The sequence below is a fragment of the Paenibacillus sp. B-A-8 genome (assembly GCF_048572915.1).
Lineage (GTDB): Bacteria > Bacillota > Bacilli > Paenibacillales > Paenibacillaceae > Paenibacillus_AQ.
The window spans coordinates 5,477,228-5,534,898 of sequence record NZ_CP183882.1 but is presented as its reverse complement, the minus strand read 5'-3'; the positions used below and the strand labels follow the sequence as shown (position 1 = coordinate 5,534,898).

50 protein-coding genes, 1 pseudogene and 1 other annotated feature (2 of these 52 running past the window's edge) are annotated in these 57,671 nt (G+C 42.2%); of the genes and pseudogenes, 50 read left to right on the top strand and 1 reads right to left on the bottom strand.

Annotated features, from left to right (window positions below):
• The 40 genes and pseudogenes from lon to ACN6MV_RS24800 form a co-directional block, all read left to right on the top strand.
• Positions 1 to 2,103: the 3' portion of an endopeptidase La gene (gene lon / locus ACN6MV_RS24995; RefSeq protein WP_419885087.1), read on the top strand. Its footprint begins 261 nt before the window's first position; 2,103 of the gene's 2,364 nt are visible here — the last part of the coding sequence; its start codon lies off the left edge, out of view; the stop codon is at positions 2,101 to 2,103.
• A 12-nt stretch (positions 2,104 to 2,115) separates the two neighbouring features.
• Positions 2,116 to 2,784 carry a ribosome biogenesis GTP-binding protein YihA/YsxC gene (gene yihA, locus ACN6MV_RS24990; protein ID WP_042130640.1) on the top strand — a complete coding sequence of 223 codons (669 nt, stop codon included), beginning with the start codon at positions 2,116 to 2,118 and terminating at the stop codon, positions 2,782 to 2,784.
• A gap of 102 nt (positions 2,785 to 2,886) precedes the next feature.
• Complete coding sequence (locus ACN6MV_RS24985) at positions 2,887 to 3,669, top strand: tyrosine-protein phosphatase (RefSeq protein ID WP_042130637.1); 783 nt, start codon at positions 2,887 to 2,889, stop codon at positions 3,667 to 3,669.
• A 137-nt stretch (positions 3,670 to 3,806) separates the two neighbouring features.
• Positions 3,807 to 5,831, top strand: coding sequence for an S-layer homology domain-containing protein (locus tag ACN6MV_RS24980; RefSeq protein WP_419885086.1), 2,025 nt, complete (start codon positions 3,807 to 3,809; stop codon positions 5,829 to 5,831).
• A gap of 125 nt (positions 5,832 to 5,956) precedes the next feature.
• The gene (locus ACN6MV_RS24975; protein WP_419885085.1) at positions 5,957 to 6,736 is read left to right on the top strand and encodes a YveK family protein; all 780 of its coding nucleotides are present in this window, start codon (positions 5,957 to 5,959) and stop codon (positions 6,734 to 6,736) included.
• A complete protein-coding gene (locus ACN6MV_RS24970) occupies positions 6,717 to 7,403 on the top strand; it encodes a CpsD/CapB family tyrosine-protein kinase (RefSeq protein WP_339287833.1) in 687 nt (228 codons plus the stop codon). The genes ACN6MV_RS24975 and ACN6MV_RS24970 overlap by 20 nt, the downstream gene beginning before the upstream one ends.
• Before the next feature lie 41 nt (positions 7,404 to 7,444).
• Positions 7,445 to 9,277 carry a polysaccharide biosynthesis protein gene (locus tag ACN6MV_RS24965; protein WP_419885084.1) on the top strand — a complete coding sequence of 611 codons (1,833 nt, stop codon included), beginning with the start codon at positions 7,445 to 7,447 and terminating at the stop codon, positions 9,275 to 9,277.
• 25 nt (positions 9,278 to 9,302) lie between these two features.
• Complete coding sequence (locus tag ACN6MV_RS24960; protein WP_419885083.1) at positions 9,303 to 9,983, top strand: hypothetical protein; 681 nt, start codon at positions 9,303 to 9,305, stop codon at positions 9,981 to 9,983.
• Between the two features lie 2 nt (positions 9,984 to 9,985).
• Entirely contained in the window at positions 9,986 to 11,011 is a 1,026-nt protein-coding gene (locus tag ACN6MV_RS24955) for a copper amine oxidase N-terminal domain-containing protein (RefSeq protein WP_419885082.1), read from the top strand.
• Positions 11,012 to 11,188: 177 nt separating this feature from the next.
• Positions 11,189 to 12,316 (top strand): DegT/DnrJ/EryC1/StrS family aminotransferase, encoded by a 1,128-nt coding sequence (locus ACN6MV_RS24950; protein ID WP_419885081.1) that lies wholly within the window; start codon positions 11,189 to 11,191, stop codon positions 12,314 to 12,316.
• Complete coding sequence (locus tag ACN6MV_RS24945) at positions 12,309 to 13,031, top strand: sugar transferase (protein WP_419885080.1); 723 nt, start codon at positions 12,309 to 12,311, stop codon at positions 13,029 to 13,031. The genes ACN6MV_RS24950 and ACN6MV_RS24945 overlap by 8 nt, the downstream gene beginning before the upstream one ends.
• Positions 13,024 to 13,770, top strand: coding sequence for a glycosyltransferase family 2 protein (locus ACN6MV_RS24940; protein ID WP_419885079.1), 747 nt, complete (start codon positions 13,024 to 13,026; stop codon positions 13,768 to 13,770). Before ACN6MV_RS24945 ends, ACN6MV_RS24940 begins: the two co-directional genes overlap by 8 nt.
• A gap of 36 nt (positions 13,771 to 13,806) precedes the next feature.
• Positions 13,807 to 14,973: a nucleotide sugar dehydrogenase gene (locus ACN6MV_RS24935; protein ID WP_419885078.1), complete on the top strand. Its 1,167-nt coding sequence runs from the start codon at positions 13,807 to 13,809 to the stop codon at positions 14,971 to 14,973.
• Positions 14,974 to 15,035: 62 nt separating this feature from the next.
• Positions 15,036 to 15,839 carry a glycosyltransferase gene (locus ACN6MV_RS24930; protein WP_419885077.1) on the top strand — a complete coding sequence of 268 codons (804 nt, stop codon included), beginning with the start codon at positions 15,036 to 15,038 and terminating at the stop codon, positions 15,837 to 15,839.
• Between the two features lie 26 nt (positions 15,840 to 15,865).
• Positions 15,866 to 16,714 carry a glycosyltransferase family 2 protein gene (locus ACN6MV_RS24925; protein WP_419885076.1) on the top strand — a complete coding sequence of 283 codons (849 nt, stop codon included), beginning with the start codon at positions 15,866 to 15,868 and terminating at the stop codon, positions 16,712 to 16,714.
• Positions 16,704 to 17,954, top strand: a complete 1,251-nt coding sequence (locus tag ACN6MV_RS24920) for an O-antigen polymerase (RefSeq protein WP_419885075.1) — start codon at positions 16,704 to 16,706, stop codon at positions 17,952 to 17,954. The genes ACN6MV_RS24925 and ACN6MV_RS24920 overlap by 11 nt, the downstream gene beginning before the upstream one ends.
• Complete coding sequence (locus ACN6MV_RS24915) at positions 17,954 to 18,811, top strand: glycosyltransferase (RefSeq protein WP_419885074.1); 858 nt, start codon at positions 17,954 to 17,956, stop codon at positions 18,809 to 18,811. The genes ACN6MV_RS24920 and ACN6MV_RS24915 overlap by 1 nt, the downstream gene beginning before the upstream one ends.
• Entirely contained in the window at positions 18,808 to 19,971 is a 1,164-nt protein-coding gene (locus tag ACN6MV_RS24910; RefSeq protein ID WP_419885073.1) for a polysaccharide pyruvyl transferase family protein, read from the top strand. Before ACN6MV_RS24915 ends, ACN6MV_RS24910 begins: the two co-directional genes overlap by 4 nt.
• 517 nt (positions 19,972 to 20,488) lie before the next feature.
• Positions 20,489 to 20,581 carry a hypothetical protein gene (locus ACN6MV_RS24905; protein WP_419886812.1) on the top strand — a complete coding sequence of 31 codons (93 nt, stop codon included), beginning with the start codon at positions 20,489 to 20,491 and terminating at the stop codon, positions 20,579 to 20,581.
• Positions 20,582 to 20,693: 112 nt separating this feature from the next.
• A pseudogene (locus tag ACN6MV_RS24900) lies at positions 20,694 to 20,891 on the top strand (transposase); the annotation flags it as partial.
• 245 nt (positions 20,892 to 21,136) lie between these two features.
• Complete coding sequence (locus tag ACN6MV_RS24895; RefSeq protein ID WP_419885072.1) at positions 21,137 to 22,681, top strand: oligosaccharide flippase family protein; 1,545 nt, start codon at positions 21,137 to 21,139, stop codon at positions 22,679 to 22,681.
• 244 nt (positions 22,682 to 22,925) lie between these two features.
• Complete coding sequence (gene rfbA, locus ACN6MV_RS24890; RefSeq protein WP_419885071.1) at positions 22,926 to 23,804, top strand: glucose-1-phosphate thymidylyltransferase RfbA; 879 nt, start codon at positions 22,926 to 22,928, stop codon at positions 23,802 to 23,804.
• Positions 23,805 to 23,824: 20 nt separating this feature from the next.
• Positions 23,825 to 24,385: a dTDP-4-dehydrorhamnose 3,5-epimerase gene (gene rfbC / locus ACN6MV_RS24885; protein ID WP_419885070.1), complete on the top strand. Its 561-nt coding sequence runs from the start codon at positions 23,825 to 23,827 to the stop codon at positions 24,383 to 24,385.
• Between the two features lie 31 nt (positions 24,386 to 24,416).
• Entirely contained in the window at positions 24,417 to 25,412 is a 996-nt protein-coding gene (gene rfbB / locus ACN6MV_RS24880; protein ID WP_419885069.1) for a dTDP-glucose 4,6-dehydratase, read from the top strand.
• 3 nt (positions 25,413 to 25,415) lie between these two features.
• Positions 25,416 to 26,060, top strand: coding sequence for a YdcF family protein (locus tag ACN6MV_RS24875; RefSeq protein ID WP_419885068.1), 645 nt, complete (start codon positions 25,416 to 25,418; stop codon positions 26,058 to 26,060).
• Positions 26,061 to 26,609: 549 nt separating this feature from the next.
• The gene (hemA, locus tag ACN6MV_RS24870) at positions 26,610 to 28,007 is read left to right on the top strand and encodes a glutamyl-tRNA reductase (protein WP_339287808.1); all 1,398 of its coding nucleotides are present in this window, start codon (positions 26,610 to 26,612) and stop codon (positions 28,005 to 28,007) included.
• A 5-nt stretch (positions 28,008 to 28,012) separates the two neighbouring features.
• Positions 28,013 to 28,840 carry a cytochrome c biogenesis protein CcsA gene (gene ccsA / locus ACN6MV_RS24865; RefSeq protein WP_339291451.1) on the top strand — a complete coding sequence of 276 codons (828 nt, stop codon included), beginning with the start codon at positions 28,013 to 28,015 and terminating at the stop codon, positions 28,838 to 28,840.
• 5 nt (positions 28,841 to 28,845) lie between these two features.
• A complete protein-coding gene (locus ACN6MV_RS24860; protein WP_419885067.1) occupies positions 28,846 to 29,493 on the top strand; it encodes a precorrin-2 dehydrogenase/sirohydrochlorin ferrochelatase family protein in 648 nt (215 codons plus the stop codon).
• Between the two features lie 491 nt (positions 29,494 to 29,984).
• A complete protein-coding gene (gene hemC, locus ACN6MV_RS24855; protein ID WP_419885066.1) occupies positions 29,985 to 30,938 on the top strand; it encodes a hydroxymethylbilane synthase in 954 nt (317 codons plus the stop codon).
• Between the two features lie 5 nt (positions 30,939 to 30,943).
• Positions 30,944 to 32,497, top strand: coding sequence for a uroporphyrinogen-III C-methyltransferase (cobA, locus tag ACN6MV_RS24850; protein WP_042130602.1), 1,554 nt, complete (start codon positions 30,944 to 30,946; stop codon positions 32,495 to 32,497).
• 576 nt (positions 32,498 to 33,073) lie between these two features.
• Positions 33,074 to 34,072 (top strand): porphobilinogen synthase, encoded by a 999-nt coding sequence (hemB, locus tag ACN6MV_RS24845; RefSeq protein WP_042130600.1) that lies wholly within the window; start codon positions 33,074 to 33,076, stop codon positions 34,070 to 34,072.
• Positions 34,073 to 34,150: 78 nt separating this feature from the next.
• Positions 34,151 to 35,452: a glutamate-1-semialdehyde 2,1-aminomutase gene (hemL, locus tag ACN6MV_RS24840; RefSeq protein WP_375103843.1), complete on the top strand. Its 1,302-nt coding sequence runs from the start codon at positions 34,151 to 34,153 to the stop codon at positions 35,450 to 35,452.
• Positions 35,449 to 36,384 carry an RluA family pseudouridine synthase gene (locus ACN6MV_RS24835; protein ID WP_419885065.1) on the top strand — a complete coding sequence of 312 codons (936 nt, stop codon included), beginning with the start codon at positions 35,449 to 35,451 and terminating at the stop codon, positions 36,382 to 36,384. Before hemL ends, ACN6MV_RS24835 begins: the two co-directional genes overlap by 4 nt.
• 354 nt (positions 36,385 to 36,738) lie before the next feature.
• Positions 36,739 to 38,100 carry a LysM peptidoglycan-binding domain-containing protein gene (locus tag ACN6MV_RS24830; protein WP_419885064.1) on the top strand — a complete coding sequence of 454 codons (1,362 nt, stop codon included), beginning with the start codon at positions 36,739 to 36,741 and terminating at the stop codon, positions 38,098 to 38,100.
• 340 nt (positions 38,101 to 38,440) lie between these two features.
• Positions 38,441 to 38,724 (top strand) — a binding site (T-box leader).
• 203 nt (positions 38,725 to 38,927) lie between these two features.
• Positions 38,928 to 41,564 carry a valine--tRNA ligase gene (locus tag ACN6MV_RS24825; RefSeq protein WP_419886811.1) on the top strand — a complete coding sequence of 879 codons (2,637 nt, stop codon included), beginning with the start codon at positions 38,928 to 38,930 and terminating at the stop codon, positions 41,562 to 41,564.
• Positions 41,565 to 41,569: 5 nt separating this feature from the next.
• Entirely contained in the window at positions 41,570 to 42,946 is a 1,377-nt protein-coding gene (locus tag ACN6MV_RS24820) for a bifunctional folylpolyglutamate synthase/dihydrofolate synthase (RefSeq protein ID WP_419885063.1), read from the top strand.
• Between the two features lie 6 nt (positions 42,947 to 42,952).
• Entirely contained in the window at positions 42,953 to 44,329 is a 1,377-nt protein-coding gene (murC, locus tag ACN6MV_RS24815; RefSeq protein WP_042130593.1) for a UDP-N-acetylmuramate--L-alanine ligase, read from the top strand.
• A 281-nt stretch (positions 44,330 to 44,610) separates the two neighbouring features.
• Entirely contained in the window at positions 44,611 to 45,777 is a 1,167-nt protein-coding gene (locus ACN6MV_RS24810) for a GGDEF domain-containing protein (RefSeq protein ID WP_042130592.1), read from the top strand.
• A 36-nt stretch (positions 45,778 to 45,813) separates the two neighbouring features.
• Positions 45,814 to 46,971, top strand: coding sequence for a GGDEF domain-containing protein (locus tag ACN6MV_RS24805; RefSeq protein WP_042130590.1), 1,158 nt, complete (start codon positions 45,814 to 45,816; stop codon positions 46,969 to 46,971).
• Positions 46,972 to 47,308: 337 nt separating this feature from the next.
• Entirely contained in the window at positions 47,309 to 48,493 is a 1,185-nt protein-coding gene (locus tag ACN6MV_RS24800; protein ID WP_419885062.1) for a glycosyltransferase, read from the top strand.
• A 93-nt stretch (positions 48,494 to 48,586) separates the two neighbouring features.
• Here the strand turns inward: ACN6MV_RS24800 and ACN6MV_RS24795 are convergent, their stop codons facing one another.
• Positions 48,587 to 49,573: a diaminopimelate dehydrogenase gene (locus ACN6MV_RS24795; RefSeq protein ID WP_076120426.1), complete on the bottom strand. Its 987-nt coding sequence runs from the start codon at positions 49,571 to 49,573 to the stop codon at positions 48,587 to 48,589.
• 215 nt (positions 49,574 to 49,788) lie between these two features.
• On the opposite strand from ACN6MV_RS24795, the gene ACN6MV_RS24790 reads away from it, so the two are divergent.
• The 10 genes from ACN6MV_RS24790 to ACN6MV_RS24745 form a co-directional block, all read left to right on the top strand.
• On the top strand, positions 49,789 to 51,024 hold the full coding sequence (locus ACN6MV_RS24790) for an SPOR domain-containing protein (protein ID WP_419885061.1): 1,236 nt from the start codon (positions 49,789 to 49,791) through the stop codon (positions 51,022 to 51,024).
• A 251-nt stretch (positions 51,025 to 51,275) separates the two neighbouring features.
• The gene (locus ACN6MV_RS24785) at positions 51,276 to 51,521 is read left to right on the top strand and encodes a DUF4321 domain-containing protein (protein ID WP_042130585.1); all 246 of its coding nucleotides are present in this window, start codon (positions 51,276 to 51,278) and stop codon (positions 51,519 to 51,521) included.
• 34 nt (positions 51,522 to 51,555) lie between these two features.
• Positions 51,556 to 52,152 (top strand): Maf family protein, encoded by a 597-nt coding sequence (locus ACN6MV_RS24780; protein WP_419885060.1) that lies wholly within the window; start codon positions 51,556 to 51,558, stop codon positions 52,150 to 52,152.
• A 24-nt stretch (positions 52,153 to 52,176) separates the two neighbouring features.
• Positions 52,177 to 52,866, top strand: coding sequence for a RadC family protein (radC, locus tag ACN6MV_RS24775; protein ID WP_042130581.1), 690 nt, complete (start codon positions 52,177 to 52,179; stop codon positions 52,864 to 52,866).
• 39 nt (positions 52,867 to 52,905) lie between these two features.
• Positions 52,906 to 53,940 carry a rod shape-determining protein gene (locus ACN6MV_RS24770; protein WP_042130579.1) on the top strand — a complete coding sequence of 345 codons (1,035 nt, stop codon included), beginning with the start codon at positions 52,906 to 52,908 and terminating at the stop codon, positions 53,938 to 53,940.
• A gap of 62 nt (positions 53,941 to 54,002) precedes the next feature.
• Entirely contained in the window at positions 54,003 to 54,881 is an 879-nt protein-coding gene (gene mreC / locus ACN6MV_RS24765) for a rod shape-determining protein MreC (protein ID WP_042130577.1), read from the top strand.
• Positions 54,881 to 55,411: a rod shape-determining protein MreD gene (gene mreD / locus ACN6MV_RS24760; RefSeq protein ID WP_081389959.1), complete on the top strand. Its 531-nt coding sequence runs from the start codon at positions 54,881 to 54,883 to the stop codon at positions 55,409 to 55,411. Before mreC ends, mreD begins: the two co-directional genes overlap by 1 nt.
• A 79-nt stretch (positions 55,412 to 55,490) precedes the next feature.
• Positions 55,491 to 56,150 (top strand): septum site-determining protein MinC, encoded by a 660-nt coding sequence (minC, locus tag ACN6MV_RS24755; protein WP_042130575.1) that lies wholly within the window; start codon positions 55,491 to 55,493, stop codon positions 56,148 to 56,150.
• Positions 56,151 to 56,155: 5 nt separating this feature from the next.
• Entirely contained in the window at positions 56,156 to 56,950 is a 795-nt protein-coding gene (gene minD, locus ACN6MV_RS24750) for a septum site-determining protein MinD (protein WP_042130573.1), read from the top strand.
• 300 nt (positions 56,951 to 57,250) lie between these two features.
• Positions 57,251 to 57,671, top strand: partial view of a peptidoglycan DD-metalloendopeptidase family protein gene (locus tag ACN6MV_RS24745; RefSeq protein WP_419885059.1) — the start only. Its footprint extends 443 nt past the window's final position; the window shows 421 of its 864 coding nt (coding positions 1-421); the start codon lies at positions 57,251 to 57,253; the stop codon falls past the right edge of the window.

Sequence of the window (57,671 nt, the reverse complement as noted above, 5' to 3'; positions counted from 1 at the left end):
ATTCGTGTACTGGTTGAGGGTGTAGAACGAGCCGAAATTATTAATTATATCGATAATGATGAGTATTATGAGGTCATGGCGCGCGAGCTACCAGAAGAAGAAGATAGCGATCAAGAGTGTGATGCGCTGATGCGTACAGTACTTAATCAGTTCGAACACTATATAACGTTATCCAAAAAAGTGACACCAGAGACACTGGCTGCTGTATCCGATATTGAGGAGCCCGGTCGCCTTGCGGATGTCATTACGAGTCATTTATCGCTAAAGATTAAGGATAAGCAAGAAATTCTAGAGACGATTGATGTTAGTAAACGGCTGGAGAAGCTTCTTGATATTCTTAATAATGAGCGTGAAGTGCTGGAGCTTGAACGCAAGATCAATCAACGTGTGAAGAAGCAGATGGAGAAGACGCAGAAGGAATATTATTTGCGCGAGCAAATGAAAGCGATCCAGAAAGAACTCGGTGAGAAGGAAGGTCGAGTGGGAGAAGCGGAAGAGCTGCGGACTCTAATGGAAGAAAAGAATTTGCCGGAACGTGTAAAAGAGAAGATGGAGAAGGAAATCGATCGTCTGGAAAAAATGCCAGTAAGCTCAGCGGAAGGCGGCGTAATTCGCAATTATGTGGATTGGCTGCTGGGGCTTCCTTGGAATGAACAGACAGAGGATGACCTTGACATCAAGAAGGCAGAACAGGTACTCGATGAGGACCACTACGGTTTGGAAAAACCAAAGGAGCGAGTATTGGAATATTTAGCCGTTCAACAGCTGGTGAAGAAGTTAAAAGGTCCGATATTATGTCTTGTAGGGCCTCCAGGTGTGGGCAAAACCTCACTGGCTCGTTCCATCGCCCGTTCACTCAATCGTAAGTTCGTTCGCATTTCGCTTGGCGGTGTGCGTGATGAAGCGGAAATCCGTGGTCATCGCCGGACTTATGTCGGTGCAATGCCAGGCCGAATTATCCAAGGGATGAAGACGGCAGGTACGATTAATCCGGTTATCCTGTTAGATGAAATTGATAAGATGGCTGCAGATTTCAGGGGAGATCCATCTTCGGCATTGCTTGAGGTATTGGACCCAGAACAGAACAATACGTTCAGTGACCATTTCGTCGAGCTACCGTTTGATTTGTCGAACGTTATGTTTGTGACTACCGCAAATGTGGTGCATAATATTCCGCGTCCGCTACTAGATCGGATGGAAATGCTGTTCATTCCGGGTTATACAGAACTGGAGAAATTGCAGATTGGCAGCCGTTATCTTTTGCCGAAGCAGAAGAAGAATCACGGTCTTGCAGAAGATCAACTGATCATCGAGGATGACAGTTTATTGCGTATCGTGCGTGAATATACCCGTGAATCCGGAGTGCGTAATTTGGAGCAGCAGATTGCAGCGTTATGCCGCAAAGCCGCGAAACAGATTGTGTCTAAGGAAAAAGAAAGTGTGGTCATTCTGCCGGATGACATCAAGGATTACTTAGGTGCATCGAAATACCGTTACGGTATGGCAGAGCTCGAAGACCAGATTGGTACAGTAACTGGGCTGGCCTGGACTGAGGTTGGTGGCGATACACTGCTGATCGAAGTGACGGTTGTGCAGGGAACGGGCAAGCTGACACTTACTGGACAACTGGGCGATGTAATGAAGGAGTCGGCGCAGGCTGCTTTCAGTTATACACGTTCGAAGGCGGAGGAGCTGGGGCTCCAGCCCGATTTTTATGAGAAGATTGATATTCATATTCACATTCCTGAAGGTGCGATTCCGAAGGATGGCCCATCTGCAGGGATTACGATTGCTACCGCGTTGATCTCCGCACTCACGAAGCGTTATGTTTCGAAGGATGTAGCCATGACCGGTGAGATCACCCTGCGTGGACGCGTGTTGCCGATCGGTGGACTGAAAGAGAAGTCTCTCGCTGCACACCGTGCCGGATATAAAAAGATCCTTCTTCCAAAAGACAATGAACGTGATCTAAAAGAAATTCCAGAGAGCGTGCGTAATGATGTGGAGTTCATACCAGTATCTACTATGGATCAGGTCTTGCATCATGCATTAGTAGAGCATCATAATGAAATTAGCAGTGAGCCACCGAGTAGTGTGCATTAGAAAGGAAGTCCTATGAAAGTTAATATTGCCGAATTTATAATCAGTGCCGTTGGCCCTGATCAATACCCTGATGATGCTTTGCCAGAGGTTGCTCTGGCAGGGCGCTCCAATGTAGGGAAGTCCTCCCTCATTAACCGAATGATTAACCGCAAGAATCTGGCTCGGACAAGCTCCACCCCAGGTAAGACCCAGCATATGAACTATTACCGTATCAATGAAGACAGCATGTATTTTGTTGACTTTCCAGGTTACGGATATGCTAAAGTGTCGAAGACGCAACGTGCAACATGGGGCAAGATGGTGGAGAAATATCTCTCTGAGCGCGATACGTTGAAGCTTGTTCTGCTCATCGTGGATCTACGTCATCCGCCGACCAGTAATGATAAGATGATGTTCGATTGGTTGAAGCATTATGATCTTCCTATGTGTGTAGTAGCGACAAAGGCGGATAAGATTCCGAAGACTCGCTGGCAAAAGCATATTAAGATCATGAAGCAGGAGCTTGGCGTGCTGCCAGGGGATAATTTCATTCCATTCTCTTCAGAGATTGGCCTTGGTAAAGAAGAACTTTGGGGCTTAATCGACGGGTATGTTCTTTCCTCGAAGGATGAAACTCCAGATTCTGAGGATGCTGAAATAGATGCAATTGAACCTCAGCAAGAAGAATCTACTGAAGCTTAAGACAGAACTCATTTACAATCAAGCAACCGTTCCTTTTGGGAATGGTTGTTTTTTTTGCCGTTAAAACTAAATTTTCTGTGAGAAGGGACCGATAGATAACATATGAAAGATATCCATTGCCACATCTTACCCTTTATGGATGACGGAGCCGCTGATTGGGAATCCGCTCTCGCCATGGCGCATGACGCCTACAGAGACGGGATTACTTCCGTCATTGCCACACCACATCACGCCAACGGTCAATATATGAATAATGCCTCCAGTATAAGAGAAGCAGTGGAATTGATGAATGAGAAACTTCATCAGCATGGAAATCCACTGCTTGTTCTTCCAGGTCAGGAAATTAGAGTGTACGGGGATTTACTGGATGATCTGGAGCGGGGGCAACTGCTAAGTCTTGCAGACTCGCGGTATATTTTGCTAGAAATGCCTTCTTCACGAGTCCCACGCAACATGGAAGAAATCTGTCACGAGTTGATCATTCAAGGATTCGTTCCGGTCATTGCTCATCCGGAGCGTAATGCTGAGGTAGCTGCCGATCCTTCTAAGTTAGAAAGATTGATAGAGCTAGGATCACTAGGTCAGGTAACCGCACAAAGTCTTGCAGGCGTCTTCGGGAATAAACTTCAGAAGCTATCCCTGGAGTTATGTCGTAGAAATGCAGTACATGTGTTGGCCTCTGATGCACATGACAGTGTTCATCGTCCTTTTGGACTAAATGCTGCTTATGTGGTTTTAGAGAAAGAATTAGGTCCTGAGATGCGCGACTATATGCGCGAGAACTCTCAGCAAATTGTGGCAAATGGTGAGGTTAATCATGGTAATCACGTACAAAAAAGGAGGAATAGACACAAATTGTTTGGCATTTTTTCCCGAAAGGGCTGACTAATCTACCTAATAGTGGTAGAATGGGTTTTATTGGGTGAATCGTTGATATACGTAATAATGTAGACATAAGGTGAAATAGTCTAGGACTATAGTAATAAAATGGATTTAAATACATATAAAGAGGTGGATATTTAGTGACTTTGAAAAAGAAACTAGTAGTATCGACATTAGCAGCAAGTATGGTAGCAGCATCCGTAGCGGGTCTTCCGCTCAGCAGCAAAGGATTAGCAAATCAGTTTGGAATCGTTGGAACTGCATCTGCAGCGACTAGCTCGGATTTTGCAAGCTTGAAGGAGCGTGCAACGAAGCTTTATAGCACACTTACTGATGCTGATAAGCAGACGCTTCGTGATTTCCGTACTGAGCTTCAAGGCCTTTCACGTGGACAACTGGAAGCAGATTTCGCACCTGTTCTGGCTCAACTTGAGCTTAGCGATGCAGAAATAACTACATTGTTTGATCTCTATTTAGAAGTAGTATCATCTATCTATACTCCGGATTTATCCGCAGTTACAGATATTCTGAAATCCCCTAATTATGATGCTTATCAAGCACTACTGAAGAAGATCGGTGAACAAGCCGGTGTTACAGATCTTTCGGTTGAAGAAGTGTACAGCTTCATCTTTGGTTCAAACGGTGTTGAACAGCAGCTAATCAACTTGCTAAAAGGAAAATCAGAATCGGAGCTGGCTGACCTTATTATTCATCCGAACAGTGAATTGGCTAATAAAGTGAAGACTCTTGTTCTCGACAGCACCATTGGTACTGCGAACTATTCCTTGAGAGCATCTCTTGCAGAACTTAAGATTACTAAAGAGATGATTGCAGCAACCAAAAACAATGTTGAATCCACACTTACTAATGAAAAAGCAGCCGCTTTAGTGTTGGCGAAGGCTTACTATAACGCCTATCTAAAAACATCTACACCAACTAATCCACCTAATCCAGGAACTTCCGATTCCAGTTCCATAACAACTCCACCTGTACTAACAGTGGATCAGAAATTGACTGCTGCTGCTACTTACGATGTATCTAAACTGGTACAAGTAGTAGATGGTAAAGCAACTGTGAAATTGGTAGATACCGATACAATCAATGCATTGGCTAATCTTGCTGCTGCAGCTAAAGCTGCCGGCAAAGAAGGAACTGCCCTTACGCTGACATTGAATCTTGGCACGATCACTGCGCCTACGGTTGAAGTTCCATTGTCCAAAGCTATTGTTGAAGCAGCTAAGACTAATGGAATTGCAAATATCGCAGTAACCTTTAATGGCGTAACCGTAACGATTCCTGTAAGTCAGTTCAGCACAGCGATTGCATTGACTGTAACAACTGCTAAACCAGAAGTCGTAACTTCCGTTACGCAATTGAAATTGGCTTCGGATGTTTATGAATTCGGACTTAGTGTGGATGGTGTAGCAACAAGCACATTCAAACAACCAATCACCATCAAACTTCCGCTTAAGAACACTGAGGGTCTTGATAAAGAATTACTGTCCGTAGCGAAGCTTGTATACGGCAGCCTGCAATTCCAAGGTGGTGTACTTATAGGAGAGTTCATCGTAGAACCGCGTGATACCTTCTCTTCCTATGCAGTGCTTGAGAATAAAGTAAACTTTACGGATATTGCTAGTGTACAAGCATGGGCTGGCAAACAAATTCAAGTCGTAGCTGCAAAAGGCGCGATTGAAGGCGTAGGCGAAGGTAAATTCGCACCGAAGAGCAATGTAACTCGTGCAGAGTTCGCTAAAATGCTGATTCGTGCGCTTAACCTGGAGAACAATTCAGCCGTACAAAGTTTTAGCGATGTAAGTGGGGCGGCTTGGTATGCACCATATGTAGCTGTTGCAGCAGAAAAAGGAATCATTACTGGCCGCAGTGCGGACAAGTTCGATCCTAATGCAACTATCACACGTGCAGAGATGGCAACAATGATTTCCCGCGCAGTGAAATCTATGAATCCAGCTGCAACAACAAATGTAACGGCAATTAGCCAATTCTCCGATGCTGCTAAGATCAGCGCATCTTTGAGAGATGGCGTAGCATTCGCAGCAGATCATAACTTGGTTATCGGAAATGCTGGTAAGTTCAACCCGAACGATACAGCTACTCGTGCTGAAGCAGCAGTAATTATCTACCGTACCATTAACTTTAAGTAAATAAATTTAAAAGTATAGAATACAGCCTCCTCTCATGTAGGTGAGAGGAGGCGCTTTTTTGCCAATCGAGAAGTGTTCGAATATTGTAACGAAATATTTCAGAAATAGCTTGGAGGTAATTACACTTGTCATCACAAGAATTGGATCTTCGCGATTATTTTCAGATCGTCAGGAAGAGACTATGGCTGATTGTTAGCATAGTTGTTTTGGTGTGCGGTGTTGCTGGTGTGTACAGTCTGTATATTAAGAATCCGGTGTATGAAGCATCCACTAAGATTATTGTTAACCAGACTCCGACTCAGTCAGCAGCAGCGCAGCTTGATTTGAATCAGATTAATACTAATATTCAATTAATTAATACGTATAAGGAAATTATTAAGACTCCAGCGATCCTTGATATTGTTACTAGGGATTATCCGCAGTTCAATATTACTGCAGAAGAGCTGTTGAAGAAGGTTAATGTGAGCTCTGTCAATAATACGCAGGTGATGACACTTGTCGTTCGAGATAATTCGTATCAGCGAGCCGCTGAAATCGTGAATGCCATTTCACTTGTATTCAAGGACGAGATTCCTAACCTATTTAACGTGGAGAACGTATCGATTCTGAATGAGGCCAAAGTGAATCCACTTAATGAGCCAAGACCTGTAGAACCGAATGTCTTAATGAATATGGCTATAGCTTTCATCGTTTCCTTAATGATTGGTTTAGGGATTGCTTTCTTGCTGGAATACATGGACGATACGCTGAAGACTGAAGCAGATATTGAGAAATATCTTGGTCTGCCAACGATAGCTATGATTACTAGATTGGGTTCAGAAGAAAGTAAACAAGGCGCAACTCAGGCACAGATGCAAACATCCAGAAAGGCGGGCGAACTCGAACATGTCACAGCTGCCAAATAAACAACGTCATCTGATTACCGTTACGAACCCTCGCTCCCCTGTATCTGAAGCATTTCGCGCGCTGCGCACGAATATTGATTTTTCCTCTGTGGATGAGACTATTCAAGTAATTATGGTAACTTCATCCGGACCTGAGGAAGGTAAATCTACGGTATCAGCGAATTTAGCGGCAGCCTATGCACAGGCAGATAAGAAGGTATTGTTGATTGACGCGGATTTGCGGAAACCGACAGCACATAAGACTTTTTCGCTTAGTAACCGTTTCGGTTTATCGTCACTACTGTCTCAGCAGGCGGTTCTTGAGGACACTGTCCAAGATTCTGGTGTTCCTAATCTTTCCATTATGACCTCAGGACCGATTCCACCCAACCCTGCGGAAATGATGGCTTCTAATCGGATGAGTACGCTCTTGCAGGACTTACGTCAGCGTTACGATATCATTCTTATTGATACTCCACCATTATTGGCGGTTACAGATGCGCAGATCATGGCTTCCAAGAGTGATGGTGTCATTATGGTCGTCAGCTATGGCAAGGTAAAACGGGATATTGCTGTAAAAGCAAAAGCTAACCTCGATCGCGTAGGTGCAAAAATGCTTGGCGTGGTTCTCAATAATGTTAAACGTAAAGCCAGCGAAGGTTACTATTACTACTACTATGGAAATTGATTTGTTCTTTAACAATAATGTTGTTTTTGGAGGCACTGAAAATGACAGCGAAATCTAGAGTAGTTCTTTTATTCTTTATTGACCTTGCAATCATCTGGTTCAGCATTATAACATCCTATTTGTTTCGGTATCCTAATCATCCTATCCAGGATTATGTTGTACAGATGCTGCAATTTGGTGTGATTGCAACGGTTGCATTCGGTGGTAGTCTGATCTATTTCGGTTTATACCGAAGAATGTGGCAATATGCCAGCATTGGTGAGATCATATCCGTTTCAAAAGCGATTGTAGTAGGGTCAATACTCTCATTTGCAGCAGCATATTTTATATTGCCAGAACGGGTACCTTTAGCAATAGAAGTTCGGACTATGGAGACTGTTCTTGTGTTAGTTGGTGGGATTCGATTCTTGTGGAGAGTGCTCCATAATGATCGAATCAATTATAAAGATACTCAGACACATACACTTATTGTTGGTGCAGGCGATTGTGGAATACTAATTGCTCGGGAAATGATGGGTCCGTCTTTTGCTCATACGAAGCTGGTAGGTTTCATCGATGATAGTATCAATAAATATCATATGTCTATATTGGGTGTGCCCGTGTTAGGAAATCGTTACGCGATTCCCGCTATTGTGAAAGAACGGGAAATTCATGAGATTATTATCGCCATGCCTTCCGTTTCACGTACTGAAATCTCTGAAATTATTAATTTGGCGAAGAAGACAGGGGCCAAGCTAAAGATTATACCGGCGCTTAACGATCTGATTGCCGGGAAAATTTCGGTTAAGAAACTGCGGGATGTTAGTGTTGAAGATTTACTAGGCCGTGAGCCGATTGTAGCGGATTTGAACAGTATCCTAGGGTATGTCCATCATAAGACTGTGTTAGTTACGGGTGCTGGTGGTTCTATTGGTTCAGAACTTTGTCGGCAAATCGCTCCTTTTGGTCCGGACAAGTTAATGCTGCTTGGACACGGTGAGAACAGCATTTATACGATTGAGATGGAGCTGCGCAAGAAATATCCGGATCTGAATATTGTTACCGTAATCGCGGATGTGCAGGATCGCAGTCGGATGATGGACGTATTCAGTAGCAATCACCCACATGTTGTCTTTCATGCGGCAGCACATAAACACGTTCCATTGATGGAGCGTAACCCTTCGGAAGCCATTAAGAACAATGTCTTCGGTACAAGGAATGTTGCGGATTGCGCAGATAAGTATGGTGCGGAGAGATTTGTAATGATCTCTTCGGATAAAGCAGTTAACCCAACAAGTGTGATGGGTGCAACTAAGAGAATCGCTGAAATGTATGTGCAGAGTCTGCATACCACAAGTCAAACGAAGTTCTCCGCTGTGCGTTTTGGGAACGTGCTTGGCAGTCGCGGAAGTGTAATACCAGCCTTTAAACAGCAGATTGCTGCTGGTGGTCCAGTCACGGTTACTCATCCAGAAATGGTCCGTTATTTTATGACGATTCCAGAGGCAGTTCAGCTTGTAATCCAGTCTGGTTCTTTTGCCAAAGGCGGAGAAGTGTTCATTCTGGATATGGGAGAACCGGTTAAGATTCTAACATTAGCGGAAGATTTAATTACTCTCTCTGGTTATGAGCCTTATAGGGATATTGATATTCAGTTCTCCGGCATTCGTGAGGGCGAGAAGTTATATGAAGAGTTACTGACGGAAGAAGAAAATCTAGGCTCTACAGATCACGGAAGAATCTTTATCGGTAGACCTAATGTGATAAGTCTGAATCAGCTAGAACTGGAATTTAAACGCTTGGAACGTGTTCTCGCTGAAGAACCTGAAGTTATACGTGAAGTGATTAATCAGATTGTACCGATGCAGCCCGTTGCTCAAGTTGCTATCAGCTAATTCATTCATAAAGGGGGATACATTAGTGTTCAACAAACGATGGAAAAAGATCCTTTTATGGACGCTGTCAATCATTGTAATTCTGGGTGTAGGTGGTCTGTTCGCTGCTAATTATGCTGTGGATAAGCTGATGAATTCAATGGTGGATAGTTTTGATCTTGAGTCTGAGAGTAATGTTAGCGGAGGTCAAGATCAAGGAACCGCGCCCGAAGATAAAGTGGTGGATGTTGATGTTGAACCTGTGGCTTCTGCAACACCTGGTCCATCAACAGATGATAAGGCAAACAAAGGTACTGAGGAAACTGGCAAAGATTCGACAGCTTCTAACACTAGTGAACCTACGAAAGCCCCATCAACAGATTCGAAAGATAGCTCTTCAGATGGCTATACGGCACAGGTCTCAACAGATAAAGCTAAAGAAATTCAAGAGAATGTAACGATGAAGGATAAAGCTGACGTAGCTGCTATTGTGCTCAGTCAACTAAGTGTGTCTGATATTAATCGTCTAAAAGATTTGGCCAAAGGTGGCTTAACCATTGACGAGAAAAGGGAAGCACGCAGTATCATCCTCGGTAAGGTTTCCGAAGAACAATATAATGAGCTTTCACAGGTTGCTAAGAAGTATGGCGTGAGTCAAGGGAAGACACGTGATCAAGTCCTTAAAGAAGAAGAACAATTAAAAGCGAAAGAAAAGGGAAGTGAATAAGTATGTCTAAAGCAACGCTACCAGTCATAGCTCTATCGTTAATAGCTTCAATAGGGTTAGCACCCTTAACGGCATCCGCGCCTATTTCCGTATCAGCAGCGGCGGTACCTAGTACAACAACTAAGACGGCAACAACAACGGTCAAAGTACAAAGTATGAACGTGAATATGATTTTTGATGGAGCAAGTATTGGGACGCCTTCAGGTCAATATGTATTCATGTACAACAATACAACTTATGTTCCATTACGCTTTATGTCATATGCGTTGCAAAAGAGTGTAGCTTGGGATGCTAAAAACGTTAAAGTTACTGTAGCAGAGCCTAGCAAATCAGAGCTAGTAGTGATTAAAGAGTACCTAATGAATGCAACCAACGGAAATAGTGCTTTAGCAGTATCTAAGAATCTTGTACTCAATCAAGTGAAGGCAAGTTATGTATTTAACGGTGCAACTAAGGCATTGCCTACTGGGCAATCCAGCTTTATCCTAAATGGCTCTTTATATGTACCTCTACGTTTTTTATCGGAATCTGTAGGTCATAACATTAGCTGGGATCAGAAGACGAAAACCATTACTGCTGCTTCTAAGGCGTATCAAGAGCAAGGCGGCACTAATAGTTCGACTGGTAACAATGGCAAGGACCCATCTCCAGTAGTGACACCTGCACCTACGGATTCAACTGGTACAGCTGGTGGTGGTACTGCGGGTACTGGAAAGGTTTCTTATGAAACCATTACTAGTGAAACGGAAGCCAAACTTACTGCACTTAAAGATCAAAGCCAATCCACATTAATGAGTATTGCGTTAGAGTATCTCGGAGCAAAAGATGAAGCGAGTAAAAAGAGTATTAAGGCTAAAGGTGTACAACAACTTTCAGCGTTTACTGCTAGCTTCAATAGTATAGTTGCCGACACTGAACAAAAACTGAACAGTAATGGATATAGCACAGCAATCATTAGTCAATATAGAAGTGAATTTGAATCACAGCTGCAATTGGGTAAGGAAATTGCTGAGGGAATGTCTAAATAGATTGAAATAAAGGCGCTCCTAAACCCTCAGAAAGACCTCTCCTAGGCAAAGAGAACGAATTATTACAAACGTAAAGTTGAATTGATATGTAGAGTGTTTAACTCTATTAATGAAATAGAATGGTTTAGTTTGTGAAATATTATTAAGAGGTTTTCTCTGGGAAGGAAGTTGTGAGGAATGGCAAGTGGAAATAAGATATTTCTCTCTTCACCACATATGAGTGATGAAGGATACGAAATGGAGTATATCAAAGAAGCATTTGACACCAATTGGGTAGCACCTCTAGGTGCAAACGTCAATGAGTTTGAAAATGAGTTAACAGCAAAGGTGGGGAGCATGGCAGCGGCAGCACTTACGACAGGCACTGCCGCTATCCACTTAGCACTCAAAGCTGTTGGGGTTGGTTCTGGAGATGTTGTATTTTGTCAATCATTAACGTTCTCCGCAACAGCCAATCCAATTATTTATCAAAATGCTGTCCCAGTGTTTATAGACAGTAATTTAGAAACATGGAATATGGATCCTTTGGCTTTAGAGGAGGCATTTATAAAATATCCTGATGTAAAAGCAGTAATAGTTGTACATCTATATGGGCTATCAGCTGATATGGATGCAATTATGGAGATTTGTAATAGATATAACGTCCCTTTAATAGAGGATGCCGCAGAGTCGCTGGGTACTTATTATAAGGGACAACATACAGGGACCATTGGAGAGTACGGTATCTTCTCTTTTAATGGAAATAAGATCATCACTACTTCCGGGGGCGGCATGCTCGTTTCAAATCATGAAAGGCAAATTTCAAAGGTTAGATTCTGGGCCACACAATCGAGAGAGCAGGCTAGACATTATCAGCATAGTGAGTTGGGCTTCAACTATCGAATGAGTAATATTGTAGCGGGAATTGGTAGAGGACAGCTAAAAGTGCTGGAACAACGTGTGGCAAAGAAAAAATACATATTTAATTATTACCAAAAGGAACTCAGTCACTTAGAGGGTGTTTCGTTCATGCCAATAAATGACTGGAATGACCCGAATTGCTGGCTGAGTTGTTTAACATTAACTGGTGCCGTAAGACCACTCGATGTCATGCTAGCATTAGAACAAGAAAATATCGAATCGAGACCAGTTTGGAAACCGATGCACATTCAACCTTTTTTTTCTAAATATGATTATATTGGAGGAAAAGTATCAGAGCAATTGTTTGAAAATGGCATTTGTATACCGTCTGACACAAAAATGACTGATATAGACCTGGAACGAGTGTGTACAGTGATTAAGGGGTTGTGGAAGTGGAATGACTAATAAAAAAGGATTATATGAAAAATATTTTAAGAGACTACAAGATCTATTGCTTTCATCTATTGCGCTGATATTACTTAGTCCAATACTTCTTATTCTAGCAATATTGATAAGGCTTAAGTTAGGTGGACCAGTATTATTCACTCAGAAGCGTCCAGGAATAGAAGAGAAGATTTTTAATATGTACAAGTTCAGGACAATGACGGATGAACGTGATGAGTATGGTCAATTACTATCTGATAGCTTGCGAATTACACCATTTGGAAGATTTCTTCGTTCTACAAGTTTAGACGAACTACCAGAACTATGGAATATTGTACGGGGAGACATGAGTATTGTAGGTCCACGACCTCAGCTTATTAAAGATATGATGTTCATGACCATAGATCAAAGAGTAAGGCACAGCGTAATGCCGGGTCTTACAGGACTGGCGCAAATTAAAGGTAGGAATAACATCTCATGGGAAGCTAAGCTAATATATGATCTTGAATATATTGATTCTATTACTTTTATTAATGATTTTAAAATATTGTTCCTAACAGTCATTAATGTATTTAAAAGAGAAGGTATAACAATGGAAGGGATGGATACTGCTGAAGATTTAGGCGATTATTTGCTAAGGAATGGAAGGATTAACGATGAGGTCCATACTAAAGGGTTAAAAAAAGCAGAGAGATATGGAGAATCGGTTCTTTTAGTAGGAGGAAATAATGAATAACACTGAAATATTAGTTTCGATAATTACGCCAGTATATAATTCGGAATTATATATACGGGATACAATTAACAGCGTCTTATTTCAAACACATCAAAACTGGGAAATGCTGATAGTAGATGATTGTTCAACAGATAAAACTGCTGGAATAATTAAAGAATATAACGATCCAAGAATTAAATATTTTAGATTACAGGAGAACTCAGGGGCGGCAGAAGCGAGAAATAAGGCTTTGGAAAAAGCACAAGGAAAATACATAGCATTTTTGGATTCTGATGATATGTGGAAACCCAATAAATTAGAAGAACAATTAATATTTATGGTTGAAGGAAAGATTGGCTTTTCTTTCACGGCATACGAAATACTAAGAGGAAAGAATACAAAAAATATAAAAGTTCCCTCGACTCTCAATTATGGACAATTTATGAAGAACACAATTATTGGTACGCTTACAGTAATGGTCAATACTGATATTATTGGCGATATTAGATTGGTTAATGTTAAGAAAGACCATGATTCTATGACTTGGGCTAAAATACTCAGGGGAGGACATATAGCATCAGGATTGAATGTAAGCTTAGCGTATTACAGAAAGGTAGAGGGATCAATATCAAATAATAAATGGGAAGCGTTTAAGAATCATTGGATTAATTGCAGAAGAGTGGAAAGATTACCGATTTATAAATGTCTTTACTATTTTCCCTTTTATGGAATTAACGCAATTAAAAAACACTATTTTTAAACCAATTATAATAGGCAGTAAAATTGGAGGTACAATATGAAAATTACCGTCGTGGGATTAGGGTATGTTGGCTTATCAAACGCTATCTTATTAGCCCAGCATAATGAAGTAATTGCTCTAGACATTGTTCAAGAAAAAGTTAATATGATTAATAATAGAATATCTCCAATTAGTGATAGTGAAATAGAATCGTTTTTGGCAACAAAAAATATAAATTTAACAGCAACAACAAATATATATGACGCTTATAAATCCGCAGAATACATTATCATTTCTACACCTACTAATTATGATCCTGACCAAAACTATTTTAATACAAGAAATGTAGAAGCAGTTATTAGTGATGTTTTATCTATAAATTCATATGCAACTATGGTGATTAAGTCGACAATTCCGGTGGGTTATACTGAAAAAATGAAGGAGAAATTCAAAACCGATAATATTATTTTCTGTCCAGAGTTCTTAAGAGAAGGTAAGGCATTGTACGATAATTTATATCCATCTAGAATTGTTGTGGGAGAACAGTCAATTAGAGCTGAGAAGTTTGCTGAACTATTAGTTTCAGGGGCCATCAGTACTGATATACCATTATTATTTACAAATTCTACTGAGGCAGAAGCAATAAAACTTTTTGCTAATACATATCTTGCAATGAGGGTTGCCTTTTTTAATGAGCTGGATTCATATGCAGAGATAAGAGGCTTAGAAACAAAGCAAATTATTGAGGGAATTGGATTAGATCCTAGGATAGGTACTCATTATAACAATCCGTCATTTGGTTATGGGGGCTATTGTCTACCTAAAGATACGAAACAACTACTTGCAAATTATTCAGATGTTCCTAATAACATAATAGCTGCAATTGTTGATGCTAATATAACTAGGAAGGAACATATAGCTGAGATGATTAAAAAAAGAAATCCAAAAATTGTAGGAATATATAGACTTACAATGAAAAAAGATTCGGATAATTTTAGGCAATCAGCTATTCAAGGGGTTATAAAAAGAATATTGGAAAAAGGCATTGAAGTAGTTATCTATGAACCATCAGTTTCCAAAAATCACTTTAATAATCTTAAAATAATTAATGATTTGAGTGAGTTCAAGAGAATGTCAGATGTAATAGTAGCGAATCGATTATCAGATGAAATAAGAGAAGTAGGACATAAGGTTTATACTAGAGATTTGTTTAGTAGAGATTAGTTTTCTTTAAATAAAGTTTTTAGAGAATATGTGTGATTTGAAATAAATAGGGAGATTATGTTATGGAAGCTGTAATTATATTAGTAAACTATAAAAATGATCAGGAAACTATAAAATGCGCTATCTCAATTTTATCCGAATTTAATAATGTTGATGTTGTAATCGTAAATAACTGTACAATTAATGAAAAATTAAATATCGATAGTTCTCCTAATTTATTAGTGGAATACACAAATGAGAACTTGGGGTATTTTGGCGGTATGCAATTTGGATTAGAGAAATATATTCTCTGGAAAGGTGAATATCCAAAATGGATTGTGCTTTCCAATACAGATATAGAAATTACTAGTAAAGATTTATTTAGTACAATGAATGCTACTGACGATGAGAACATAGGAGGCATTGCACCGAAAATTGTAAGTGTTTTTACTAAGAAAAATCAAAATCCCTTTTTATTAGAACGACCAAGCAAAAGGTATTTGACAGCAAGAAGAATAATGTTTAAAAATCCAATTATGTTTTGCTGTTTCAATATATTGAGAAAAGTGAAAATAAAGTTAGAAAAAACTGTAGAAAGTCAGAATGAGATGGATATTTATGCACCTCATGGATCTTTTATGATTATCAATAAGAGATATTTTGAAAGTGGAGGGGATATAAAATTCAACTCTTTCTTATTTGGAGAAGAGATATTTCTTGGTGAAAACATGAGACGAATGAATCTGAAAGTGAGATTCAGAAGTGATATTGAAATTTTACATAAAGAGCATGTAACTACTTCGCTTATAAAAAAAAGCAAGAAACGGGAGTACCATTATAATTCTATAGTCTATTTATTAGACTTTCTTTATGGCAAAAAAATATGATTTTGTTTATTTATATGGGGTGAAACATGAAGTCAGGTGCTGTGGTTGTAACATATTTTCCTAATGAGAGATTTTTGAATTTGATTAATAATTTGATTTTGGATTTCAATATTGAAAAAATTATAATCGTTGATAATACAGATGCAAATAATTGGATTTTGTATGAGGATATTATCAAAAATGAAAAAGTGATACTTATAGAAAATAAGGAAAATCTAGGAATAGCAAGAGCGCTTAATCAAGGAATAGAATGTTTAGCTAGCATGAATTTCGACTGGGTGTTAACCATGGATCAAGATTCGAATATAGGTCCTGAACTTTTGGAGAAGTATAAAGAATTTGTAAACAAAAATAATACAGATAAAATAGGAATGCTGGGCACTAACTATATTGATATTAATCTTAATGAAATAAAAATTCCAGGTGAATGGAATGAAAAAGAAGTTAATGAAGTGATTAGTTCAGGATCATTTTTAAATATGAAAATTTTCTCGGAATTAAAAGGATTTAAGGAACATTATTTTATTGATCAAGTAGATAATGAATATTGTTTTAGACTAATAAAAAATAACTACAAGATATTTATGATAAATGGGATAGATTTAGAACATAGTATGGGAGATATCACAAGGATTACTATAGGTCCTGTTAAATTTCATTTATATAATCAAAAGCCGATTAGAACTTTTTATAGGACAAGAAACATGATATATATGATGAAAGAATATAAAGAATTAACTTTAATATATTCTAAAATTATGAGTTTATTAATAGATTTTATTAAAATAGCATTTGAAAAAGAAAGTTTACATAAATACTTATATTTTATAAAAGGTGTAAAAACTGGAATATTAGGTGAGTTGCATGATAAATGATATGTTTATTTTTAATAATATTATAGTAGTTTTTATTATTATAATTATTTCATTAATCTTCAGTAAATTATATGGTGATTTTTTTAATCCGGTTTCACTCTTCATGTTGTTATGGGGAATTATAGTTTTTAATGTATTTACAATATTCGAGTTTAGTTTTTCAAGTTTTCTATATTTTGTGGTTGCGTTCCTAAGTTTTATATTACCAACATTCATACTTTTAAAGAAGTTTCCTGATAAAAGAATTGTTTTATTAGGTTCTACACCTACTCAACTAGAAAATATTAAATTAATTTTGATAATATGTATTATTGCGCGTTTTTTTCAAATAATTTATGATTTATCAGTTTTTTTTGAATTAGGTGGAGATATTAATTCGATATTTGGAGATGCGCAGTCCCTAAGATTTAGATATCTATCAAAAGAAAGTGGTTTATTTCAAAATATTATCACGAACTTTCTTAACTACTTTAGTGAATTAGGTGTCATATTGTCAGCTATTTACTATAAAAGTGCAAAGAAATATATGTTTTTAATAATTTCAATTATTTTAGCATTATTCCACTCTACTTTAACGTTCTCGAAATTCGCATTTTTTTTAGATGTGATTTTTATTGTCTCAATATTAACGATATATACTGTTCCAAAAGTTGAAAGAAAGAATACGAAACAAAATAATAAGATGTTAATCTTAATTGGAATTTCTGTGATTTTACTACTGAACATTATTAGTAATCAAAGAGGTTATGATATGCAGGAAAGTCGAATTCCAGGAATAGATAGTGTATTAATTTACAAGGTAGTTACTTATTTTTTTGGACCTACTCTTGCATTTTTGACTTTGCTAGATTCCAATATAACACATAGTTATGGAATAATGACATTCACTCCTTTTTTACGTAAAGTTTTAGAATATCCCAGTATAGGAACTATAAATCTCGGATTCTTTGATACAAACGTCTACACATTATTCGGTTCCTTGTATATTGATTTTGGGTATTTTGGAAGTATCTTTATGATCTTTGTGTTTTCTTTAGTATTAAATATTATTTATATAAAATTAAAGTCGAGAATGAATATTGGATTATTAAGTATATATTGCATATTGAATAGTGCATTGTATTTATCTTTTTTTGACTGGATTGGAAGGCAAACGTTCTTTTGGTTGTTTCCAGTGTTTGTTTATATAATTGATAAATTATTTATTACTAAAAAGGATAAAGGAGAAAGGAGAAAGTAATGCCATTAGTTAGTGTAATTATACCTTGTTATAACAGTAACAAAAATTTACTAAACACAATTAACTCTATTAAAACTCAGGAATATAAAAATATTGAGATTATAATTGTTAATGATGGATCTAATAATTTAGAGACAATTAATACAATCAATAATTTGAAAATTGATAGGTTGCAACTTTACAATATTAATAATCATGGCGTTTCTTATGCTAGAAATTTTGGTGCTCAAATGGCCACAGGGAAATATCTTTTTTTTATTGATGATGATGATTTAATTGATACATGTTATATAAATAAAGCAGTTGAAATTTTGGAAAAGTATGAACAAGTCGCCTTAGTATATTGTTTTGCAAGGAGATTCGGGAAAGATCAAAAAATATGGTGGATCGAGAATTTTAGTTATAAAAAACTTTTGTGTAAAAATTGTTTATTTATTTCCTCTATGGTAAGAAAATCGGATTTTTCTTTAACTTCTGGTTTTAATGAAAATATGAACTTTGGTCTAGAGGATTGGGATTTTTGGATAAGGTTTTTATCTGAGAAAAAGTACATATATAGGATAAATGAAATTTTATTCTTTTATAGAATTAATGAAATTTCAAGAACAACGAGTCTAGTTGATACAAAGGAAAAGATATATAGGATGTATTTAAATGTATTGAATAATAACTTTAGTATCTATCTTAATAATACAAAGGCTTTGAGAAAATATAAAATTGCAGAAAATAATAACATTTTTCAAGAATCAATAAATAAAGTTAGATATCTTCTCTATGTTATAAAAGTCACTTTTTATTCTGTGATAAATAAAAAGGGGTTTAAAAAACTTTTCAAGGGTAAATTGATTAAAATTTGAAGATTAATAAGAAACGGGAAGGCGTGATTCAAACGAAAAAGGTATATGTGGACGCATATATTAATTATAATCTTGGTGATGATTTATTTATGACGGTTTTATTTCAGAGGTACCCTAACCATTTTTTTTATTTCAGAGGGAATAAAAAGTATAAGCAGGCTTTTAGAAAACACAAAAATGTTTTAGTTATTGTAAATCCTTTATGGAAAAGAATAATTAATGCGCTATTATACATTATATTTCTTAAATTAATGAAAATAGAATCTATCAGAGACTATTACTTAGGAAGGAATATAAGTGTAGAAAAGTATGATGCCCTTGTTAAAATTGGAGGTTCAATATTCATAGATGAAGATGGAAATCATTTTAAGAAAAATTCAAAAATGATAAATTCGTTTTTGGAAAAAAATAAACCTGTCTTTATTCTGGGATGTAATTTTGAAAAGACTTATGAAGAGTCATTTTATCTGGCCTATAAAGAGTTATTTTCTACAGCACAGGCAGATTTGTTAGATGTCAGTTTTAGAGATGAATATTCTTATGGATTATTTTCAAATTCTAAAAATGTTAGGTATTCTCCTGACATAATATTTGGTTATGAAAACGATGAGTTGAAAAGTGAGAATGAGAATGTATATATTGGATTTTCGATTATTGATTTATCTGGTAGAGAACTATTAGTGGAGTATAGAACAGCTTATGAAAAAAAGATACGAGAATTAATTATTGACTGTATTAGTAATAATGAAAGAGTTGCGCTTTTTTCTTTTTGTTCTTCTGAAGGGGATTATAATTCTATAAATAATATTCTTGAAGATATACCAGATGATTATAAAGCTTATATTCAAACATTTAATTATTCGACGAATATAAACGACTTTTTAAAGGCTTATTTAAAATGCAAAGTAATAATTGCAACTAGATTTCATGCAATGATTTTAGGCTGGATATATCAAAAAAAGGTGATTCCTATTATTTACAGTGAGAAAATGAAGAATGTAATCGTAGATACGAAATTTAAAGGGAAATATTTCTATATAAAGGATATTCTCGATATGAGTTATGTGGATATAATTGATGCTTATCAATTTCCTGATTTAGTACATATTAAGAGCCAAGCAGAAAATCATTTTTTGAAATTAGATTATTTTTTGAAATAATAGTTTTATGTCATTGATGTTTTAGTTATGTCAGTATGGTCAAGTGTATTACTCATTATTATTATTTTGGTAGATTTAAGGGTATTTATTACGCGAGTTTCTCCTGTTTTTTGGTTCGATAAGTATAATGATATTTTCTAAGGGTCACTTCTTAAGTCCCATTATACCTTTCAATTTAAATTATGGGTATGCGACTGATGGCTGAAATGCCTCTGAATGCAGCTGAACAAGAGCTACGGGAAAAGCTATGAATCAGTTTGGTTTCAGCGATTTGAGACGAATTACAGTTGATGAAATATTCTCACGCCGAGGGCATCGTTACATTACGTTGTTTGTTGAAGCAGATTCAAAGATCGTGCTATTTCCTACATAAAGAACAGGCATAACAACACTTGAGTAATTCAAAGCGCGGTTGAGTGGAAAAGCTTTGCCACAGACCAAATTGAAGAAGTGTACTGTGATATGTCTTTTGCATTTATTAGCGGGATTAAGACGTGTTTTTTAAGGAAGAGATTACATTTTAGATAAGCTCCATGTGATGAAGTTAGTGAATGAAGCAGTTGAAGAAGTGCGAATAAAAACAGAAAAAAGAAAAAGAAACCTGAACTAAAGTGTACCAAGTATCTCTGGTTAAGGAATAAAAGTAATTTAAATGCAGAACAGCGAGAAACATTGATTGGTTTAAAGACTTACATTTTAATACGGGATGAGCTTACCGCTTAAAGCTATCCTTACAAGGATATGGGATGATTCCGGAAATCTACGCTAATGTACATTTACCTGAATGGATTGGGTGGATCAAGTGTTCCAAGCTAGAACCAGTGATGAAACTGGTTAAAACCATTAAATCTCATGAGGAAGATGCTTTTCGCTGTTTTCACAGCAGAATGATAAATGCTTTCCTTGAAATAACCTATTAGATTGGTTCAAGCTGCAAAGTGAAAAACAATGTGTTACCGTAACGTTGGAATTTAATCGCGATGGTGTACAGGACGGTGAATAAAGGTCGGTTGCCAGAGATCACGACAAGTCGTGCATAATACCCAATTGCCCCTCTTGACCTGCCTTATAGTAGAAGAAGCGATCTTCTTGAGGGCTTATTCTATTTATAATTGATTTTTCATTGATTCATCTTATTTATCCTACATCGAAAGTAGCTGTTGAAATGAGTTCAATTAAAAAGGGAGCAATCTTATCATATTTATCGCTATTTGTAACTATTCTAATAGCTCTATTGTATACTCCTATCTTAATTCGTTTACTAGGTCAATCCGAATACGGACTTTATGCCCTTATCGGTTCCATTGCATCATATTTTAGTATTATGGATTTGGGTTTAGGTAATGCAATTGTAAGATATACGGCTAGAAATAGAGTGGTTGGTGATAAAGCAGCAGAATCAAACTTAAACGCATTATTTTTAATTATGTATTCTATATTAGGTATATTGACACTTATAATAGGTTTTATATTTTTGAATAAATTAAATAGTTTATTTGATTCTAGTCTCACGTTGATTGAATTGAAAAAAGCGAAAGTAATGTTAATAATACTAATTATTAATTTTGCATTATCATTCCCGTTAGGGATTTTTGGTTCGATTATGCAAGCTTATGAAAAATTTATGGCTATTAAGCTTTTAACAATCGGTCGTACCATTTTAACTCCCATGGTTACAGTGCCTTTAATATATATAGGATATGGGACAGTTGCTATGGTTGTAATTACTACAATAATTAATTTATTATTTTTATTATTTAGTATGTATTATTCTTTCAAGTATTTAAAAGTTAGCTTTTATTTTGGGAAGCTTGACTCTAAGATAGTGAAAGAAATATTGGGATATTCGTTTTTTGTTTTTTTAGGAGTTATTGTTGATCAAGTATACTGGAATTCGGATCAATTTATACTTGGAATTGTTGCTGGAACGATTCCTGTTGCTGTTTATGCTATAGCTATGCAATTTATTAGAATATATATGCAATTTTCTACTTCCATTAGTGGTTTGTTTTTGCCAAAAGTTACAATGATGGTTGCAAAAAAAGCCAGCAATAATGAATTAACTGAAATTATGATTAAATATGGTAGACTTCAATTTATAATTATGGCTTATATTTTGAGTGGTTTTATTCTATTTGGACAACCCTTTATAAATATCTGGGCAGGAAATGATTATAGGGATGCTTATTATATAGTACTTTTGGTAATGGTGCCGTTATCTATTCCTTTAATACAAAATGTTGGTCTTTCAATTCTTTATGCGAAAAACTTACAGGGTTTTAGGTCTATAATATTAATTTTTATAGCAATATTAAATGTTGTAATTTCAATTCCATTAGCAAAAGAATTCGGAGGAATTGGTGCTGCATGTGCAACTGCTATTTCTTTAATAATTGGAAATATAATTAGTATGAATATTTATTACCAACGCAAGATTGGTATAAATATAAAGGCATTCTGGAAAAATATTTACTTAATTACTATACCGGTATTAATAACTTTAATTATAGGTGTTGGAATAAATTATCTAATAAAAGAAAATAATCTATGGTTCTTTATGTTTAAAATAATATTATTTACATTTGCGTATATTAATTTCATGTGGTTGTTTGGATTTAATAAATATGAAAAACGCCTTATATTATCATTTGTGAATTTAGCGAGAAATGCATTTTATAAAAGTGATTTTAAAAAGAAATTCTATAAGTAAGTATGATATGCGCATAAACATGTAAGATAATATATTCGATGTATCAGTAACTTGGTGTGAAAAAGCGATCATAAGTACGCAACCATAGATTGGAAACAGGTTCCAACCTCTATCCCCGCCTACACTTTCTTCTCGCCCCATATGTCATCACAACATGATATCTCTAACTATTAAAATATTCGATGTTTAAATTCAAAGAAAACAAGAGCGAATGAAAGAAAATATTAATTGGGAGGGAATTACAATGAAAGGCATTATCCTAGCAGGTGGCAGTGGCACACGTCTATACCCATTAACAATGGTAACGAGTAAACAATTACTTCCTGTTTACGATAAACCGATGATCTACTATCCCCTATCCACGTTAATGCTAGCGGGCATTAAAGAGATTCTAATTATCTCCACTCCAGAGGATACACCTAGATTTGAAAGTCTACTAGGTGACGGTTCTCAATTCGGAATCTCATTACAATACATAGTACAACCAAATCCTGACGGTTTAGCTCAGGCTTTTATTTTGGGTGAGTCTTTTATCGGTGATGATTCGGTTGCCATGATCCTTGGTGATAATATCTACTATGGAAATGGAATGCGAAAGATGTTGCAGCGTGCTTCTTCTAAAGAGCAAGGAGCTACAGTATTCGGATATCATGTGCAAGATCCAGAGCGATTTGGTGTTGTTGAATTTAATGAAGATGGTAAAGTATTGAGCGTGGAAGAAAAACCAGCTCAGCCGAAATCTAACTATGCGATTACTGGACTATATTTTTATGATAATAGAGTTATTGAGATTGCTAAGAATGTTGAAGTCTCCTCACGTGGAGAATTAGAGATTACCTCTATTAATGAAGCTTATTTGAATCTTGGGGAGCTTGATGTTGAACTTCTAGGTCGAGGATTCACCTGGTTAGATACGGGAACTCATCAAAGTCTTGTTGATGCAACTAACTTTGTACGAACTATTGAGGATCATCAAGGAATCAAGATCGCCGCTCCTGAGGAAATCGCATATATTAATGGATGGATTACTAAAGAACATTTGTGGAATTGTGGGGAGAAGTTGAGTAAGACTGGGTATGGTCAATATTTGATGAAGGTAGCTACAGGTAAAATACAATACTAATAACTGAAAGTGTGGCAGCGATGAAAATTACAGAAACCATTTTGCAAGACGTATTAGTCGTTGAACCAGCTGTTTTTGGGGACCACCGAGGTTGGTTTATGGAGACATATAGCGGAGCTAAGTTCAAAGAGCACGGTATTGAGATGGATTTTGTACAAGACAACCAATCGTACTCTGCGACTAAGGGAACATTACGTGGTTTGCATTATCAATTACATCCGAAAGCACAGACGAAGCTGGTTCGTTGTACACATGGTGCTATTTTTGATGTAGCCGTAGATATCAGAAAAGGTAGTCCTACTTATAGTAAATGGTTCGGAATTGAACTGAGTGCTGAGAACAAGAAACAACTACTTATTCCAAAAGGGTTCGCTCATGGATTCATGACGCTAACAGAAGACGTAGAGGTTCAGTATAAGTGCGATAAGCTTTATGCCCCGGAATGTGATGGGGGTATTCTGTGGAATGATCCTTCTATTGGCATTAAATGGCCTATTCATGTTACACCAGTACTGTCTGCCAAAGATGAGAAGGCACCTTTATTAAAAGATGCTAATTTGAATTTCTTATATAATAACTAATATTAAAGCTAATAGATCGGAAGTGCATTCATTGAGTAAGCAAAAGATGCTAGTTACGGGTGGTGCCGGATTTATTGGAGGCAACTTCGTACAGTATATGGTGGATAAATATCCGCAGTATGATATTGTGAATTTAGATTTATTAACTTATGCGGGTGATCTAACGAAGCATAAGAATATTGAGTCAAAATCGAATTATCGGTTTATTCAAGCTGACATTGCTGACCGAGAGGCAATATTGTCACTTTTTGAGTTGGAGAAATTCGATTATGTAGTTCATTTCGCTGCGGAGAGCCATGTGGATCGCTCAATTACTGATCCTGCGATATTCGTTCGTACGAATGTTATGGGGACACAGGTGCTGCTGGATGCTGCTAAAAAATACGGAATAACCAAATTCTTACATGTTTCTACGGATGAAGTGTATGGCGAACTCGATTTTGATCCTACTATATTTTTTACCGAAGAAACACCTTTGCAACCTAACAGTCCTTATAGTGCTAGTAAAACGGCGTCTGATTTGCTAGTTCGTGCGTATTTTGAGACCTTTGGTTTACCAATGAACATAACACGGTGCTCGAACAATTACGGCCCCTATCATTTTCCTGAAAAACTGATTCCACTAACCATCTCAAGAGTATTAAATGAAGAGAAGATTCCTGTATACGGAGATGGAAAAAACATTCGTGACTGGCTCCATGTCTGGGATCACTGTGCGGCCATTGACCTTGTTATACACCAAGGAATAAGTGGTGAAGTTTATAACGTAGGTGGTCATAATGAGAGAACTAATCTAGAAGTAGTTAAGACGATTATTAGTACCTTAGGGAAATCTGATGATTTGATCGAATTCGTAACCGATCGTCTTGGACATGATAAACGCTACGCCATTGATCCGACGAAACTTGAGAATTTAGGTTGGAAGCCAACTTATACTTTTGAGACAGGAATTGCGCAGACGATCCAATGGTATATTGATAATGCTGAATGGTGGCAACAAATCCTTAGTAACGAATCGCATAAGTGATTTATGAGTAACGTATCTGTTAAGAAAAGAAAAGGTGAATTAATTAATAGAAGAGTTATCATTTTCATTTGCTTACTATTATTGATTACTGGTTTCTTTACCGCTGGCCGCTTCCTCAGCCTAACTGAATCTCCCAAGCAAGCAGACGTTATCATCGTACTTAGCGGAGGTCAAGGCCGAGTAGAAAAAGCAGCTGAGTTATATAAAGCAGGCTACGCTCCTTATATAATTCTTTCCAATGCCAAAGAGTCAACGAGTAAATCGGGTGACATGGTCCAAACCGCCCTAGCCTTAGGCATACCACAGGAAGTTGTTTATACCGAGAACGCGGCGGATAGCACTTACCAGAATGCAGAGTTCACACTCCCTATAATGAAAGAACACGCTTTTCAATCTGCTATTGTCGTTTCCTCGGAATTTCACATGCGGCGAGTAAAACTTCTTTTTGATCGTGTGTACAAAAAATCAGATATTGAGCTTACGTATGTAGGATCTGCCTCAGGATATAACGCTAAGCGCTGGTGGAGTGACCGAAAGAGCAGAGAAACAACGTTCAACGAGTATGTAAAAATGATTGGCAACACCTTTGGTTACAATGGACCGGAGGCAAAAAGCACTCTTGATCAGATTAAGAACTGGTTTCGCTAGTATGAAGTACCATATACTTTATCCGAGGTGATCCTTATGAGCGAAGCAAACTCAGTCTGTAAATCATGTGGTAGCACTACATTCACCAAAGGTGAAATGAGCAGAGGGGATTCCAACCTTCTGCCCATTGGTAAAACCTTTTCTTTTGGCTCACCGCTTATCTTCACATTTTGTAAAAAGTGTGGAGAAGTAGCTTCCATAAAAGTTACCAAACCTGAGAAATTTTGAGTTGTTAATTTAGGGCTGTATTATTGGAGGATATAAGACGATTTTTAGAACTAATCCTTATATTATTCCCCTCCCACTTCCACCAACTAATAATTAATCACAAAATAACCCATCCTAACCGTAGCGAACCTGCGGTTTTTTATTTATAATAATTATTATCTGGATTTCATAAAGCGTTCAAAAAATCTGTAAAAAGTCGTATTTTCGTGTGATATACTTAACACAGTGTTTTGAGATGTTGTGAAAGTGAATATTATGTAAAAATATTCTTAATATAACTGTACTACAGTAATGAATAGAGACTAGGATGGTGAACTATCGATGCACATCGTCGTCGTTGGCCTGAATTATCGTACGGCTCCCGTGGAGGTTAGGGAACAGTTTGCTTTTGCGGAGAGTGATCTTCCGGCAGCGCTTCATCAATTGATGAAGACGAAGGGTGTGCTGGAAGGGGTCGTAGTAGCCACCTGCAACCGTACGGAAATTTATGTGGTCATGGACCGTCTCCATATGGGAGGTTATTTCCTCCGCGGCTTTATGGAGCAGTGGTTTGGAGTGAAAAACGAGCAATTTGCACAGCATATGTATATATATGAAGACGAGCAGGCGATTGCGCATTTGTTCCGCGTGACCTGCGGCCTGGATTCCATGGTGATTGGCGAGACGCAGATCCTGGGACAGGTACGGAGTTCTTTTCTCACGGCTCAGGCTGAGGGTGTAACTGGAACTTGGTTTAATCGGTTATTTAAACAAGCGGTGACGCTGGGCAAAAGAGCACATAGTGAAACGTCAATCGGCGAAAGCGCAGTATCTGTCAGTTATGCGGCAGTGGAGCTGGGCAAGCGGATTTTTGGCATGTTCACTGGTAAAAGGGTGCTGATTCTCGGTGCCGGCAAAATGAGCGAGCTGACTGTAAAGCATCTATATAGTAGCGGTGCGGCGGAAGTGATTGTCGCTAACCGTACGCTATCGCGTGCGATTGAGCTGGCAGAGAAATTCTCGGGTAAGCCGAGCACGATTGAAGATGCACTAAAAACACTTAATGAGGTAGATATCGTGATCAGCTCAACGGGAGCGGATGGGTATGTACTCTCGGGAGATCAGGTAGCGAATGCTATGAAGCGTCGCCCTTCGCGGCCGCTTTTCATGATTGATATAGCTGTACCTCGTGATATTGATCCTGCAGCGGCTAATGTGCCAGATGTTTTTTTGTATGATATTGACGATCTGGAGGGCATTGTGGAGAGTAACCTGGAAATGCGCCGGAGTGAAGCTGCGAAGATTGAAGTGATGATCAGCGAGGAAATGGATGAATTCCAACTGTGGCTGAAGACGCTTGGCGTGAGACCGGTAATCCGGGCGCTTCAGGATAAGTCGAATGCAATTCATGAGGAAACGATGGAGAGTCTGTTCAATAAGCTGCCTGAGCTGGACGAGCATCAGCGCAAGGTGATTCGTCGTTTGACCAAAAGCATTGTGAACCAAATGATGCATGATCCTATCAATGTAATTAAAGAGATGTCCGGCGGCAAGCAGGGGAATGAAGCGCTTGATTATTTCTCCAAAATCTTTGCCTTGCAGGAACAGCTCGAATCCAATTCAGATGGCGGAGATTCCGCCCCGGTTAAGCAGTCTAGTTCCGCAGAACGAACTGCCGGTAGCGGCGATTTTTCTGTGCCTAAGACGGTGCTTGCTCCGGCAGGCCTGTTGGGTAGGTGAGTGATATGCAACTGCTGAACGGAATATATGATGCCGCTCTGCTGCTATATGCCCTGAGCCTGCTGTTTGTTTTCTCGGATTGCCTTTATCGCAACCCGAGTGGGAAGCGGTTAGGCACGGGGCTTCTTGTTGTTGTGGGTCTTTTACAAGCTGCGGGGCTCGGGATTCGTTTCTCTCAGGAGAAGGGACTGCCCATTTTTACACCTTATGATTTCTTGTTCTGGTTTGCATTTAGTATTGTTCTGACTTCGCTTGCGGTGGCTTTCACGCGTGGTGGGGAGTTTACGATTCTGCTGCTTAGTGTGGCTGGATTCTGTGTTTTTCTGCTAAATCGGGTGTGGCTGACGGCTGGGGGACATACGCTTGAGACTTGGAGCGCGGTGTATGGCTGGCTGACGATGCATGTGATTTTGGCTAACTTAAGTTTTGCTGCACTGACTCTAGGGACCGTATTTGCAATATTGTATTTATTCCTGCACACCAGACTCAAAAGCAAGCAATGGAGTGATCGAATCCGTCGTTTGCCGAACTTAGAGACTACAGATAAATACTCTTACACAGCTATTCTGGTGGGGACTCCTTTGCTGGCAATCTCTCTGGTGATGGCTAGCTTATCTATTGTATCTGAGGGCCGGACACTATTATTGAAGGATTTAAAAGTATTAACAACGCTTATCGGCCTCGGGATTTACATATTTTATATTATCTTTAAGAAATCCGGGCGGAAAAGTGGAGTAAGTATGGCTCGCTGGGCGATTTTAGGATATGCTTTTACTATCTTGAATTTTTTGTTGAATTCTTTGTCTGGTTTTCACGGTTGGAGCGGGGAGTGAAGGACATGACTCGGTATTTACCTATAATGCTGGATTGCGAAGGGCAACTGGTTGTGGTTATTGGCGGTGGTGCTGTGGCTGAACGGAAGGTGAGTGGGCTGCTGGAAGCTGGAGCGGTGGTTAAGGTGATTAGTCCCTCTTTGACAGATACACTTGTCGCTCTAACAACTAAGGGTCTCATGACCTGGCATGACCGCGCTTATGCTCCCGGAGATCTCCGTGGGGCCTTTCTCGTATATGCAGCCACTAATGATAGAACGGTTAATGAAGAGATTGCGCAGGAATCTAGGCGAATTGGCATTCCTGTGAATGTGGCTAGCCATGCGGAAGCGGGAAACTTTATCACGCCCGGAGTTATACGAAGGGGTCGTTTGACGGTAGCTGTATCTACTTCAGGAGCTGGGCCGCTTGCGGCTGCGAGGATTAAAACTGTGCTTGAAGAGGCACTGGATGCGGCGTATGAGCCTTATTTGGATTTTGTACATACCATGCGAACCCGGATTAAGGAAAGGGAATCTTCTGCTGAAGTTCGCGGAAGGCTTTTGCGGAAGCTCGGGGCGATCGATGTGTTGAACGAGATGAGAAACGGTAGCTTTATCGGGTGGAGCGCGGAGGATATGGATGCTTGGATTGCTAGTCATCGGGCGGAGTAAAAGTGCGCGTGAACACTGTGAAGATTACAAAATTAGGTTAGATTAATGATATGAGAAAAATAGGCTACTGTCGGGATAGGTGAGATAGCGGTAAAAGTACTGATGAACTAATTAAAGATGAGCAAAACAGCGAAAAGAGGGACAAAAATACCTCTCAATTGAGCTATAGTCGTCGAAGATGCTAAATGAGGTGTATAAATGCCCCTGAATTAGCTGAAAACGGTCATATCAGCGAAAAGAGGGACAAAAATACCCCAGAATTGAGCTATAGTCGCCGAAGAAGCTAAATGAGGTGTATAAATACCCTTGAATTAGCAGAAAACGACCATATCAGTGAAAAGAGGGACAAAAATACCCCTTAATTGAGCTACAACCTCGATATCAGTGAAAAGAGGGACAAAAATACCCCTTAATTGAGCTACAACCTCGGAAGTACTATATATGTTTTACGGTGAAGAGTAAGAGGCAGACGCTATCAGGAGGAATGGACAATGCGTAAGATTATTGTGGGGAGTAGACAGAGTGCGCTTGCGTTGACGCAAACAGGGCATGTAATTGCCGATCTGGAGCGACTTAGTGAGGAGCATGGGTTTGGTTTTACTTTTGAGGTGAAAAAGATTGTTACCAAAGGGGACCGCATCCTTGATGTCACCTTGTCCAAGGTCGGCGGGAAAGGGCTGTTCGTGAAGGAAATTGAGCAAGCAATGCTTGAAAAGGAAATTGACATGGCAGTGCACAGCATGAAGGACATGCCCTCCGAGCTACCGGAGGGGCTGATCAACGGCGCTGTGCCGAAGCGTGTCGATCCGCGCGATGCACTGATCTCTAACGGAGGCGTCTCGCTGAACGAGCTGCCTCCGGGCGCACGCGTAGGCACAAGCAGCCTACGCCGCTCCAGCCAGCTAGCTGCGCTGCGGCCTGATCTGGTCATTGAGCCCGTGCGCGGCAACATTGACTCGCGGCTGCGCAAGCTGGAGAGCGGCGAGTACGACGCGATCCTGCTGGCAGTAGCGGGGCTGTCGCGTATGGGCTGGCAGGATCGCGTGAGCGCCTACCTGCCGCCGGAAGTTTGCCTGCCCGCTGTAGGGCAGGGCGCACTCGGCATAGAGTGCCGCGAAGATGACGCCGACCTGCGGAAGCTGTTGGCGTTATATAACGACGCCGATACAGCGTTGACGGTGGCAGCGGAGCGCACGTTCCTTGGCGCGCTGAATGGAGGCTGCCAAGTGCCGATTGGCGCTCATGCAGTGCTTGACACAGCTTCCGAAGCTGTTGCAGCGGAGCGCAAAGTGATCTCCTTAACCGGAATGGTGGGAACGCCTGACGGTTCAACGATTTTGAAAGAAACTTGCACTGGGGTAGACCCGGTACAGCTCGGCGAAGAAGTTGCTAAGAAGCTGATCGCAAGAGGAGCGGAGAAGATACTGTCAGACGTTAGGGGATGAGGGGATTGACGGGGAAGGTTTATTTGGTAGGTGCAGGTCCCGGGGACGCAAAACTGATTACTGTAAAAGGCCTCGAGTGTATTCGAAAAAGCGACGTACTGGTGTACGATCGGCTGGCAAGTCCTAGATTGCTGAAATGCATGAAGCCTGGCGGCGAGAAGATTTATGTAGGCAAGCTGCCGGATCGCCACACGATGAAGCAGGAAGAGATTAATCAATTGTTAGTTGATTTGGCTTTGCAGGGGAAAACAGTGGTGCGGCTTAAGGGTGGGGACCCTACGATTTTTGGCCGCGTAGGTGAAGAAGCGGAGCTGCTGCGCAAAAATGGGATCTATTACGAAATCGTACCGGGCATCACGTCGGCGATCAGCGTACCTGCTTATGCGGGTATACCTGTCACGCACCGCGATCATGCTTCTTCCCTGTCGATTATCACCGGACATGAGAGTCCAGATAAACTGGATCATTCCATTCATTGGGATAAAGTAACGAACGCCACAGGGACGTTAGTATTCTTGATGGGCGTAGCTAAAATAGGATATATCAGCGCCCAGCTAATCAAGCATGGGCGTCCGCCAGAAACACCCGTGGCGCTGGTACGCTGGGGCACACGCGCAGATCAGGAGACACTGACGGGAACCCTCGCCGATATTGAGGCGAAGGTGAAGGCTGCGGATTTTCAGCCGCCAGCCGTGATCGTTGTCGGCGACGTGGTGCTGCAACGCGAGCAGCTCAAGTGGGTTGAGGCGATGCCGTTATTCGGCAAACGCATCGTAGTGACACGGGCTCGCAGCCAAGCAAGCGAGCTCGTGGATATGATTGAGGAACTCGGCGGGGAACCCTACGAGTTCCCGGTGATCGAGACGATCATGCCGGAAGGGGCAGAGAAGAAGGAGAAGATTGCAGCGGCGTTTGGCGCGCTGGAATCGTACGACTGGGTATTCTTCACTAGCCCGAACGGCGTGGAGTTTTTTTGGCGCCACTTGGCGGAGCAGGGGGCGGACATTCGGGGGCTTCACCGCGCAAGGATTGCAGCGGTGGGGCCGGGCACTGCCGCCGCGCTGGCGCAGCGCGGGGTGATTGCTGAAGAACTTCCGGCGAAGTTTCAGGCGGAAGGTCTGATTGAGACGTTCGGCCCTCGGCTGCTGCCGGGGCAGAACGTGCTGTTGCCGCGCGGTGATCTGGCGCGCGAATGGCTGCCGGACAAGCTGAGAGAGCTTGGCCTTCAAGTGACAGACGTCGATACCTATGAGACGGTTGTAACGGGTGAGGATGATGATGAGCTGTTGAAGCTGCTGGAGGAGGGGCGTGTTCACGCAGTAACCTTTACCAGCTCTTCGACGGTGCGCAATTTCATCCACATTCTGAAGCGAATGGGGCTGGAAGATCCACTCCCACTGCTAGCTAACGTGAAAATAGCCTGCATTGGGCCATTAACCGAGCAGACTGCCGTGGAGGCGGGGCTTACTCCGGGACTACTTCCTGAAGAAGCTACTATTAATGCTCTGGTGCAGGAGCTCTGTCGCTGGAATGCAGAGACTCAACTTCAAAAAGCTTGAATGGACGCCAATCGAACATCGGCTTTATAACATCGCCTGAAGTTGTATCTATCTAGGAAGTCTCACATCGCTATTGTAAGTAACTTAAGTAACATGCGCTTGACCTCCGAACGTAGTTACTGTTGAAGCTCAGAGTATGATGGACGGCTGAGTTGTAAACTAACTGGTGTGTATGGGTGAGTAAGTCTATGTACGTATAAAGTTCACGTAGCTCTAACTGATATGTTAGATATTGGGTACTTGGATTAATATGCAACCTAGTGGAAATATAGCTTTTAATCTGGTTACTAGACTGGTATGAGGTCTGTTAGCATGAGGTCAGATTGAGGTTTAGTTGCACTTTATACACTTAAATTCCCTGAATTTTAGCGAAAATCCATTTTAGTTGTAATATGTGCAATTAAATATGCGCTAAAACAGGGGTTTTCGCTCTTTTGTAATAAATAACTGTAGAGAGTGCAACTAAAACTTACAGTTACGATAAAACTTCAAAATAACTGCACAAACTACAACTATGCCGCAGTTAGTCAACGATCGAGGGTTTAGTTATTATTTTATTTTCAGGAGGATGAACAAATGAGCTTTCCAATAACACGTCACCGCCGTCTACGCGGATCTGCTGGAATTCGCGGTATGGTGCGGGAGACCGTACTGAATGTGCTGGATTTTGTACAGCCTATATTTGTGACTTATGGAACAGGTGTGAAGAATGAGATTAGCTCGATGCCGGGTGTGTACCATTTTTCACTGGATACTTTAAAAGCAGAAGTGGACGAGATTGCCGCACTGGGCATTCCGGCTGTGCTGTTATTCGGGATTCCTGAAACGAAGGATGCTATCGGTTCTTCCGGTTTCGCAGAGGATGGAATTGTGCAAGAGGCTACTCGCTTGATCAAGCAGTGGTACCCTGAGCTGCTGGTCGTTGCAGATACCTGCCTTTGTGAATTTACGGATCACGGACATTGCGGGATGGTGCATACGCATACGGTGAATGGTGTTGTACACGGTGATGTCATCAACGATGCTTCGTTAGAGCTGTTGACTCGTACGGCGGTGTCCCAAGCTAAAGCTGGAGCAGATATTATTGCCCCTTCGAATATGATGGATGGATTCGTACACGCGATTCGTGCGGGACTGGATGAGAATGGCTTTGAGCATGTGCCGATTATGTCGTATTCGGTCAAATATGCTTCGGCATTTTATGGCCCTTTCCGCGAAGCTGCGGATTCGGCACCTCAGTTCGGGAATCGCAAAACGTATCAAATGGACCCTGCTAATCTGCGCGAAGCGCTCCGTGAAGCAGAATCCGATGTGCTGGAAGGCGCAGATATGTTAATGGTGAAGCCAGCTCTGGCTTACTTGGACGTGATTCGTACGATCCGTGATCAATTTGATTTGCCTCTTGTAGCTTATAATGTGAGTGGCGAATATTCCATGGTAAAAGCAGCGGCACAGCAAGGCTGGATTGATGAGCAAGCTGTTGTGCTGGAAATGCTGACTGGAATGAAGCGCGCCGGAGCGGACATTATTATTACTTATTTTGCAAAAGATGCAGCCCGCTGGCTGCGTGGTTAATCCTTATCACACTGATATCGCTGCCTAAGCAGCTGCTATATACTTGTGAGACCCAGAACAGAACAGGAGTGAAGATAGATGAGTAATGTGCCAATGGCGCGTAAAGAGGAAGCGTCCCGTAAGGCTTTTGATGAAGCAAAACAATATATTCCCGGTGGGGTGAACAGCCCTGTACGGGCGTTCAAATCCGTAGGTTTGACTCCAATTTATGTGGATCATGGGGTCGGCTCGCGTATTTATGATATCGACGGCAACAGCTTTATCGACTATGTATGCTCATGGGGACCGCTGATTATGGGTCATGCGCATCCTGAGGTTGTAAAGGCATTGCAGGAGACAGCAGTAAAAGGGACAAGCTTTGGTGCACCAACTTTACTCGAAACAGAGATGGCAAAAACCGTTGTTGAACGTGTGGCCTCTGTAGATATCGTACGTATGGTTAACTCCGGAACGGAAGCAACGATGAGCGCGATTCGTTTGGCACGTGGTTATACCGGACGCAGCAAAATCTTGAAGTTCGAAGGCTCCTATCACGGCCACGCGGATAGTTTGCTTATTAAAGCAGGTTCCGGTGTAGCCACATTAGGTTTGCCGGATAGCCCGGGCGTTCCTGAAGGTGTAGCAGTAAATACCATCACAGTTCCATACAATGATTTGGAGTCCACTCAGGTTGCTTTCGAACGCTTTGGCAGTGAGATTGCCGCAGTGATTGTGGAGCCGATTGCCGGGAACATGGGTGTTGTACCACCACTTCCAGGATTCCTGGAAGGACTTCGCAAGTTAACCTCAGACCATGGATCTTTGCTTATTTTTGATGAAGTAATGACAGGCTTCCGTGTCAACCGTGGCTGTGCTCAAGGATTGTTCAACATTACTCCGGATATCACTTGCTTCGGCAAAGTCATCGGCGGAGGACTTCCAGTAGGCGCTTATGGCGGCAAAAGAGAGATTATGGAGCAAATCGCTCCTACGGGACCGATTTATCAGGCGGGCACACTTAGTGGTAATCCATTAGCGATGGCAGCAGGATATACTACGTTGAAGCTGTTAACACCTGAAGTTTATGATCGGTTGGAGCAATTAGGAGCACGATTGGAAGCAGGCTTGAAAAAGAATTCCATCGAGACTGGCATTCCGCTGACCATTAACCGCGTGGGCTCGATGGTCTGCCCTTTCTTCACGGAAGGACCTGTTACCAATTTTGAGACGGCCAAGACTAGCGACACAGACCTATTCCGTCGTTATTTTGGTCATATGTTGAGCCAAGGCATTAGCGTGCCGCCTTCACAGTTTGAAGGCATGTTCGTATCGGCTGCGCATAGTGAGCAGGATATTGATGATACCATTGAGGGCCATTATAACGCCCTGAAAGCCCTTTGAGTAACGGAGCCGGAGAACGAACCGGTGGTGGAGCTTGGACTAGACGTGGAGAATGGCTGGAAGTCACACCCGGCAAAATCATTACTGGAGCCGAGGACTCTGAAGCTGCGATTGACAAGTGGCTGCTAGAAACTGTAGGGATGCCTGAGAAGCTTCATCTGCGTCTGCGCCGTGAGGGAGGCATTCAGTGGAAGGGAGACCGACTTCGGTTGGCGCTTTTCCCTCATCGTGAAGCGGGTATTGAACCGGTATGGGAAGAGCTTGAGGTGCTGTATGAGGATGATTTTTGCTTGGTCGCCCACAAGCCGGCAGGGATGGCGGTTCATCCAGACGGCAGTGGCTTAGGTGTAACGCTGGATCACCTTGTAGCTGCGCATTATATAGCTTCCGGAGAAGGTGTGGCTGTGCGCCATATTCACCGGCTGGACAAGGATACAACAGGCCCGGTGATGTATGCGAAGAATGAGTTCGCACAGCTTGTCTTAGACGAGAATATGCGCGACAAAAGCATCTCGCGGCTCTACGCCGCGATCGTCGAAGGCACAGTGCCGCCTGCGCTTAAAGTGATCGACGCGCCGATTGGGCGCGATCGCCATCATGCGGCGCGGAGAAGAGTCTCACCCGGCGGAAAATCCGCCGTGACTCGAATCATTGGACGCGAGGCACTGCATGGCGGGAGCCTGGTGCATGTGCAGCTGGAGACCGGACGGACGCATCAGATTCGCGTCCATCTCAGCCATATGGGTCATCCCTTGTATGGGGATGCGCTATATGGCGGCCCGGTCTGGGCTTCAAGCGCAGTCGGCCGTCATGCGCTTCATGGTGAATCGTTGACCTTTCGTCACCCTTGGAGCGGAGAACAGCTTGAGGTGAGTGATCCGTGGCCAGAGGATATGCTACAGCTGCGGGTGCTGCTGGCTGAAGCACCTTAACGATACGTATACCTAAGAGCCGTAAAATCAGCAAAAGCTGGTTTTACGGCTTTATTAATTTATTTTTCGCAGAGTAAATAAATTTCTAATTTTTTTCAGAAAGAAACATCTATCTATGTCCTATTAGCAAACGAAGCATATAATACTTTGTTCATGCGGAGCAGGGTATGTCTGTACAAGGAGAGTTCGATTAGCCTCTGAATTTATGAAATTAATTAGCATCCTGTCCGGTTAGTGCTGCCAAAGTTGTCATGCCTTCCTGTTTGAAGCATATACATGTGGGGAGTAACATTTTGGGCTTATGCTCTGGGCCTGTCTCAGGGTTAGATTATGCCAAGAAGGAGGACATATCCCGTGTTTGATCAGTCCCACGGCTTGCGGTTTGATATTTATGAACGCATTCACCTATCGGAAGAGCTTCCGGGAATAGCTGAGCTGGAGGAGGTTGAACTACTTCCGGAAATCCAGGTGATTCAGCGGGAGGATCGTGCCGAGTTATATGGTCAGCTGTTGCTTACCGGACTCTACCGGAGCGAAGATGACCGAACGCAGCGTCTGGAGCACGCCATTCCCGTCGAAATCACTGTTCCGCTTACACGCGTCAGCTCGATTGAAGATATTGGGGTGGAGATTGAGAATTTTGATATTGATCTGCTCACGATGCGTACTGTGAATATAACAGGCGTATTATCCCTGCGGGGAATCGGTGGTGCGGAGCCTCAACCACAACCGACCTGGCAGCAGGAAGAGTACACAGTGGCTTATTCCCCTCTCAGTGATGACAGGGTAATCGAAGCATCTGCAGAGAACCAAGAACACGAAACTGATGCACTTTATGAAAATTCACAGTGGACCTTTGGTGAGGATGCATCGGAAGTTGCTGTAGAAGAACATGAGCATGCAGAAGCAACAGAGCCCCCGCTGGTCTCAAGCGGAGCGGGTCAATCGTCCCCTATAGTTAATTTCTCATCCGCTCATGAGAAGGACAAGGGCGCGAAAGCACGGACGCATAGTCTGAATTCGCAAACTGAGGATTCCAAAGCAGGTATAGCGGATTACTGGTTTAAAGCTGAGTCACAAAATGAGGAAGCTGAGGTCACACAGCTGAATCAAGTTAGCCAAGTGAGTGAAGCGGATCAGGAGCAAGAAGCGGAATATACCTTTGCTTCAAGAGAAAAAGCTGTCCCAGCAGCCACTGTTGAGGCAGAACAAGACATTGCTGTATTCGCTTCAGAAAACGAGGCAAACCATGAGCTTCACGCACAAGAAGAGAATGCTCAGCCGATCAGTGAGAATGCGAACGAAGTCTTTGTTTCTCAAGAGACGGTGCCACAGCCAGAGGAGAAGCAAGACCTTAAGATTGCGCTAGGTAGTAAGAAAGAAGCAGAGGTTCCAGCCAAAGAACATCTTACTTTCTCTTCATTACTTAGCTCTAGCCGTTCCCGTAAAGAACAGGAAGCTCTTCAGTCCGAAGGAACTGCATCGGCTGCAGCGATCATTCCAGAAGCGGGAAATAATACAGAGTGGAAGAGCAGATTCATTACCGGAGCAGATGGCGCTAACTTGTTCCGGAAGGTTCGCCTTTGCATCGTGCAGCGTGAAGAAACGCTAGATACGATCGCAGAGAAGTATCAGCTAAGTGCGCGGGAGCTGGGAATGTATAATCGATTGTCAGGGCAGAGTGTAGAAGAAGGGCAAGTATTGTACATTCCGTAGTTGAGTTACAATGCGCACTCACATGAATAGGTGAATCCCGATCTGATAGTAGATCGGGATTTTTGTCTAAATATAAGAATATATAAGTTTCACGTTATACATTATCCTTATATTTCTCGAATAAACGCTTACCGTCCGTAAAAGGACGGTAAGCGTTTATTCTTGTGTGAACGGAGAACGTTAGAAAGTGGGGTATCTAACCAACGCAGAGTGATGAATCGAATGAAAATTCGACATATGCACGCTATAAGTCGAAATTCCGCTTAAAGTCCCGCTGTAGAAGCCTATTCAGGTTGACTAGGGATGACTCAAAATGTATTATGGAGTAAGCAATATCTAAGTAAAGACTGGGAACGGGAAGAGTAGGCGGTCAGCCCTTCAGAGAGCGGAATGCAAGTGCTGTGACATTCCGTAGGATACAGCCACCGAAGTCGCCCCGGAGTCGCCCTTCTGAGCTTGTCTTCATAGGCATGAGAGATAAGTTAGGATGTGGCCGGTAGCAGCCGTTATCTGTACGAGTGTCGCGCTAAGTTTCTGAACCGTAAGGTGAGAGAAGTGTAGGTTTATTTTTCATTGGCGCGAAACAAAGGTGGTACCGCGAAAGAATGGCCTTTCGTCCTTTGAGACGAGGGGTCTTTTTGTTTTTTTAATATAAGAATGTATAAGTTTCACTCTGTATATCGTTCTTATATTTTTACAAGAAACTACAAGTAACCAAGTGGAGGTATCAGAGAATGGCTGACCAAAACAATCTAACAGCGGCAGAGTTGCCGGACCTGCAAGATACAGCGGCAGATGCTGCCGCTGCAAACGACACTAAGAATGAAATGCCAACAACGTATGATCCGAAATCGGCAGAAACCAAGTGGTATTCCTACTGGACAGAGGGTAGATATTTCCGTGCAGGCGGACGTCCAGATGCAAAAGCATATAGCATTGTAATCCCGCCACCAAACGTAACGGGAATGCTGCACATTGGCCATGCGCTTGATTTTACGCTTCAGGACATCTTGATTCGTACGAAACGGATGCAGGGCTTCGATACGCTTTGGCTACCGGGTACGGACCATGCCGGTATCGCAACGCAAACAAAGGTAGAGCAAAAGCTGCGTGAGCAAGGAATCTCAAGACATGATCTCGGACGCGAGAAGTTCCTGGAGCAGGTATGGGATTGGAAAGATAAATATGCGAACACCATTCATGAGCAGTGGGCTAAGATGGGGCTTTCCCTTGACTATTCCCGCGAACGCTTTACCTTGGATGAAGGGTTGTCGAAGGCTGTACGTGAGGTATTCGTTAAGCTTTACAATAAAGGCTTGATCTACCGTGGGAAACGTATCATCAACTGGGACCCGGCGGCTCGCACAGCATTGTCGGATATCGAGGTTGAATATAAAGAAGTTAACGGTCACTTGTATCACCTGCGTTACCCGCTCAAAGACGGTAGTGGATTTATTACAGTAGCGACTACACGTCCGGAGACGATGCTGGGCGATACGGCGGTTGCTGTTCATCCGGAAGACGATCGGTATAAAGATCTGATCGGCAAAACGTTGATCCTGCCGATTATTGGCCGTGAGATTCCGATTATCGCTGATGATTATGTAGACAAAGAGTTTGGTAGTGGTGCGGTTAAGATTACACCAGCTCATGACCCGAATGACTTCGAGATGGGGCAACGTCACAACTTACCGCAGATTAACGTAATGGATGAGAGCGGTACGATGAATGAAGAAGCAGGACCTTATCAAGGTCAAGACCGGAGTGTATGTCGTAAGGCCATTACTGCTGACCTGAAGGAGCAAGGTGTGCTGATCAATATCGAAGATCATGTGCATCAAGTAGGACACAGTGAACGCTCTGGAGCCGTTGTTGAACCCTACTTGTCCACACAATGGTTCGTGAAGATGCAGCCACTGGCTGAAGCTGCCATCAACGCACAGAAGGATGGGAACGGGGTTAACTTTGTACCGGACCGTTTCGAGAGAACTTACCTGAATTGGATCGAGAACGTTCGCGATTGGTGTATTTCCCGTCAGCTATGGTGGGGACATCGAATTCCAGCATGGTATTCCGAGTCTACTGGTGAACTGGTTGTGGCAAATGACGAGGAAGAAGCGCGCCGGATCAGCGGTCTAACCGATCTGAAACAGGACGAGGATGTATTGGATACTTGGTTCAGCTCTAATCTGTGGCCTTTTGCGACACTAGGATGGCCGGATGAGAACAGCGCAGATTTCAAACGCTACTATCCGAACGATGTGCTCGTAACAGGCTACGATATTATTTATTTCTGGGTAGCGCGGATGATCTTCTCAGCCCTCGAATTTACCGGAGAAAAACCGTTCTCTGATGTATTGATGCACGGTTTGGTACGGGATTCCGAAGGCCAAAAAATGTCCAAATCTCTCGGAAACGGCGTAGATCCGCTTGAAGTTATCGAGAAGTATGGCGCAGATGCAATGCGCTACATGATTTCTACCGGTAGTACCGCCGGACAGGATCTGCGTTTCCGCTGGGAAAAGGTTGAACAGGCGCGTAATTTCGCCAATAAGATCTGGAATGCATCACGCTTCGCGCTCATGAATTTGGAAGGCGTAAGCTTTGAGAATATTGATATTTCTGGTGAGCTAAGTACTGCTGATCGTTGGATTCTGCACCGTCTGAACGAAACTTCTCGCGAAATTACGCGTCTAATTGACTCGTACGAGTTCGGTGAGACCGGTCGCCAGCTGTACAACTTCATTTGGGACGATCTCTGTGACTGGTATATTGAGTTCGCGAAGCTGTCGCTTTACGGATCAGATGCCGCTGCCAAAGCTAAGACACAGTCTGTACTTGCTTATGTATTAGACCGCACAATGCGCCTGATTCATCCGTTCATGCCGTTTATTTCGGAAGAAATCTGGCAGCACTTGCCGCATGAAGGAGAGACGATTACCCTTGCTGCATGGCCGGAGTATGATGCTGCTCTGGAGAACCCACAAGCGGTAGCAGAAATGAACCTGTTGATGGATGTAATCCGGGCGGTTCGTAATATCCGTGCTGAAGTGAATGTACCGATGAGCAAAAAGGTTGAATTGATCATCAAAGCGGGTAATGAAGAAACGCTGAGTATTATTACCCGTAACGACAACTATATTGGACGCTTCTGTAATACGTCTTCTTTCGAAGCTGGCCTGAATCCGCAAACGCCGGATAAGGTAATGTCCGCTGTAGTAACAGGAGCAGAACTGCTTCTGCCATTGTCGGGCCTCATTGACATTGAACAAGAAATCGCTCGTCTGGAAAAAGAAGTACAGACGCTAAACAGCGAAGTAGAACGCGTAGAGAAAAAGTTGAGCAATCAAGGCTTCGTAGCTAAAGCTCCTGCTAAAGTTATCGAAGAGGAACGGGCGAAGCAGGCAGATTATTCTGCTAAACGTGAGAAAGTACTTGCCCGCATCGCAGAGCTGAGAGGATAAGAGACATGGATGACCTAAATCGGGGCGGAAGTACCGCCCCTCTTGCGACATACACCGAAGCGGTTGATTGGATCAAGAGCCTAATTCCTTTTGGAATCCGGCCAGGTTTAGATAGAATTGAGATGTTGATGGACAAGCTGGGAAATCCGCATCGTCGGCTGAAATTTATTCATGTGGCGGGAACGAACGGCAAAGGCTCAACTTGTGCTTTCTTAACTAGTGCACTTATACAAAGCGGCTATTCTGTAGGAACCTTTACGTCTCCGTATATTACTAAGTTCACGAACAGGTTCCAATACAATAATACGGACATCGCTGAAGAAACGCTTGTCGAGCTGGTTAACCAATTACGTCCGCTAGTCCAAGAAATTTCGGGAACGGAGTTTGGCTCACCTACGATGTTCGAGGTAACTACAGCTGTAGCCATTCTATTTTTTGCGGGCGTCTCTTGTCCTGATGTTGTCGTATGGGAGACCGGGCTTGGGGGAAGGCTGGATGTAACGAATATCGTGACTCCGATTGTTTCTGTGATTACTAATGTTGGTCATGATCACATGGATATTTTGGGAGATACGCTAGAGAAGATAGCGATGGAGAAAGCCGGAATTATCAAGACAGGCGTACCTGCTGTTAGCTGCGTAACTCAGCCGGAGGTTGTGGCGGTTCTGAAAGAGAAAGCAGCGGCTTGCCGCTCAACTCTTTATCTTGCAGGAGAAGATTTTAGTTATGAAGCTAGTGGAATCCGTGAGGGAGCCCAGACTTTTCATTTTAAGGGTCCCTTCCGTTCGCTTGAGCTTGGGATTGAGATGAAAGGCGAGCACCAGATTAGCAATGCGGCGGCTGCCATGATGGTACTTGAAGTTCTGCGCCAGTATATGGCTTTTATGCTTGAGGATGAAGATGTTCTTGAAGGTTTGCGACACGCATTCTGGGCTGGAAGGCTGGAAGAGGTAAGCAAGTCTCCTAGGATTGTACTGGACGGAGCACATAATCCGGAAGGTGCGGAGAGTCTTGCAAAAAGTCTGCCTCAGCTCTATCAATACGGTAAATTAAATTTACTTATGGGAATGCTGTCAAATAAGCATCATGAATCCTACTTTAAGCATATACTGCCTATAGTGGATACGCTCATCCTGACCGAACCGGATTTCCAGAACAAAATGGACGCGGAGAATCTGCAAGTTATCGCAGAAAGTCTGCGGGAGAAATATGCCAAGGAAAACTTGGCAATCATAGTAGAACATAATTGGGGAAAAGCGCTGCAGCTACTGAAGTCGATTACAGCGGAGGATGACCTTGCCGTCGTATCTGGTACGCTGTATTTAATCTCTGACGTACGCGGTACACTTTTGCAGCAACCCGATACTGAAAAAGGCTGGTGACGACTGTTGGATACTACTGAACGTGTGCATTTTATAGGGATCGGCGGCTACGGAATGAGCGCGATTGCCCGGGTAATGCTGGAAATGGGATATACAGTTACGGGCTCCGATGTGGCTGCCCAAGAATTAACGGATAAATTGATTGCCAAAGGTGCCAAGATTTATATCGGGCATACTGCGGAACAAGTAAAAGGTGCGGATCTAGTCGTATACTCTACGGCTTTGTCTAGTGATAATGTGGAATGGGTGGAAGCTGAACGTCTTAAGATTCCAATTCTACATCGTTCACAAATGTTAGCCCGTTTATTGAATGAACGTAAAGGGGTAGCCGTTGCTGGAGCACACGGAAAAACTACCACCTCCTCCATGATCGCACTCGTGATGGAAGAATGTGACGTTGATCCAACGTACATTATTGGCGGAGAGATTATGAATGTGGGCACGAATGCAAAGGCAGGACAAGGTGAGTTTGTAGTAGCGGAAGCAGATGAGAGTGATGGTTCTTTCCTGCACTATCATCCTTGGCTTGGGATTGTTACGAATGTGGAAGCGGATCACTTGGAAAATTACGATGGGGACTTTAACCGTCTTAAGGCTGCATACGTACAGTTTATGAATCAAACGCGCGAAGATGGAACGGCTATAGTATGCGCTGATGACGAGAATGTGATTTCTCTTTTACCTGAAGTAACAGGTAAGGTAATTACTTATGGCATCAAGTCAAATACTGCGGATTATATCGCCACTGATATCGTTCTAGGTGATCGTCAGGTGTCTTACACGATGAATCATAATGGGGAAGTGCTTGGACGGATTGAACTCTCAGTTCCCGGACAGTACAATCTTTATAATTCAATGGCAGCGGTAATCGCTTGTTTGAAATCAGGAATCTCCTTTGAGAAAATCGCTGAAGCGATTGTGAAATTCCATGGTGCGAAGCGCCGTTTTCAAGTGCTCGGAGAAGTTGATGACATTCTGGTCATTGATGATTATGCGCATCACCCTACCGAAATTCAAGCAACAATCAGTGCTGCCAAGGCTACAGGAAAACGGATTATTGCGGTATTCCAGCCTCAACGTTATACACGTACTTTCTTTCTGTTAGATGCTTTCAGCCGTGCCTTTAGTGAAGCTGATGAAGTCATCATCACCGATATTTACTCTCCGGCTGGAGAGAAACAGATCGAGGGTGTTACTTCTGCAAAGCTGGTTGAGCTTATCGTTAAGAACAGTAATGCAGGCGCAAGACATCTACCAACCAAAGAAGATGTTCTTGCTGATCTGACACCTCGTATTGCTTCAGGTGATCTGGTGATTACGATGGGTGCAGGCGATATCTGGAAGGTTGGATACGCACTGGCAGACGGTTTGAAGAAGCATTAATATTACAGATCGTAGCTAATACGAGGATATTCAAATTCTCTCTTCAATAGCACTTCCCCCAAATTTCCTTCAGATCATCTATTTGTTTATCTGAAGGGAGCTTAGGGGGAAGTGTTTTTTTGGTATTGTTAGCGTATTTACTGATATAGTTATAAAGTGCTATAGTGCTGTCAGAAGAGGATCGATTTTTTAACGTATATTTGGGGCTCCCACAAAGTACCTGAGTACGCATAGAAGCAAAGACTCAAGTTGTGGGGATATTTTCACATAGGTGGTGACGTATGAGCTCCCTGATTGAAATTAGAACACTAATTTATTTGTTTATTTTTGGTAACTTATTTATGTTGCTGCTAATAACCAATTATCGAAGTACCGCTGTTAAAGATACCGCCTCGACAATGTTCATCCGATCAAAAGGGGTACAGCTGCTCTTTTGGTGTTCGATATTACTGTGGGATTACCTCCCTCATACGTTGTCCATTCCACTTAGCAATGCTCTGATTCTTGGCGGGTGCTGTCTAGAAATTACAGCCTTACTGCTGATGATGGGAGTACTGGGACCAAGAATAAAGCGATATTACATCATCCTTTCGGTATGGAGTGCAATCAGTTTTAGTATCATCGCATTATTTTTTAATCATTCCAACCTGCGCATCGCCTGTACATCACTTTGGTCTATATTGTTTGTAATCTATCCGGCTTATCATCTAACTGTAAATAAAAAGGCTACCCCTCTTCAAAAAATATTGGGTGTGTTATTTTATGTAATTGCAGTGATTATGCTCATGCGGGCATTTGTTGCACTGATTTGGGAGCCTGAGATGAATGTGTTCTCAACAAATCTTACGCAGTATTTGTATTATCTGGGAATGTATTTATTATTTATTGTGGGGGCGGCCGGTTTTATTCTACTCTCTAATGAACATTCTTATGTCAAACTAAAAAGAATAGCCAGTTACGATGATTTGACGGGGATCCTAAACCGTGGAGCATTTCTTCAGGAAGCGGAGATAAAGCTTGAAAAGGCATTTCGAGAGCAGGATTACTTCTCATTTTTGCTATTGGATTTGGATCATTTTAAAGAGGTCAACGATACTTACGGTCATGATACGGGTGATATAGTTCTGGAAGAATTCGCATCGACGATTAAAGATCATCTCGGAAATGGTGATTTGTTTGGCAGACTAGGGGGCGAGGAATTCGCAGTCATACTCTGTGGAATAGATGAACAAAGCTGTGACCAGAAAGCTGAGACACTTCGCGAGGCGGTAATGAATGCTTCCACTCATAAGATTCCCCAGGGGTACACAGTTAGTATAGGTGTAATTACGATCATGCCAGATCAGGAGATCTCGATAAATAAGTTGTACAAGCTAAGCGACAAGGCGTTATATCAGGCCAAACAAGAGGGAAGAAATAGAATCATCAGATACCGATATGTATACTAAGAGTCAGGAATAGTTGGGGAGGTGAACTTCACTCATATGCATCTGGATCTCCAGACACTGCTGATATGTCTCTTTCTATGGCAATCGTTCACGGTGCTGCTTATCGTGGTATATCGTTTACGTTACGCACAGGAACAGACGTATTCATTGTTTATCACAGCAAAATATTTGCAACTAGCAGTCTTGATCCTTTTATTGCTGAAGGATTATATAGATTCGTCACTTAGTCTACCGATCATAGTACTTCTTGCTTTGGCTGGCGGTACGCTCGAAAGCTTGGCGCTTCTGATGCTTCTCAGAGTATTCGGGAATAAGGTTGAGAAATATTATTCTATATTATTCGGAGTATCGATTATCGTTGTGGTGCTGATGTATTTGTTTAAGCAAGAGGATTCACTCGTTATTGCCGTTGCTTGCCTTGCGGGAGTTCTGATTATCGCCTACCCTGCTTATGTTTTATGTTTGAAGGTTATGGAGACCTCGCTACAAATGATAATGGGACAGCTATATTTTATTGTTATCTTATCGTTGGCAGGGAGAGCTTTGGAACCGCTGTGTTCCGTGTTAGGATTCAATACGCAAGTGACACAATTCCTTTATTTGATTTTTTATCTCGGTATTTATTTGTATATGTTTTTAGGAACCGCTGGAATTATGCTGCTTTATAGAGAGGATTCCTTTGCAGAAATGGAGCGGGTTGCAACTTATGATGAGTTGACAGGTATTTTGAACCGCAGGTCGTTCGTTCTGCGTGCTCGGCCTTTAATAGCTGCTTCAGCGATGAAGAAGCTGCCCTATTCTTTTTTACTGCTGGATGTGGATCACTTTAAGAGCATAAATGATACTTACGGTCATAATATGGGAGACCAAGTACTAACTGATCTGGCGTCTAAAATCGAGCAACAGCTTGGCAATGGTGATTTGATCGGTAGATTTGGGGGAGAAGAGTTCGCAGTACTTCTGCACAGAGCTGATGAGAAAAATAGTGATGTTATTGCTGAAGGAATGCGCACAGCCGTTTTAGGCTCAGTGATTCATGGTGTTCCGCTGCATTACACGATAAGTATTGGGGTCATTACGATAGAATCAGGCGAGCGTTTTTCTCTGAACAATCTCTACAAACTTTGTGATAATGCATTATATCAGGCTAAGAAAAAGGGCAGAAACTGCGTCGTTAGAAGCTACGAAATATAAAAGTGTCTTTCTTTCGTCATTAGACGAGGAAGACACTTTTTTTGTTGCATATGGAATGGTTCATTATACCTAACGACTATAAGAATTATGTTTAGAGAATTCATGTTCATGAATCTCTGGAAAAAGGAGATTTTTTGGTTAGATTATCAAAAAAATGGCGATTTATAAAGGTTTATCGCAATGGATTTCGAATAAAGGATGAAAATATATAATAAATTTAAAGCTTCCCCTATAAATCGACAAATATTTTATATGAAATGAGTTACTATTGAACTGCATCTAAAGTTGCAGTGAAAAGTGGAGAGGGTTTAATACAAAAATACAAGGAGCCAGAGTCATGCGAGAAAAAATGCTGTTCCTATCAGCTCAGAATCAAAGCGCAGAGGATCTAGAAGGAGAAATGAGAACAGGGAGTATTCTCGAGATTTTGCTTGGGAAATTTGATATCGATTTGCTGACGTATTCCAGTACGCACAAGGAAATGTCTACAAATGATGGAACTTCACTAAAGGTTCATTACATTAACGGGTGCATTACCTCATGGAAATCCATGCTGCGTCCCTTACATATATTACGGAATTTCACTAATCGGAGTCATGCAGATAAAGACATGAAGAGCACCATCATGGAGCTTTGCAGATCGAATAATTATAGACATGTATTTATATCGCATAGCTTGCTTGGGAATTGTATAGATATGGTTCGGAATCTGCTACCTGAGGCAAGTGTTATTACAGATACGTATCGTTTTGAGAGCGGTGTTGCCGTTGGAAAAGAAATCGGAAGGCCGAACAGCGGTAATCCTTACCATAAACTAAATGAAGCTTTGATTCGGCGGCATAAACGGAGACTAATGAATAAAACAGGGGTACTCCTGGCAACCTCGGAATGGGATGCCCTTAAATTTAAATCCTTATCCTTTGCGGATGCTCGTAAGGTTCATGTTGTTCCTCATTTCATAAAAATGAACGAGTACGACGCTTTTACTGAGCCTGTTGCAAAAGAAAATTCAATAGTTCTGCACTGGAATATGAACACCAGACAGGGAATTAAAGCCGCTCAAAACTTCTTTAAGAAAAGCTACCCACTGATTAAGGAACAAGTGCCTGATATCAAGTGTTACATCACTAGTCATGAGGTTCATTCGGAAGTGTTGACGCTTATAAAAGAAGATGTATCAGTAATTATCACTGGACCTTTGAAACCGTCAGCGGATTATATTCGTCGTGCTAAAGCGGTTCTAGTGCCTATCCTTGAAGGCTGTGAGGTCTCCAGAAACATTCTAGAATCATGGGCACTCAAAACGCCGGTTGTTACTAGCTCTATGGTATGTGAACGATTGAACTGTGAGCATAACCGTAATATTTTGCTTGCTAACACCTCAGTTGATGTTGTAGCTAGTGTAATAACGTTGTTAAAGAATCCTGAGATGGCAACGATTATTGCTGATCGGGCACATCGCACATTGTTGAAGGATTACGAAGTGAATTATGTGAAGAATAAGATTCTTAGTCTTGTATAGAAGGTTTGCCCGATAAAGGTGTGCCTGTAGTATATAAAAAACCCGCGCGGACATTTTAGGGTCCTACGCGGGTTTCTATATTCTTGTATGATTTTACAGCAGGTTGCGGCGCAATTCTTCCGGAGATTTAGGAGACAACATACCAAGTGGAATATCGAATACTGTACGCGCTCCGCTTTGTCCTTCTTGACTCATGCGCTGAGCGGCTCTGGCATAGGCCACGAGAACACTAGCTGTAAATTCTGGATTGCTCTCCAGCTTCAGGCCGAATTCAATAATCTGCTTTGTGCCTTCTCCTGTTACACCGCTGCGAATAACAAACCCGCCGTGCGGAATTCCGCTATGCTGAGCTGCCAATTCTTCTTCAGTGATGAAAGTAACCGTAGTATCATAATCTGCAAAATAGTTCGGCATATTCACGATTTCCTCGCGAATGCGTTCTTGATCTGCACCTGCCTCAGCAACAACAAAACACTCTCTGAGGTGCTTCTGGCGAGTGGTAAGCTCTGGTGTTTCGCCAGCGCGAATGGCATCAATAACCTCTTGTACTGGAACAGTATATTGTACACCGGCTTTTACTCCATCCACTCTGCGGATCGCATCGGAGTGACCTTGGCTAACGCCTTTACCCCAGAAGGTATATTCTTTACCTTGCGGAAGAATGGCTTCAGCAAGTAGACGATTCATTGAGAATAAGCCTGGATCCCAGCCAGTAGAAATTACGCTGAGTGTTCCACCTTGTTTAGCTGCGGCATCAACGGTCTCGTAGAACTCGGGGATTTTGGCATGAGTATCAAAGCTGTCCACGGTATTAAACATCCGGGCAATGGCTGGTGTTTGTTCTGGCAGATCGGTAGCCGATCCTCCACATAGAATCATAACATCCACTTTTCCCTTATATTGTTCGACGGCAGAGATGTGCTCGAACTTCACACCGGTTTCTCCGGCTTCCAGTTGTCCAGGTTCTCTGCGCGTAAAGATCGCAACTAGCTCGATATCTTCACTTTGGTTGATAGCCTTACGTACACCTTTTCCTAAATTTCCGTAGCCTACAATAGCTGCTTGAATTTTTTGTTTCAGAAGAAGCCCTCCTAATCAGTAGTGAACTAAAGCACTATTTCTAGTTTACCTAGTATAGTGTACAATTTCAGCTCTTTTTATATAGTATATAAAAGTTACATGTAATGTAAACTGAATCTGCATAATCTTTCATAATTCCTAGCGCTTAAAAATAGCATATCTCTCTATTGTCTATCATATATTATTTATAGATTAGATGAGGTGAGGTGTAACTGTTGAATAACGGAAGAATGACATTCCGATTTGACGTGAACAAGGACGAGCCTAAACCAAAGCCTAAGGTGGTGGAGCGCTGGTCAAATGGCGGACTGGGCACAGCTGAAGAGTATGCTGAGGGGTTGCGTCAAGAGGTTGGCCCAGCGCAGCAGACATGGATTTATGAGCACGATTTTCGTTCTACGCGTGAGGCACCGCCGGAAGATTCCTACGACTATTACTCGGGCACTGTAGATCCGCGTCAGGAAGAATGGGACGAACAGGATAAAGATTTTAGATATACACAACCATCGTATCTTCTTTCAGATATGGTTTCGGATAGCAGAGATGAATTAGAGCATGTATCCACTGGCAATTACGGAGGATCTTACCATACCCGGCGTCCCTCGTATTGGTGGAAGCTAGCTCTTTCTGTTACGGGAGCCATTGGCACAGGGGTACTGCTTGGTTATGCTGCACTTTCTTTCTTTTACGGAGGGAATATGGACAGTAGCTCTGGAAATGGGACAGCAGACATGGCGGCTACTTCAGTGCAGTCCAGTGGAGCTAAAGATCCGGCAGGTATAGGTACATCAGGATTACCAGTGACGGGTACTGAAAATGCAGGGAAAAACACCATCCCAGTTCAAGTAGCTGCGCAAAGCTATTATCTGTTGCAGTACGGAGTATTCAGTACACCAGCAGGCGCTGAAGAGGCTCGCCAGGAGCTGTTAAACGCAGGATTGGCTGCGGGTATGGACCCTGCTGACGGCAATCGTGTTTATGCCGGAATGTCATCGGACCGTGAACAGGCCAAGCTGCTAAGCAGCGGTCTGCAGAATCAGGGGATTGAGCTATATGTGAGAGAGGTGGCACTTCCGGGGGCAGACCAGCTTGTCTATTCCGGTAAAGCAGAAGAAGTGAAGAACTATTTCTCTGTAAGCGGGCAGCTGCTCAGCGAACTAAGCAGTCAATCTGCTTCTTTATTAAGCGCTGGTCAAACGAGTACGGCAGCAAATACATCCGTTGTGAGTGATCTGCATCTGCAGTGGAGTGAAGCCGTCAAAGTGCTGGAGCAAAGCGTGTCTCCCGAAGCGAAAAGCATCTGCGCAGCGCTAGAAAAATCAATGAGCCAAGGGATATCAGCATTAAGTGAATATAACAAGAACAAGGCGCAGGGGCTACTTTGGGAAGTACAAGAATCGATGCTAAGCTTTTTGACTAGCCAGAAACAGTTACTGTCTGCAATGAATTAACGAATAAACGGGTGACTTTAAAAACAGCAAGCCTCCGGATGTTGGGGCTTGCTGTTTTGGCGCGATAGGATGGGAACTTCGCTATATTCCGATATATAACATAAACTGAAATGGATACAGAGGGTGGTATCCCTCCGCAACTTTTAGGGCAAATGGTGGTAAACATTACCGTAAGGGATTTTACGTTTGTATTGATCACAATTTCACCGTATAATAATTAGGGTGTCAAAAAATGGCGAGGGAAGACTGAGATGAAGAAGAAAAATGTAGGAACACTGCTGTTATTTCTAATTCTAGGTTGGCTGGCTGGAGCCTGGATCGCCAAGCTACTGCAGCCGGTAAAGGCTCTTTCTTTTCTAACAACATCGACTGTGCTTAAGTGGTCTCCGCGAGCCGATTTGGACATCATAACCTATGACATCACTATTCATTTGAAATTGTGCATGCTAAGTCTCATCGGTATTATTACAGCGGTATGGCTGTACCGAAGAGTGTAACTCTCGTTACTGATCAAGAAGGGACGTTTACAACGTGGACAACTCACAACTCATTATTTTAGCCTCAGGTTCACCGCGTCGACGAGAGCTTTTGTCTTTACTGGGCTTGCCTTTTGAGGTTATTACCAGCGAAGCTGACGAAAGCACACCACCTGACTTTACGCCGGAGCAAATCGTGCGCAGTCTGGCTTTGCGTAAAGCAGAGGCCGTTGTAGCTGCAGCAGGAGAGCGTAACGCAGTAATCGTTGGTAGTGATACGATTGTTGTGCTAGATAACACTGTGCTAGGCAAACCGGTGGACGAGCTGGACAGCAAATCGATGCTTACCAGACTTCAGGGCCGGAATCATAAGGTATACACGGGTGTAGCCTGTATCGGACTTCCGCATGGAAAGACTATAGTGAAGCACCGTGTTACTTCCGTAACGATGAGAGCAATGACTGAAGATGAAATTGTTGCTTATATAGCTACGGGAGAGCCCGCTGATAAGGCTGGCTCTTATGCGATACAGGGGCTTGGCTCGACCTTGGTGGAACGAATTGAAGGCTGTTATTTCAATGTTGTCGGATTGCCGCTGTCGCTTCTTGGCGAAATGCTGTCCGAGTTCGGTATAGCTGTATTGAACCGGTAGGAAGCTTGGGAAAGAGGGATAGGGATGGAGTCGCAATCAGTAATGCTGCGGGACCTCCCCCATGAAGAACGACCAAGAGAGCGCATGATGCATTATGGGGCGGAATCATTAAGTCAAGCGGAGTTGTTAGCCATTCTGCTGCGTACGGGAACACGCCGTGAATCGGCTATTCATATTGCTCAGCAGATGCTAGGGAAGATCGGTGGCCTGCGTGGGCTGGTTGACCTTAGCATCGAAGAACTGACCGAAATCAAAGGTATTGGCCCTGCCAAGGCCGTACAACTAAAAGCAGGCATCGAGCTTGGAAGGCGCCTTGCGAACTCCAGGTTTAACATGCCGGTCATTATCCGTTGTCCTCAGGACGCTGCAGAGATTCTGACCGAGCAGTTGCGTTATTTGCAGAAGGAGCATTTTGTCTGCCTGTTTCTGAATACGAAGAATCACGTGATTGGACAAGAAACGTTGTCTATGGGCAGTCTTAACGCTTCGATTGTTCATCCTCGCGAGGTATTCCGAGCAGCTATAAAATGTAGCAGTGCCTCTATCATATGCGCACATAATCATCCTAGTGGTGATCCAACGCCTAGTCCGGAGGATATCTCCTTGACTCAGAGACTGCTTCAAGCAGGTGAGATTGTCGGAATAGACGTGTTAGATCATCTAATTATCGGTGATAGCAGCTTTGTAAGCTTGAAAGAAAAAGGACACATGTAATATAAATGTGAAGATTTACTTAGGAAAAGGAGAATTAGCATGTTGGGTAGTTTTACGAAAGATTTAGGAATTGACTTGGGGACAGCGAATACGCTTGTCTATGTACGCGGTAAGGGGATCGTTGTAAGAGAGCCTTCCGTTGTAGCCATTAACACTGACACTAAGACGATTGAAGCCGTGGGTGAATCCGCTAAAAAGATGATCGGTCGTACACCGGGTAACATTCGTGCGATCCGTCCGATGAAGGATGGCGTTATCGCTGATTTCGACACAACGGCTACGATGATTAAATATTTTATCCGTCAAGCACAGAAACAGCGTTCCATGTTCCAACGTCACCCTAATGTAATGGTCTGCGTACCCTCCGGCATTACTGCTGTAGAGCAACGTGCCGTAGAAGATGCTACTAGACAAGCTGGTGCTCGTGAAGCTTACATTATCGAGGAACCTTTTGCTGCTGCGATCGGTGCAGATCTACCGGTATGGGAGCCAACAGGAAGTATGGTTGTTGATATCGGTGGAGGTACAACAGAAGTTGCTGTAATTTCACTTGGCGGTATTGTTACTAGTCGTTCCGTACGTGTTGCGGGTGATGAAGCGGATGAGTCGATCATTCAATATATCAAACGTCAATACAATTTAATGATTGGTGAGCGTACTTCGGAACAGCTTAAAATGGATGTGGGTTCTGCTCTTCCGCTTGAGAAGGCTGAGACTATGGAAATTCGCGGACGCGATCTCGTAACAGGTCTGCCAAAGACGCTTACAATCACTTCCGATGAAATCTGTGAAGCTTTGTCCGACACTGTGAATTCTATTATTGAAGCTGTTAAAGTAACTTTGGAAAAATGTCCACCGGAGCTCGCGGCAGATATTATGGATCGCGGAATTGTTTTGACAGGTGGAGGCGCCTTGCTTCGTAACTTGGACAAGCTCCTTGCTCGTGAGACTGGAATGCCAGTTATTGTCGCTGAGAACCCTCTGGATTGTGTAGCTATTGGAACAGGAAAGGCGCTTGAAAATATCCATTTGTTCAAGAGCCGCAGCAGTTCCAGTCTTCGCTCTAAGAGATAAGCCTATGTATTGCCACTTGTGTAAGTCAACCCCTGTTATGGGAGAAATACTGTTGTTAGAGGGTGTTGAAACTGTTTAAACTCTTAAGCAATAAACGTTTGTTTATTCTGTTGATTACACTGGTGCTGTTCATTGTGGTGATGGGCTTCAGCTTGGCATCAAGGAGCTCCTTGTCCTGGCCGGAGAATTTTCTTAGAGATACGACTGGTTTCGTGCAAAAAATGTTCTACAAGCCCGCTGGATATGTAGCGGGCTTGTTTGAAGATATCGGAAATCTGAAAGATCTTTCTAAGGAAAATGAGCAGCTGAAGATACTTGCTGCCCAATATGCGCGTGATAAAGCTCAATACAATTTCATTCAGGTAGAAAATGAGCAATTGAAGGAACAGTTGAAGTTCACAAAAGCTCAAGAGGAATTGTATAAATATCAATATCATATTGCGCAGGTGGTTAGTCAGACTACAGAACCAAGCAATAGCACGATTGTAATCGATTTAGGCGCCAAAGATGGCGTTAGACCAAATATGTCCGTGATTTCTGTTGATGGTTTGGTGGGGGTTATTAGTCAAGTCAGCAATTTCACTTCTACTGTGAAGCTGATGACTATGATGGATACGAATGACCCTAATTCTCAGCCGCCAATTGCGGCAACTGCTATTTCCAAAGAGGGCAAGACCTTTGGTATGATTGAAAGCTATGATCCTAAGACAAATAGGTTATTGATGAACAAGATCCCGCCAGGCGATCCGATTGCACCGAAGGATGTTATAGTTTCCTCCGGTATTGGCGGATTGTATCCGCGAGGCTTGACCATCGGTACGGTTGAAAGTGTTGAGGTTGGTGAATTTGGATTAACTTCCACAGCAGTGATTAAGCCTTCAGCAGAATTCCAGGACTGGAAGCAGCTGATCGTTGTGTTTACGGAGGAGCGTGCTGAATAGTGAATATGCGCAGATCTGTTCTTGTTCTGTTACTGTTCCTCTTGTTTATTCTGGAGGGAACCATTCTGCCTTGGCTGATTCCAGATGCTTGGCAGATGCGAATTATTCCGAATCTAGTGTTCGTTGTACTATTGTTTGTGGCTGTATACCATCATCGTCATACGGCCCTTATATTAGGTCTATCCTTCGGAATGATACATGATGTCGTTTTTTATGGCAGAATTCTAGGAGCACATTCCTTTGCGATGGGTCTGTCGGCTTACTTAATCGGCCTTCTGTTTCAGATCCCGCGTGCTCCATTGCCTCTTATGATGACTGTGATTCTGCTCGGAAGCTTGCTAGAGGATAGCGTGTTATTTGGTATTTATAGTGTATTTAATCTCAATCAGGAGCCTTATAGCTGGGCGATTTTGAATCATATGCTGCCAACGATGCTCTTTCATTTTGCTATTGCTCTGATCCTCTACATACCGTTACGACGCCAGCTTGAGCTGATCAAGAAAGAGAAGAGTACGGAAGAAGCAGCATAAAGAGCTTCTAATTTCTTTCTTGATAAAGCAGGAATTTAAGAGGCCCGGCACGAATGAATGAGGATAGGGGGCCAGGCATATGACAGTAAAATCCAAGCATGTAAGGATTAAGGGCATCAAGGATGGCCTGATATTCCTGCTAGACGACAAATGTCCCTTCGAAGATCTTCTGAGTGAGCTTCGCTATAAGCTGGAGCACAGCCATCAAAATATTTTAACTGGACCGATTGTACATGTGGACATTAAGCTAGGCAATCGTCTCGTAACTGAGGAAGATAAGGAAGCTGTGCTGGAGATTCTGAAGGGACAGGGAAACCTACTGATTCGTTCCATAGAGGCGCTACCAGTACCCGGCAGTGAGGATAATGACGCGTTGTTTCTAATGAGCGGGATTCTTCGTTCCGGTCAGGTGCTGCACCATGATGGAAATCTTTTATATCTGGGAGATGTGAACCCAGGAGGGACCATAACCTGTTCAGGCGATATCTATATTCTAGGATCACTTAGAGGTATGGCGCATGCTGGAGTAGATGGCAATGAAGAGGCAATTATCGCTGCTTCATTAATGTCTCCGACACAACTGAGAATTGCTGATATTATCAGTCGTCCTCCCGATGAGTGGGAAACCCGTGAAAGCAGTATGGAATTTGCATATTTAACGAACGGAGCTATGCAAATCGATAAAATTCATAATTTAGTCAAAGTACGTCAGGATTTAAATGTGTTTAAAGGGGTGTAGCCTCCATGGGAGAAGCGATAGTCGTAACCTCGGGCAAAGGCGGAGTTGGCAAAACAACCACAACAGCCAATATTGGAACCGCACTTGCACTGCAGGGTAAAAAAGTATGTCTCGTCGATACCGACATTGGACTGCGTAATCTGGATGTAGTTATGGGGCTTGAGAATCGCATTATTTATGATCTTGTGGATGTAGCGGAGGGACGTTGTCGTTTAAATCAAGCACTCGTTAAAGACAAACGCTTTGATGAGCTGTATATGCTGCCCGCAGCACAAACAAAGGATAAAACGTCTGTCACTCCTGAACAAGTAAAAGATATCATTCTCGAACTGAAGAAGGAATATGAATATATTCTGATTGATTGTCCAGCAGGGATTGAGCATGGCTTCCGTAATGCGATTGCCGGTGCGGATAAAGCGATCGTAGTTACCACACCAGAGCATGCTGCTGTGCGGGATGCGGATCGGATTATCGGACTGCTTGAACAGTCGCATGTGGAATCCCCGAAATTGGTGGTAAATCGTATTCGTCCAGGTCTTGTAAAGTCTGGGGATATGCTTGATATTGAGGATATTTTACAGGTGCTGAATATTGACCTTATCGGAATTGTTCCGGATGATGAACTGGTCATTAAAGCCGCAAATAGTGGAGAGCCTACAGTTATGAATCCTGATTCGTCAGCAGCTATTGCCTATCGCAATATTGCACGTCGAATTTTAGGCGATGCTGTACCATTGATGCAGCTTGATCGGAAGCCGGGCGCATTTAAGAAATTTAAGAAGTTTTTCGGTATGGCTTAATTTTGCAAAATATAAGAAAGATAAGTTTCACACAATACTTTATGTCTTATATTTCTCGCTAAAACGCTTACCGTCCTTATAAGGACGCCGAATGCGTTTTTGCTTGCCAAGCAATCTTACTATAGAAGCATTAACGGTCCCACCACTTGAGAAATCTAAGGGGTGGGATTTATTTTGGGGAAAATAAGAATATTTGACCGTTTCAGGGATTTAAGTGCTCCGCCTTGGGCGGGCTTGTTCTAAAGAGACTTCCGTGCTTCATAAAATGGAAGTAAAACAAGCCCGTCCGGAGGGATAAATATGGATCTGAAATCAGATATCAAGAACCGCCGCAAGGAGCGTATTCGCAGTTTGTTGGAAGAAATCCCAGATATAGAAACAGCGGAGGCAGCTCCGTTATTCGTTATGCCTGAAAAGAGTACGAGCTTCAGAGAATGGGGAGCGGGATTTAAGGGGAATAATGAGCAACCCTCTATAGAGCCTGATCCAGAGGTGATGTGGAAAGAGAGACGTGGGGGCTGGGAGGAACCTGGTGGTGGAGGTTCTAATTTTTTTTTCGGCTTTATTCGAAGGGTCGTAGCCAGCGTGCTAGTGTTTGGAGCGGTGTGGGGAGTGTTTACAATTCACCAGCCATGGTCCTATAAAGTTCAAGCTTTTGTGAGTGATGCCTTGAGCAATGACATGGATTTCACAGCAGTGCGGGTCTGGTATGAGGAGAATT

Excerpts from the sequence above, each read along its gene's own strand:
- hemL (WP_375103843.1), top strand. The coding sequence starts at position 34,151 with ATGAGTAATGTGCCAATGGCGCGTAAAGAGGAAGCGTCCCGTAAGGCT.
- ACN6MV_RS24810 (WP_042130592.1), top strand. The coding sequence starts at position 44,611 with ATGAGCTCCCTGATTGAAATTAGAACACTAATTTATTTGTTTATTTTT.
- ACN6MV_RS24825 (WP_419886811.1), top strand. The coding sequence starts at position 38,928 with ATGCCAACAACGTATGATCCGAAATCGGCAGAAACCAAGTGGTATTCC.
- ACN6MV_RS24935 (WP_419885078.1), top strand. The coding sequence starts at position 13,807 with ATGAAAATTACCGTCGTGGGATTAGGGTATGTTGGCTTATCAAACGCT.
- ACN6MV_RS24950 (WP_419885081.1), top strand. The coding sequence starts at position 11,189 with ATGGCAAGTGGAAATAAGATATTTCTCTCTTCACCACATATGAGTGAT.
- ACN6MV_RS24940 (WP_419885079.1), top strand. The coding sequence starts at position 13,024 with ATGAATAACACTGAAATATTAGTTTCGATAATTACGCCAGTATATAAT.
- ACN6MV_RS24805 (WP_042130590.1), top strand. The coding sequence starts at position 45,814 with ATGCATCTGGATCTCCAGACACTGCTGATATGTCTCTTTCTATGGCAA.
- ACN6MV_RS24820 (WP_419885063.1), top strand. The coding sequence starts at position 41,570 with ATGGATGACCTAAATCGGGGCGGAAGTACCGCCCCTCTTGCGACATAC.
- ACN6MV_RS24860 (WP_419885067.1), top strand. The coding sequence starts at position 28,846 with ATGACTCGGTATTTACCTATAATGCTGGATTGCGAAGGGCAACTGGTT.
- ACN6MV_RS24985 (WP_042130637.1), top strand. The coding sequence starts at position 2,887 with ATGAAAGATATCCATTGCCACATCTTACCCTTTATGGATGACGGAGCC.
- ACN6MV_RS24920 (WP_419885075.1), top strand. The coding sequence starts at position 16,704 with ATGATAAATGATATGTTTATTTTTAATAATATTATAGTAGTTTTTATT.
- ACN6MV_RS24970 (WP_339287833.1), top strand. The coding sequence starts at position 6,717 with ATGTCACAGCTGCCAAATAAACAACGTCATCTGATTACCGTTACGAAC.
- minD (WP_042130573.1), top strand. The coding sequence starts at position 56,156 with ATGGGAGAAGCGATAGTCGTAACCTCGGGCAAAGGCGGAGTTGGCAAA.
- minC (WP_042130575.1), top strand. The coding sequence starts at position 55,491 with ATGACAGTAAAATCCAAGCATGTAAGGATTAAGGGCATCAAGGATGGC.
- hemC (WP_419885066.1), top strand. The coding sequence starts at position 29,985 with ATGCGTAAGATTATTGTGGGGAGTAGACAGAGTGCGCTTGCGTTGACG.
- ACN6MV_RS24875 (WP_419885068.1), top strand. The coding sequence starts at position 25,416 with ATGAGTAACGTATCTGTTAAGAAAAGAAAAGGTGAATTAATTAATAGA.
- ACN6MV_RS24930 (WP_419885077.1), top strand. The coding sequence starts at position 15,036 with ATGGAAGCTGTAATTATATTAGTAAACTATAAAAATGATCAGGAAACT.
- ACN6MV_RS24785 (WP_042130585.1), top strand. The coding sequence starts at position 51,276 with ATGAAGAAGAAAAATGTAGGAACACTGCTGTTATTTCTAATTCTAGGT.
- radC (WP_042130581.1), top strand. The coding sequence starts at position 52,177 with ATGGAGTCGCAATCAGTAATGCTGCGGGACCTCCCCCATGAAGAACGA.
- ACN6MV_RS24915 (WP_419885074.1), top strand. The coding sequence starts at position 17,954 with ATGCCATTAGTTAGTGTAATTATACCTTGTTATAACAGTAACAAAAAT.
- ACN6MV_RS24955 (WP_419885082.1), top strand. The coding sequence starts at position 9,986 with ATGTCTAAAGCAACGCTACCAGTCATAGCTCTATCGTTAATAGCTTCA.
- rfbA (WP_419885071.1), top strand. The coding sequence starts at position 22,926 with ATGAAAGGCATTATCCTAGCAGGTGGCAGTGGCACACGTCTATACCCA.
- ACN6MV_RS24945 (WP_419885080.1), top strand. The coding sequence starts at position 12,309 with ATGACTAATAAAAAAGGATTATATGAAAAATATTTTAAGAGACTACAA.
- ACN6MV_RS24925 (WP_419885076.1), top strand. The coding sequence starts at position 15,866 with ATGAAGTCAGGTGCTGTGGTTGTAACATATTTTCCTAATGAGAGATTT.
- ACN6MV_RS24965 (WP_419885084.1), top strand. The coding sequence starts at position 7,445 with ATGACAGCGAAATCTAGAGTAGTTCTTTTATTCTTTATTGACCTTGCA.
- ccsA (WP_339291451.1), top strand. The coding sequence starts at position 28,013 with ATGCAACTGCTGAACGGAATATATGATGCCGCTCTGCTGCTATATGCC.
- hemB (WP_042130600.1), top strand. The coding sequence starts at position 33,074 with ATGAGCTTTCCAATAACACGTCACCGCCGTCTACGCGGATCTGCTGGA.
- yihA (WP_042130640.1), top strand. The coding sequence starts at position 2,116 with ATGAAAGTTAATATTGCCGAATTTATAATCAGTGCCGTTGGCCCTGAT.
- ACN6MV_RS24770 (WP_042130579.1), top strand. The coding sequence starts at position 52,906 with ATGTTGGGTAGTTTTACGAAAGATTTAGGAATTGACTTGGGGACAGCG.
- hemA (WP_339287808.1), top strand. The coding sequence starts at position 26,610 with ATGCACATCGTCGTCGTTGGCCTGAATTATCGTACGGCTCCCGTGGAG.
- ACN6MV_RS24895 (WP_419885072.1), top strand. The coding sequence starts at position 21,137 with ATGAGTTCAATTAAAAAGGGAGCAATCTTATCATATTTATCGCTATTT.
- rfbC (WP_419885070.1), top strand. The coding sequence starts at position 23,825 with ATGAAAATTACAGAAACCATTTTGCAAGACGTATTAGTCGTTGAACCA.
- ACN6MV_RS24800 (WP_419885062.1), top strand. The coding sequence starts at position 47,309 with ATGCGAGAAAAAATGCTGTTCCTATCAGCTCAGAATCAAAGCGCAGAG.